52 protein-coding genes (2 of these 52 running past the window's edge) are annotated in these 55,345 nt (G+C 76.0%); 28 read left to right on the top strand and 24 right to left on the bottom strand.

The window, feature by feature from the left end; genetic code table 11:
- Both ACFVVL_RS13210 and ACFVVL_RS13205 read right to left on the bottom strand, forming a co-directional pair.
- Positions 1-415 carry the 5' end (the start) of an alpha/beta hydrolase gene (locus ACFVVL_RS13210; protein ID WP_387674250.1) on the bottom strand. The gene continues 764 nt to the left of window position 1, outside the view, so only the first 415 of its 1,179 coding nucleotides appear in the window; the start codon lies at positions 413-415; its stop codon lies off the left edge, out of view.
- A gap of 133 nt (positions 416-548) precedes the next feature.
- Positions 549-1,214 carry a TetR/AcrR family transcriptional regulator gene (locus tag ACFVVL_RS13205; protein WP_387674247.1) on the bottom strand — a complete coding sequence of 222 codons (666 nt, stop codon included), beginning with the start codon at positions 1,212-1,214 and terminating at the stop codon, positions 549-551.
- 95 nt (positions 1,215-1,309) lie between these two features.
- Here ACFVVL_RS13205 and ACFVVL_RS13200 point away from each other — a divergent pair, with 95 nt between their 5' ends.
- Together ACFVVL_RS13200 and ACFVVL_RS13195 are read left to right on the top strand one after the other, a co-directional pair.
- On the top strand, positions 1,310-2,323 hold the full coding sequence (locus ACFVVL_RS13200; RefSeq protein ID WP_380294474.1) for a zinc-binding dehydrogenase: 1,014 nt from the start codon (positions 1,310-1,312) through the stop codon (positions 2,321-2,323).
- 59 nt (positions 2,324-2,382) lie between these two features.
- Positions 2,383-2,706, top strand: coding sequence for a hypothetical protein (locus tag ACFVVL_RS13195; protein WP_387674244.1), 324 nt, complete (start codon positions 2,383-2,385; stop codon positions 2,704-2,706).
- Positions 2,707-2,727: 21 nt separating this feature from the next.
- On the opposite strand, the gene ACFVVL_RS13190 is transcribed toward ACFVVL_RS13195, so the two are convergent.
- Entirely contained in the window at positions 2,728-3,195 is a 468-nt protein-coding gene (locus ACFVVL_RS13190; protein ID WP_380294476.1) for a (2Fe-2S)-binding protein, read from the bottom strand.
- A 100-nt stretch (positions 3,196-3,295) separates the two neighbouring features.
- The gene (locus ACFVVL_RS13185; protein WP_387674519.1) at positions 3,296-5,458 is read right to left on the bottom strand and encodes a molybdopterin cofactor-binding domain-containing protein; all 2,163 of its coding nucleotides are present in this window, start codon (positions 5,456-5,458) and stop codon (positions 3,296-3,298) included.
- 602 nt (positions 5,459-6,060) lie between these two features.
- Here ACFVVL_RS13185 and ACFVVL_RS13180 point away from each other — a divergent pair.
- Both ACFVVL_RS13180 and ACFVVL_RS13175 read left to right on the top strand, forming a co-directional pair.
- The gene (locus ACFVVL_RS13180) at positions 6,061-7,452 is read left to right on the top strand and encodes an MFS transporter (RefSeq protein WP_387674240.1); all 1,392 of its coding nucleotides are present in this window, start codon (positions 6,061-6,063) and stop codon (positions 7,450-7,452) included.
- Between the two features lie 115 nt (positions 7,453-7,567).
- Positions 7,568-9,190 (top strand): alpha/beta hydrolase, encoded by a 1,623-nt coding sequence (locus tag ACFVVL_RS13175; protein WP_387674237.1) that lies wholly within the window; start codon positions 7,568-7,570, stop codon positions 9,188-9,190.
- Between the two features lie 155 nt (positions 9,191-9,345).
- Here ACFVVL_RS13175 and ACFVVL_RS13170 read toward each other — a convergent pair whose 3' ends face one another.
- From ACFVVL_RS13170 to ACFVVL_RS13155, 4 genes are all read right to left on the bottom strand, one after another.
- Entirely contained in the window at positions 9,346-10,602 is a 1,257-nt protein-coding gene (locus ACFVVL_RS13170) for an NAD(P)/FAD-dependent oxidoreductase (RefSeq protein ID WP_387674234.1), read from the bottom strand.
- A 114-nt stretch (positions 10,603-10,716) separates the two neighbouring features.
- Positions 10,717-11,148 (bottom strand): nuclear transport factor 2 family protein, encoded by a 432-nt coding sequence (locus tag ACFVVL_RS13165; protein ID WP_387674516.1) that lies wholly within the window; start codon positions 11,146-11,148, stop codon positions 10,717-10,719.
- Between the two features lie 5 nt (positions 11,149-11,153).
- Positions 11,154-11,957, bottom strand: a complete 804-nt coding sequence (locus ACFVVL_RS13160) for an MBL fold metallo-hydrolase (protein ID WP_380293779.1) — start codon at positions 11,955-11,957, stop codon at positions 11,154-11,156.
- On the bottom strand, positions 11,954-13,303 hold the full coding sequence (locus ACFVVL_RS13155; protein WP_387674230.1) for an MFS transporter: 1,350 nt from the start codon (positions 13,301-13,303) through the stop codon (positions 11,954-11,956). The genes ACFVVL_RS13160 and ACFVVL_RS13155 overlap by 4 nt, the downstream gene beginning before the upstream one ends.
- A 101-nt stretch (positions 13,304-13,404) precedes the next feature.
- On the opposite strand from ACFVVL_RS13155, the gene ACFVVL_RS13150 reads away from it, so the two are divergent.
- The gene (locus ACFVVL_RS13150) at positions 13,405-14,502 is read left to right on the top strand and encodes a DUF5937 family protein (protein WP_387674227.1); all 1,098 of its coding nucleotides are present in this window, start codon (positions 13,405-13,407) and stop codon (positions 14,500-14,502) included.
- A 38-nt stretch (positions 14,503-14,540) separates the two neighbouring features.
- Entirely contained in the window at positions 14,541-15,407 is an 867-nt protein-coding gene (locus ACFVVL_RS13145; RefSeq protein ID WP_387674225.1) for a PhzF family phenazine biosynthesis protein, read from the top strand.
- 19 nt (positions 15,408-15,426) lie between these two features.
- Here the strand turns inward: ACFVVL_RS13145 and ACFVVL_RS13140 are convergent, their stop codons facing one another.
- Complete coding sequence (locus ACFVVL_RS13140) at positions 15,427-16,041, bottom strand: DUF4262 domain-containing protein (RefSeq protein WP_387674222.1); 615 nt, start codon at positions 16,039-16,041, stop codon at positions 15,427-15,429.
- 125 nt (positions 16,042-16,166) lie between these two features.
- Here ACFVVL_RS13140 and ACFVVL_RS13135 point away from each other — a divergent pair, with 125 nt between their 5' ends.
- Both ACFVVL_RS13135 and ACFVVL_RS13130 read left to right on the top strand, forming a co-directional pair.
- Positions 16,167-17,405 carry a phosphotransferase family protein gene (locus ACFVVL_RS13135; protein ID WP_387674219.1) on the top strand — a complete coding sequence of 413 codons (1,239 nt, stop codon included), beginning with the start codon at positions 16,167-16,169 and terminating at the stop codon, positions 17,403-17,405.
- 287 nt (positions 17,406-17,692) lie between these two features.
- Positions 17,693-18,907: a serine hydrolase domain-containing protein gene (locus ACFVVL_RS13130; RefSeq protein WP_387674216.1), complete on the top strand. Its 1,215-nt coding sequence runs from the start codon at positions 17,693-17,695 to the stop codon at positions 18,905-18,907.
- A 59-nt stretch (positions 18,908-18,966) separates the two neighbouring features.
- On the opposite strand, the gene ACFVVL_RS13125 is transcribed toward ACFVVL_RS13130, so the two are convergent.
- Positions 18,967-19,239 carry a ferredoxin gene (locus ACFVVL_RS13125; protein WP_380293793.1) on the bottom strand — a complete coding sequence of 91 codons (273 nt, stop codon included), beginning with the start codon at positions 19,237-19,239 and terminating at the stop codon, positions 18,967-18,969.
- Positions 19,236-20,477: a cytochrome P450 gene (locus ACFVVL_RS13120; protein WP_387674212.1), complete on the bottom strand. Its 1,242-nt coding sequence runs from the start codon at positions 20,475-20,477 to the stop codon at positions 19,236-19,238. The genes ACFVVL_RS13125 and ACFVVL_RS13120 overlap by 4 nt, the downstream gene beginning before the upstream one ends.
- A 416-nt stretch (positions 20,478-20,893) precedes the next feature.
- On the opposite strand from ACFVVL_RS13120, the gene ACFVVL_RS13115 reads away from it, so the two are divergent.
- The 4 genes from ACFVVL_RS13115 (at position 20,894) to ACFVVL_RS13100 (ending at position 23,298) form a co-directional block, all read left to right on the top strand.
- Entirely contained in the window at positions 20,894-21,979 is a 1,086-nt protein-coding gene (locus ACFVVL_RS13115) for an S-(hydroxymethyl)mycothiol dehydrogenase (protein ID WP_387674209.1), read from the top strand.
- Entirely contained in the window at positions 21,976-22,614 is a 639-nt protein-coding gene (locus ACFVVL_RS13110) for an MBL fold metallo-hydrolase (RefSeq protein WP_380293799.1), read from the top strand. Before ACFVVL_RS13115 ends, ACFVVL_RS13110 begins: the two co-directional genes overlap by 4 nt.
- A gap of 64 nt (positions 22,615-22,678) precedes the next feature.
- Positions 22,679-23,080, top strand: a complete 402-nt coding sequence (locus ACFVVL_RS13105; RefSeq protein ID WP_380293801.1) for a pyridoxamine 5'-phosphate oxidase family protein — start codon at positions 22,679-22,681, stop codon at positions 23,078-23,080.
- Between the two features lie 56 nt (positions 23,081-23,136).
- Complete coding sequence (locus tag ACFVVL_RS13100) at positions 23,137-23,298, top strand: hypothetical protein (RefSeq protein ID WP_380293803.1); 162 nt, start codon at positions 23,137-23,139, stop codon at positions 23,296-23,298.
- A gap of 91 nt (positions 23,299-23,389) precedes the next feature.
- Here the strand turns inward: ACFVVL_RS13100 and ACFVVL_RS13095 are convergent, their stop codons facing one another.
- Positions 23,390-24,595, bottom strand: a complete 1,206-nt coding sequence (locus tag ACFVVL_RS13095; protein WP_387674205.1) for an alpha/beta hydrolase family protein — start codon at positions 24,593-24,595, stop codon at positions 23,390-23,392.
- A 142-nt stretch (positions 24,596-24,737) separates the two neighbouring features.
- Positions 24,738-26,015, bottom strand: a complete 1,278-nt coding sequence (locus ACFVVL_RS13090; RefSeq protein WP_387674202.1) for a DUF5685 family protein — start codon at positions 26,013-26,015, stop codon at positions 24,738-24,740.
- Between the two features lie 178 nt (positions 26,016-26,193).
- Between ACFVVL_RS13090 and ACFVVL_RS13085 the strand changes: the two genes are divergently transcribed.
- The 3 genes from ACFVVL_RS13085 to ACFVVL_RS13075 are packed head-to-tail and all read left to right on the top strand — an operon-like array spanning position 26,194 to position 29,033.
- Entirely contained in the window at positions 26,194-26,757 is a 564-nt protein-coding gene (locus ACFVVL_RS13085; RefSeq protein ID WP_387674199.1) for a helix-turn-helix domain-containing protein, read from the top strand.
- A complete protein-coding gene (locus ACFVVL_RS13080) occupies positions 26,754-28,268 on the top strand; it encodes an MFS transporter (protein ID WP_387674197.1) in 1,515 nt (504 codons plus the stop codon). Before ACFVVL_RS13085 ends, ACFVVL_RS13080 begins: the two co-directional genes overlap by 4 nt.
- Positions 28,269-28,322: 54 nt before the next feature.
- Entirely contained in the window at positions 28,323-29,033 is a 711-nt protein-coding gene (locus ACFVVL_RS13075; protein ID WP_387674194.1) for an alpha/beta fold hydrolase, read from the top strand.
- On the opposite strand, the gene ACFVVL_RS13070 is transcribed toward ACFVVL_RS13075, so the two are convergent.
- A complete protein-coding gene (locus ACFVVL_RS13070) occupies positions 29,034-30,470 on the bottom strand; it encodes a DUF2252 domain-containing protein (RefSeq protein ID WP_380293831.1) in 1,437 nt (478 codons plus the stop codon).
- A gap of 314 nt (positions 30,471-30,784) precedes the next feature.
- Between ACFVVL_RS13070 and ACFVVL_RS13065 the strand changes: the two genes are divergently transcribed.
- Positions 30,785-31,189, top strand: a complete 405-nt coding sequence (locus tag ACFVVL_RS13065) for a DUF2809 domain-containing protein (protein WP_387674191.1) — start codon at positions 30,785-30,787, stop codon at positions 31,187-31,189.
- A 7-nt stretch (positions 31,190-31,196) separates the two neighbouring features.
- Here the strand turns inward: ACFVVL_RS13065 and ACFVVL_RS13060 are convergent, their stop codons facing one another.
- The gene (locus ACFVVL_RS13060; RefSeq protein WP_380293817.1) at positions 31,197-31,979 is read right to left on the bottom strand and encodes an SGNH/GDSL hydrolase family protein; all 783 of its coding nucleotides are present in this window, start codon (positions 31,977-31,979) and stop codon (positions 31,197-31,199) included.
- A 252-nt stretch (positions 31,980-32,231) separates the two neighbouring features.
- Here ACFVVL_RS13060 and ddaH point away from each other — a divergent pair, with 252 nt between their 5' ends.
- Complete coding sequence (gene ddaH / locus ACFVVL_RS13055; RefSeq protein ID WP_380293819.1) at positions 32,232-33,059, top strand: dimethylargininase; 828 nt, start codon at positions 32,232-32,234, stop codon at positions 33,057-33,059.
- Positions 33,060-33,121: 62 nt separating this feature from the next.
- Here the strand turns inward: ddaH and ACFVVL_RS13050 are convergent, their stop codons facing one another.
- From ACFVVL_RS13050 to ACFVVL_RS13030, 5 genes are all read right to left on the bottom strand, one after another.
- The gene (locus ACFVVL_RS13050; RefSeq protein ID WP_387674187.1) at positions 33,122-33,796 is read right to left on the bottom strand and encodes a lactate utilization protein C; all 675 of its coding nucleotides are present in this window, start codon (positions 33,794-33,796) and stop codon (positions 33,122-33,124) included.
- A complete protein-coding gene (locus tag ACFVVL_RS13045; protein WP_387674184.1) occupies positions 33,793-35,250 on the bottom strand; it encodes a lactate utilization protein B in 1,458 nt (485 codons plus the stop codon). The genes ACFVVL_RS13050 and ACFVVL_RS13045 overlap by 4 nt, the downstream gene beginning before the upstream one ends.
- Positions 35,247-35,996, bottom strand: a complete 750-nt coding sequence (locus ACFVVL_RS13040) for a (Fe-S)-binding protein (RefSeq protein WP_380293825.1) — start codon at positions 35,994-35,996, stop codon at positions 35,247-35,249. Before ACFVVL_RS13040 ends, ACFVVL_RS13045 begins: the two co-directional genes overlap by 4 nt.
- Positions 35,997-36,153: 157 nt before the next feature.
- Positions 36,154-37,368: a globin domain-containing protein gene (locus ACFVVL_RS13035; RefSeq protein WP_387674181.1), complete on the bottom strand. Its 1,215-nt coding sequence runs from the start codon at positions 37,366-37,368 to the stop codon at positions 36,154-36,156.
- A 150-nt stretch (positions 37,369-37,518) separates the two neighbouring features.
- The gene (locus ACFVVL_RS13030) at positions 37,519-38,016 is read right to left on the bottom strand and encodes an RrF2 family transcriptional regulator (protein WP_387674178.1); all 498 of its coding nucleotides are present in this window, start codon (positions 38,014-38,016) and stop codon (positions 37,519-37,521) included.
- Between the two features lie 172 nt (positions 38,017-38,188).
- On the opposite strand from ACFVVL_RS13030, the gene ACFVVL_RS13025 reads away from it, so the two are divergent.
- The 3 genes from ACFVVL_RS13025 to ACFVVL_RS13015 all read left to right on the top strand — a co-directional run bounded on the left by ACFVVL_RS13025 (position 38,189) and on the right by ACFVVL_RS13015 (position 41,622).
- Positions 38,189-40,216 carry a hypothetical protein gene (locus tag ACFVVL_RS13025; protein WP_387674175.1) on the top strand — a complete coding sequence of 676 codons (2,028 nt, stop codon included), beginning with the start codon at positions 38,189-38,191 and terminating at the stop codon, positions 40,214-40,216.
- Complete coding sequence (locus ACFVVL_RS13020; protein ID WP_387674172.1) at positions 40,213-40,632, top strand: hypothetical protein; 420 nt, start codon at positions 40,213-40,215, stop codon at positions 40,630-40,632. The genes ACFVVL_RS13025 and ACFVVL_RS13020 overlap by 4 nt, the downstream gene beginning before the upstream one ends.
- 213 nt (positions 40,633-40,845) lie before the next feature.
- Positions 40,846-41,622: an SAM-dependent methyltransferase gene (locus tag ACFVVL_RS13015; RefSeq protein ID WP_380297348.1), complete on the top strand. Its 777-nt coding sequence runs from the start codon at positions 40,846-40,848 to the stop codon at positions 41,620-41,622.
- A 102-nt stretch (positions 41,623-41,724) separates the two neighbouring features.
- Here ACFVVL_RS13015 and ACFVVL_RS13010 read toward each other — a convergent pair whose 3' ends face one another.
- Positions 41,725-42,624, bottom strand: coding sequence for a PaaX family transcriptional regulator C-terminal domain-containing protein (locus tag ACFVVL_RS13010; RefSeq protein WP_387674169.1), 900 nt, complete (start codon positions 42,622-42,624; stop codon positions 41,725-41,727).
- Positions 42,625-42,958: 334 nt separating this feature from the next.
- Between ACFVVL_RS13010 and ACFVVL_RS13005 the strand changes: the two genes are divergently transcribed.
- From ACFVVL_RS13005 to ACFVVL_RS12995, 3 genes are all read left to right on the top strand, one after another.
- Positions 42,959-44,608, top strand: coding sequence for a beta-propeller fold lactonase family protein (locus tag ACFVVL_RS13005; protein WP_387674166.1), 1,650 nt, complete (start codon positions 42,959-42,961; stop codon positions 44,606-44,608).
- 108 nt (positions 44,609-44,716) lie between these two features.
- On the top strand, positions 44,717-45,361 hold the full coding sequence (locus ACFVVL_RS13000) for a transcriptional regulator (RefSeq protein ID WP_380297340.1): 645 nt from the start codon (positions 44,717-44,719) through the stop codon (positions 45,359-45,361).
- A gap of 39 nt (positions 45,362-45,400) precedes the next feature.
- Entirely contained in the window at positions 45,401-46,537 is a 1,137-nt protein-coding gene (locus tag ACFVVL_RS12995; RefSeq protein WP_387674163.1) for an aminotransferase class I/II-fold pyridoxal phosphate-dependent enzyme, read from the top strand.
- 165 nt (positions 46,538-46,702) lie between these two features.
- Here the strand turns inward: ACFVVL_RS12995 and ACFVVL_RS12990 are convergent, their stop codons facing one another.
- Positions 46,703-46,996 (bottom strand): hypothetical protein, encoded by a 294-nt coding sequence (locus ACFVVL_RS12990; protein ID WP_387674160.1) that lies wholly within the window; start codon positions 46,994-46,996, stop codon positions 46,703-46,705.
- A 432-nt stretch (positions 46,997-47,428) separates the two neighbouring features.
- Here ACFVVL_RS12990 and ACFVVL_RS12985 point away from each other — a divergent pair, with 432 nt between their 5' ends.
- The 3 genes from ACFVVL_RS12985 (at position 47,429) to ACFVVL_RS12975 (ending at position 51,075) form a co-directional block, all read left to right on the top strand.
- The gene (locus ACFVVL_RS12985; RefSeq protein ID WP_387674157.1) at positions 47,429-48,226 is read left to right on the top strand and encodes a serine/threonine protein kinase; all 798 of its coding nucleotides are present in this window, start codon (positions 47,429-47,431) and stop codon (positions 48,224-48,226) included.
- Positions 48,227-48,233: 7 nt separating this feature from the next.
- Entirely contained in the window at positions 48,234-49,901 is a 1,668-nt protein-coding gene (locus ACFVVL_RS12980) for a serine/threonine-protein kinase (RefSeq protein WP_387674154.1), read from the top strand.
- A 73-nt stretch (positions 49,902-49,974) separates the two neighbouring features.
- A complete protein-coding gene (locus tag ACFVVL_RS12975) occupies positions 49,975-51,075 on the top strand; it encodes a calcium:proton antiporter (RefSeq protein WP_380291817.1) in 1,101 nt (366 codons plus the stop codon).
- A 96-nt stretch (positions 51,076-51,171) separates the two neighbouring features.
- Here the strand turns inward: ACFVVL_RS12975 and ACFVVL_RS12970 are convergent, their stop codons facing one another.
- On the bottom strand, positions 51,172-52,395 hold the full coding sequence (locus ACFVVL_RS12970; protein WP_387674151.1) for an LPXTG cell wall anchor domain-containing protein: 1,224 nt from the start codon (positions 52,393-52,395) through the stop codon (positions 51,172-51,174).
- Positions 52,396-52,752: 357 nt separating this feature from the next.
- Between ACFVVL_RS12970 and ACFVVL_RS12965 the strand changes: the two genes are divergently transcribed.
- Positions 52,753-54,174 (top strand): geranylgeranyl reductase family protein, encoded by a 1,422-nt coding sequence (locus tag ACFVVL_RS12965; protein ID WP_387674149.1) that lies wholly within the window; start codon positions 52,753-52,755, stop codon positions 54,172-54,174.
- A 288-nt stretch (positions 54,175-54,462) separates the two neighbouring features.
- Here the strand turns inward: ACFVVL_RS12965 and ACFVVL_RS12960 are convergent, their stop codons facing one another.
- On the bottom strand, positions 54,463-54,852 hold the full coding sequence (locus ACFVVL_RS12960; protein ID WP_380291811.1) for a hypothetical protein: 390 nt from the start codon (positions 54,850-54,852) through the stop codon (positions 54,463-54,465).
- Positions 54,853-55,213: 361 nt separating this feature from the next.
- Between ACFVVL_RS12960 and ACFVVL_RS12955 the strand changes: the two genes are divergently transcribed.
- Positions 55,214-55,345: the 5' portion of a TNT domain-containing protein gene (locus tag ACFVVL_RS12955; protein WP_387674146.1), read on the top strand. It continues 519 nt past the right edge of the window; 132 of the gene's 651 nt are visible here — the first part of the coding sequence; it begins with the start codon at positions 55,214-55,216; the stop codon falls past the right edge of the window.

Below are 55,345 nucleotides of genomic sequence, written 5' to 3'. Positions count from 1 at the left end.
CGAGCAGCAGCAACGGCAGCGCGCCCGGGAGCGCCGGCGCGCCGGTCCGCGCCGTGGGGCGCATCCGGGCGAGGGTTCCCGGGTCGAGGAAGGAGTCCTGCTCCATCACCTCCGCCACGCGCGCCGTGGTGTACGGCGCGCGCGGGCGCCCGGCGGCGCCCGTCGCGGGGTACCAGAGCTGCACCATCAGCTCGCGCGGCCGCGGTGCGGGGGCGAACGGGTCCTGCCGGCTCTCGTCGACCAGGTGCAGCGACACCGTGCCGACGGGGCGCCCCGCGGTCGGTGCCGGGAGGTCGACCGGCGCCGGGGCGCCGCCCGGCCCGGGCGCGGCCCCGGCGGCCGAGGCGGGCAGCGCGAGCGCCATGCCTCCCAACCCCGCGGCGGTCAGCAGCGAACGGCGCCGGATCATCGTCATCCACCCCTCGGGTCAACGGTCGTGACGTCGGATCACCCTAGGCGGGCGCGTCCCCCGGGGCCAGGGGCGTCTCACGGAGCGTCGCCCGTCGCCCGTCGCTCGCCGCCCGTCGTGTGTTCCGGGGGCCGGCGGATCAGGCGCCGGTGAGGGCGAGGCGGATCCAGCGCTGGGCCTCGGCGGTGGCGCGGTCGAGGGGGAGAACGCCGGGAGCGGTGGCGGCCTGGACGATCAGGCCCTTGAGCAGGCCGACCACCGCCGTCGCGGCCACGTCCGGGTCGACCTCCGGCCGCACCTCGCCGTCGGCCACGCCCTGGCGGACCACCTCGGCCGCCCAGTCGCGCGTCCGGGCGTCCAGCCGCGCGACGGCGTCGGTGAGTTCGGAGGCGCCGGCGAGCGCCTCGGCGCCCAGCACGACGAAGGCCCGGCCGAGGTCGGTCGGGTGCCGCACGCCGTCGAGGCACGCCTGGGCGAAGGCGCACAACTCCTGCACGGCGCCCGCGCCGCTGCGCTCCGGCGCGGCGGCGGCCATCGCCTCGGCGAGCGCCTCCTCCTGGAGCCGGGCCAGCAGGGCGCCCTTGGAACCGAAGTAGTGCGAGGCCAGGCCGCGGCTGAAGCCGGCCTCCTCGCCGACCCGGGCGAGGGTCACCCCGGCGCTCCCGTGCTCGGCGACCAGGCGCGCGGCGGCGGCGAGCAGCGCGCGCTCGGCCCGCGCGCGCCGTTCGGCCTGGGTGCGGCGCGCCGGCTCGGGGTGCTCCGCCGGTGCGGGGGAGGGGGCTGTCGGGGCATCGTGCGTGGGCATACCACCATGCTAGGGTGGAACTTGCTTGTTGAACAACAAGTAAGTTCGGATGGTGCGGCCGCCGATCGCGCCACCCCCTGTGGAAGGGAACCGGGATGACCGCCACGATGCTCGCCGGCCGGCTCGACGTCGCGAAGGGCGCCTTCGCCGTGGAAGAGGTGCCGGTGCCCACGCCGGGGCCGGGCCAGGTCCTCATCAAGGTCGGTGCCGCCGGCGTCTGCCTCTCCGACGTTCACCTGATCGAGGGCATGCTCAAGCCGCTGCACCTGCGCGGCGACAAGGTCACCCTCGGCCACGAGGTCGCGGGCACCGTGCACACCCTGGGCGAGGGCGTTACCACCGCCGCGGTCGGCGACCGGGTGCTGCTCCAGGCCGGGGAGAGCAGGAACGGTGTCGTCCTCACCCGGGGCGTCGACTACGACGGCGGCTGGGCCGAGTACGCGCTGGCCACCGTGGAGACGCTGGTGCCGATCCCCGACGAGCTGCCGTTCGAGCAGGCCTGCTTCATCCCGGACGCGGTCTCCACCCCCTGGGCCGCGATCACCGGCACCGGCGCCGTCCGCCCGGCCGAGGCCGTCGGCGTCTGGGGCGTGGGCGGGCTCGGCGCCCACGGCGTCCAGCTGCTGCGCAGCATCGGCGCCCACCCGATCGTGGCGGTCGACCCGCTGCCCGCCGCCCGCGAGCGGGCCCTGGCCTTCGGCGCCGACGCCGCGCTCGACCCGGGCGACCCGGAGTTCGCCGACCGGCTGCGCACCGCGACCCGCGGCCGCCCGCTGGCCGCCGCGTTCGACTTCGCCGGGGTGGCCCCGGTGCGCGAGCAGGCGATGGCCGCGCTCGGCGAGCACGGCCGCCTGGTGCTGGTCGGCCTGACCAACCAGCCGCTGACCATCACCAACGGCACCCTCGTCAGCTACCTGCGCCAGCAGATCCGCGGCCACTACGGCTCGGAGGGCAAGGACGTCGTCGACCTGGTCGACCTGGTCCGCGGCGGCCGCCTGGACTTCTCCCGCTCGGTGAGCGGCACCTTCCCGCTGGCCCGGGCCGCCGAGGCGGTCGAGGCCCTGGAGCAGAAGCAGGGCAACCCGATCCGGCTGGTCCTCACCCCCTGACCGGCCTTGTGGCGTAGCCTCCCCCCGTGGTGCGATGGGCACCGCGGGGGGAGGCTCGCATGCTCGGATGGTGGTTCGTGGTCACGGCTCCGGCCGAGGGGGAGCCCGAGGGGGAGGTCCTCGCCAAGTGGGAGACCGGGCTCGGCGGCCTGGACTGGATCGCCGGCCTGGCCGCGGCCGGCCGCGCCGACCAGCTGCGCTTCGACGGCTACCCCCTGCGCTACACCGCCCGGGCCGGTGACGTCCTGCCGCTGCTCACCGACGGCTCGGCCTTCGACACCGGCGCGGGCGCCGACCACTGCCCGCGCGAGCTGCACCCCGAGCGGATCGCCGCCTGCCCGCCGGACGCGCTGCTGACCGTCGACGCCTGGGACCAGTCCTGACGCCCGGCGTCGAACCCGGCCCTAACGCCCCGCGGCGGACCGGGCGGCGGCGCGTTTGACGGCCTCGCGGATCCGCGGGTAGCTGCCGCAGCGGCAGATGTTCTGGATCTGGTCGATGTCGGCGTCGGTGGGCGCCGGGGTGCGGCGCAGCAGGGCGACCGCCGTCATGATCTGGCCGGGCTGGCAGAAGCCGCACTGGGCGACGTCGCACTCCAGCCAGGCCTCCTGCACGGGGTGCAGGGTGTCGCCGTCGGCGAGGCCCTCGATGGTGGTGACCCGGCGGTCCGCGCAGTCCTTGACCGGCACGATGCAGGGCTGGACCTCCTCGCCGTCCAGGTGGCTGGTGCAGGCGCGGCAGACGCCGACCCCGCAGCCGTACTTGGGGCCGGTGACGCCGAGCTTGTCGCGCAGTACCCAGAGCAGCGGCATGTCGTCCGGTGCCTCGACGGTGACCGGTCGGCCGTTGAGGACGAAGGTGTGGCTGGGCATGGGCGGCGCGTTTCCTCGGGGTCGTCGTGGGGCGGGGTCGTCGTGGAGCGGGTTCGTCGTGGGGCGGGTTCGTCGTGGGGCGGGTTCGTGTGCGGCGGGGTCAGAAGTTGACCGGGAAGGAGCGCGGGGCGGTGCCGGTCGCCCGGGCGTAGGCGTTGGCGACCGCCGCCGAGGCCGCCGGGACGCCCAGTTCGCCGGCGCCGCCGGGCGGTCCGCTCGGCGGCAGCAGGTGGATCTCGACCACCGGCGGGCTGTGCTTCTGCCGCGCGTAATGGAAGTCTCCGTAGCTGCCCTCGCGGACGGCGCCGTGGTCGATGTGGTTGCCGGCCTGCAGGATCACCGAGATGCCGTCGATCAGCGCGCCGGTCAGCTGGGCCTCCAGCCCGGTCGGGTTGATCACCGTGCCGAGGTCGGCGGCGATCACGGCCTTGGTGACCCGGGGCTGGGTGGGCTCCGAGGCGTCGAGTTCGACCAGGTAGGCGGTGCGGCCGCCGTTCTCCGCGTGGTAGCCGACGCCCTGGGCCCGGCCGGGCGGCATGGCGCGGCCCCAGCGGCCGGCCCGGGCGACGGTGTCCAGGACGGCCCGCCCGGCCGTGTCGCGCAGCCGGGCGCGGCGGAAGGCCACCGGGTCCTCGCCGAAGCGGCGGGCCAGCTCGTCCGTCATGATCTCGTCGGCCACCCGCACGGTGCCGGAGTAGACGGAGCGCCAGCTGCCGGTGGGGATCGCCAGCGGGACCTCGGAGAGCACCTGGGTGGGGACGCCGACCTCGTACGGGTTGTTCTGGCTGAGCAGGAAGAACGCCTGGGCGACCGAGAGCCCGGCGACCTGGAGCCGGAAGCCGGCGGCGGTGAGCGCCTCGCCGAGGCCGTGGCCGAAGTCGGTCCGCACGGTGGCGGCGCGGTGCTCGTAGCTGAGCACCTGGCCGAGCCCGTAGGTGGCGCGGATCCGGTGGTGGGTGGCGGGGCGCATCCGGCCGTGGCGCATGTCGTCGTTGCGGGTCCACATCAGCTTGACCGGGCGGCCGGCCGCGCGGGAGATCTGCGCGGCCTCCAGCGCGGCGTCGTAGAACAGCCGCCGACCGAACGATCCGCCGCCGCGCACCACGTGGACGGTCACCGCGTCCTGCGGCAGGCCGAGCTCGGCGGCGACGGCCTGCTGGGCGACGACCGGCGTCTGCGCGGCGAACCAGAGCTCGGCGCGGTGGGGGCGGACGTCGGCGATCGCCGTCAACACCTCCATCGGCGCGTGGTTGACGAAGGCGAAGTCGAACTCGCCGTCCACGTACTCGGTGAGCAGCGGCGGCACCAGGAACGGCGCGTGCGCGGCGCGCAGCTGCCGGCGGATGTCGGCGTCGGAGAGCGCGGCGACCGGGCCGGGGTGCCAGCTGGTGCGCAGCGCGTCGCGGGCCCTGAGCGCCTGGTCGAACGTTTCGGCGAGCACGGCGACCCCGCTCGGGACGGTCACCACGGCGAGCACCCCGGGCATGGCGCGGGCGGCGGAGGCGTCCAGGGTGGCCAGGGTGCCGTTGATGGTGGTGGGGCGGGCGACGACGGTCGGCACCGCGCCGGGCACGGCCAGGTCGCCGGTGTACCGGGCGCGGCCGGTGACGATGTCGCGGGCGTCGATCCGGCCGGTCGGGCGGCCGATCACCCGGCGCTGCCCGTCCGGTTTCGGGACGGCGGGGACGGCGGGTGCCGCGACGGTGGCGGCCGCGGCGGCGAGTTCGCCGTACCCGGCCCGGCGGCCGTCGGGGGCGAGCACGGCGGAGTCGGCGGTGCGCAGGGTGCCGGCCGGCAGCGACCAGCGCAGGGCGGCCGCGGTGACCAGCCGGGCGCGGGCGGCGGCGGCCACCGCGCGCACCGGGTCGTAGAGGGTGCGCACCGAGTTGGAGGCGCCGGTGAGCTGATTGAACAGCAGGTCGGGGCGGCTGTCGGAGAGCGGGACGTCGACGTCGGCGAGCCGGGCGTCGAGCTCCTCGGCGACCATCATGGCGACCGTGGTGGTGAGGCCCTGGCCGACCTCCAGGCGGGGCAGGTGGAGGACGGCGCGGCCGGCCGCGGTGATCTCCAGGACGAGCAGGTGGGCGGTGGGCAGCCCGGCGACCTGGAGGGCCTGGCCGAGGTCGAGGATGTCGGGGATGCCGGGCAGGCCGAGCAGTGGCGAGGCGGCGGCGGTCCCGCTCCCGGCGGCCTCACTCCCGGCGGCCCCGCCCGCTTCACCGGCCTCGGCGGCCCGGGCGACGGCGGGGGCCGCGGCGTCCAGTCCGGCCCGGGCGGCGACGGTGAGGGTCGGCGCGGCGAGCAGGTAGGTCAGGAAGCGGCGGCGGGCCGTGGCGCCGGCCCGCTGTTCGGCGGCCGGGCCGGTGCCGCCCGGGGGCGCGGTGGAGGTGCTGATGGGGAGAGCCCTTCTCGCCGGGTGACGGCTCCCGCCGGGCGGGAGCCGCGACGGTCCCGTCCCGGTGCCGGACGGCGCACGCGGGCGTGCACCTCTTCCGGTCGTGGCTGCTGGTCGTGTCCACGATCGCGAACGAGAACGCGGACGAGCATAGGAGGGCCCTACTGGCCGGTCAACACGGCTTTCCGGCAGGCCGTCGGACAGTTGACCGGTTGTCGGACGGGACGGACACGGAGGGGGCGGGAGGCGCCGGGCGCGGCACGGGGTACCGCCGTCCGGGTGACGGCGGGTCCGGGGGCGCGCGCCCGGTGAAGGGGGCGGGTAGGGGTGCGGGCCGGCGCCCGGCGGGGTGCCGGGCGCCTCGGCAGGCCGAAGTGGCCCAAGATCACGGGCTGATACCGGCCCTGTTGAACGGTCCGCCGCCGACCGAGACTGGGGGTTCCCCGACACCCCGTCACCCAGGGAGAACCGTGCCGTTCCACCCCCGCTCCGCCCCCTCGGCCCAACGCACCCTCGCCGTCGCCCAGTTGGTGAGCGCGATCGGTGACGGCGCGTACTACACCAGCTCGGCGCTGTACTTCACCCGGATCGTCGGCCTCTCGCCCGCCCGGCTCGGCCTCGGCCTGGCGGTGGCCTGGGCGGTCGGCTCGCTCGCCGGGGTGCCGCTCGGTCACCTCGCCGACCGGCGCGGACCGCGCGGTACGGCGGCGGCGCTCGCCCTCGGCACGGCGGTGGTGGTCGCCTCGTTCCTGGCGGTCCGCTCCTTCCTGCCGTTCCTGGCCGCGGCCTGTCTCTACGCCACCGCCCAGTCCGGGCTGGGCGCGGCCCGGCAGGCGCTGGTCGGCGGGCTCGTCCCGCAGGGGGAGCGGACGGCGGCGCTCGCCGGGCTGCAGGCCGTCCTCAACGCCGGGTTGGCGGTCGGGGCCGCGCTCGGCGGCGTCGCGCTGACGGTCGGGACCGGGGCGGCCTTCCTCGCCGCGTTCGCGCTGACCGCCGCGGGATTCCTGGCGACCGGCCTGCTGCTGCTCCGGCTGCCGGCGGTCACCCCCGCGGCGGTACCCGTGACGACGTCCGCGGCGGCACCCGCGCCGGTGCCCTCCGGCGGACCGGCGGGCGGCCGCCCGGCCCGCGGCGGTGGCTTCGCGGTGCTGGCGGACCGCCGCTATGCGGTCGTGGCCCTGGTCAACACCGTCCTGCTGCTGCGGATGCCGCTGCTCAGCCTGGTGATCCCGCTGTGGATCGCCGACCGGGCCCCGCAGCTCGGCTGGCTCGGCTCGGCGCTGTTCGTCCTCAACACCCTGGGCGTGACGCTCTTCCAGGTCCGCACCGCCCGCGCGGTCACCGGCCTGCGCTCGGCCGCCCGCACCGTCCGGCAGGCCGGGGCCCTGCTGCTCGCCTCCTGCGCGGTGTTCGCGCTCTCCGCCGCGGCCGTCCCGCTCCGGGTGACGGGGGCGCTGCTGGTGGCCGGCGCGGTGCTCCAGGTGGCGGGGGAGATGAAGCAGTCCGCCGGGTCCTGGCAGATCGCCTTCGACCTCGCCCCGGCCGACCGGCTCGGGCAGTACCAGGGCTTCTTCGGCACCGGCGTGGCGGTGGCCCGCACTGCCGGCCCGCTGCTGCTGACCACCCTGCTGCTGGACGGCGGCGGCCCGGGCTGGCTGCTGCTCGGCGGGCTCTTCCTGGCCGCCGGCTGCGCGATGGGCCCCGCCGTGCGCCGGGCCGAGCGGGACCGCCCGTGGCGGGCCCCGGTCACCACCGGCACGCTCGCCGGGGCCCATCGGAGCGCAGCGGGCCTGCCAGACCATACGGTGAATGATGATCTTCAGCCACCCGCCGCACTGTTTCCCGTCAATCCGCCCCGGTGAGGGGGGATTGACGCCCCTTCGGGCCGATCTCACAAGAATCTCCGGTCGCACACGTCTTCCCCTGTTGATCGCGGCCTGACAGGCTGTCCGGGTTTGCAGAACCGGAGGAGGTTTCGTGTCCCGTATCACCAGCGCGGCACTGGCGGTCACCAGTGCCCTCGCCCTCGTCGCCGGCTCGGCCGCCGCGGCCGTCGCCGCACCGGCCCCCGGCCCGGCCGCCGAGGCCAAGGTGGCACCGGTCGACTGGAAGCCGTGCAACCCCGATCCGACCCAGCCGGACCCCAAGATCTACGACTGCGCCGTCTACCAGGTGCCGCTCGACTACGACCACCCGAACGGCGAGACCGTCGGCATCGCGATGATGCGCCGCCGGGCGAGCGACCCGGCCAAGCGGATCGGCTCGCTGTTCCTCAACCCCGGCGGCCCGGGCGGCAGCGGCTACCTCTGGGCCACCACCACCCGCTTCGGCAAGGACGTCCAGGACCGCTTCGACCTGGTCGGCTTCGACCCGCGCGGCGTGGCCCGCAGCAACCCCCTCAAGTGCTTCACCACCGACGAGGAGGCCGCCGCCGTCAACGACCGGATGACCGGCGTCCCGGTGACCAGGGCCGAGATAGCCCGGACCATCGACGCCACCGAGGACTACACCGACGCCTGCTCGCGCAACGCCGGCCCGCTCATCGAGTACATGTCGACCATCAACGTGGTCCGCGACCTCGACCGGATGCGCCGCGCCGTCGGCGACGCCAAGCTCAACTTCGCCGGTTTCTCCTACGGCACCCTGATCGGCGCCACCTACGCCGGCATGTACCCGGACAAGGTCCGCACCCTGATCGTCGACGGCAACGTCGACCCCAACCTGCGGATGCACAACGGTGTCGAGTACGACCGCCAGCGCGCCACCGGCTTCGAGGTCTCCCTCGCCGAGTACCTCAAGCGCTGCCAGGCCGCCGGCGCCCCGCGCTGCGCCTTCGGCGACGGCGACACCCGCACCAAGTTCGACACCGTCCGCGACCACCTGCGCACCAGCCCGGTGACCCTGCCGGACGGCACCCAGGTCACCCTCTCCAGCTTCACCAGCCAGGTCGCCAACGCCCTGTACTCGCAGAGCCGTCAGGCGCCGCTGGCGAAGTCCCTCCAGGCGCTCTACTCGGTGATCCAGGCGCCGGCCGCCGCCCAGGGCCTGGTCGCCCCGGCGACGGTCGACCCGGCCGCCGTCGAGGACGCCAAGGTGCTCGCGACCACCGTGCCGAACGCGCTGCGCGAGGCCCTGCCGGAGACCCCGTACTCGGCCGACGACTCCTACTACGGCGTCAACTGCCAGGACAAGCCGTACCCGTCCGACCCGTGGAGCTTCGTCAACGTGGCGAAGAAGTGGGAGAAGGAGTCGCCGACCTTCGGCCGCTACCAGGCCTTCGACGGCCCCACCTGCTCCACCTGGCCGGCCCCGGCCCGTGACGCCGAGCGCTTCACCGGCCCGTGGGGCAAGAAGACCGCCACCCCGGTGATGGTCGTCGGCAACCTCTACGACCCGGCCACCAACTACATCTTCTCCCAGCGCATGCAGCGCCAGCTGGGCAACGCGGTGCTGGTCTCGGTCGACGTGGTCGAGCACTGCGCCGTCGGCCGCAGCAAGGAGCTGGGCAAGCTGGTCACCGACTACCTGGTGAACCAGAAGGCCCCCGCCCCCGGTCAGCTGCTGAAGCCGGACGCCGAGGCCTTCCCGCCCGTCGCCTGACACCTCCCGACCACCTGAGCACGGCCACCTGAGCACGGCCACCGAGCACGGCCACCCGGGCTCGACCACCTGAAGACCCGAACGGCCCGCCCGCGGAAACAGCCTTCCGCGAGCGGGCCGTTCGGCCTGCCGGGGGTACGCCCCGGGCGCCCGGCTCAGAGGTCGGTGAGGGGGACGGCCGGGTCGGCGAGGGCCTTCAGGTCGACCGCGCGGCCGGAGCGCACCAGGTCGCGGATCGGGTCGGTGACGTCCCAGACGTTCACGTTCATGCCGGCCAGGACGCGGCCCCCGGAGGTCCAGAAGGCGATGAACTCGCGGGTGGCCGGGTCGCCCCGGAACACCACGCGGTCGTAGCCGCCCGGCTCCACCCAGCCGACGTACTCCATGCCCAGGTCGTACTGGTCGGTGAAGAAGTACGGGACGCGGTCGTACACGGCGTCCTCGCCGAGCATCGCGCGGGCGGCGGTCTGCGGCTGGTTGAGGGCGTTCGCCCAGTGCTCGACGCGCAGGTGGCGGCCGAACAGCGGGTGGTAGGCGTTGGCGACGTCGCCCGCCGCGTGGATGTCGGGGTCGGAGGTGCGCAGGTGCTGGTCGGTCTTGACGCCGTTGTCGACCTCCAGCCCGGCCGCCTCGGCGAGGGCGGTGGCCGGGGCGATGCCGATGCCCACCACCACCGCGTCCGCCGGCACCGTCGTGCCGTCCGCCAGCCGCACCCCGCTCACCCGGCCGTCCGTGCCGGTCAGCTCCGCGACCTGGGCGCCGAACCGCAGGTCCACCCCGTGGTCGCGGTGCAGATCGGCGAAGACCTGCGCCACCTCGCGGCCCAGCACCCGCAGCAGCGGCAGCTCGGCCACCTCCAGCACCGTCACCTCGGCGCCCGCCGCCCGCGCCGCGGCCGCCGTCTCCAGGCCGATCCAGCCCGCGCCGACCACCACCACCCGGGCGCCCGGGCGGAACGCCTCGCGGATCCGCTCGCTGTCCTCCACCCGGCGCAGGTAGTGCACGCCCTCCTGGTCCGCGCCGGGAACCGGCAGCCGGCGCGGCGACGAACCGGTGGTCAGCAGCAGCTTCGCGTACTCCACCCGCCCGTCGTCGGCCAGCGTCACGGTGTGCGCGGCCGGGTCGATCGCGACCACCGGGGTCCCGAGCCGCAGCGTCACGTCGTGCTCGGCGTACCACTGCGGCGGGTGGACGTAGATCTTCTCCCGGGCCGACGTGCCGAGGAGATAGCCCTTGGACAGCGGCGGGCGCTCGTACGGGCGCTCGTGCTCGTCGCCGATCAGCACGATGCCCCCGGTGTACCCGGCCTCGCGCAGCGCCTGCGCGGCCTTCGCGCCCCCGAGGGAGGCGCCGACGATCACGAAGGGGCGCTCGCGCCCGCCGTCGTCGGTGCCGCTGCTGTCCGTGCTCATGGTGAACTCCTCGCTCTCCGGCGGAAATCACGGACAGCCTGCCGCCGCCCGGCGGGGCTGTCGAGAGCGCGTCCGGCGCGCCGCGACGGCTCCCCCGAACGGGTGATGCGGCGGTCAGGGCGTCATCGCGTCCCGGACCAGGGCGGTGTCGGTGAACTGCTCGAACCGCACGATCCGCCCGCCGCGCACCGTGAAGTGGTGCACCACCCGCACGGCCAGCGGCCGCCGGGTCGCCTTGTGCACCGCCGTGTACCGGCCGAGCACCACCACGTCCTCCCCCTGCACCACGTACCGGTCGTCGTGCACCGTCCAGCCCTCCCAGTCGGCGGCCAGCCGCTCCATCACCCCGCCGGTGACGCCCTTGGGCGTGCGGTAGGTGCCGGCCAGCGGGAAGCCGGCCATCTCCGTCCACTCCACGTCGTCGGCGAGCGTCGCCCGCAGCGCCCCCAGGTCACCGCGCGCCGACGCCAGGTACAGGCGGCGCACCACGTCGGCCGGGGCGTCCGACTCGGCGAACGCGGCCTGGGCCCTCGGAACCTCGATCATCACGCTCAGCCCCAGCTCAGCTCGCCCTTGGCGACCTTGGTCCCGAGGTCGACCGCCAGTGTCATGCCCAGCCCGGGGAAGCGGTGCTCCAGCGCGGCGCGCGCCGCCGCCGCGTCCGGCGCCCGGCCGACCTCCGTCTCGAAGGCCCGCAGGTAGTCCCGGGTGTGGTCGATCGCGGAGGTGTCGGTCGGCGCGTCGGCCGTCCGGTGCCCGGCCACCACGAAGGCCGGCTCCAGCGCCGCCATGCCGTCCAGCAGGTCGATCCAGGCGGCCCGCTGCTCCGGCGTCGGGGTGTCCGCCGTCCACACGTGCAGCCCCTGGAACAGCAGGACGCCGCCGAGCACGGTGCGGTGGTGGTGCTGCCACAGGTAGTGCCGGTCCGGCAGGTGGAAGTCCGCGCCGCGCAGTTCGAAGCGGTGCCCCTCGAAGACCAGCTCGTCGCCGTGCAGCACCTCCGGGCGCACCAGCCGGGTCGGCAGCTCCGGCCCCAGGTGCGCCCAGGACCGCAGCTTGGCGTCGAAGGTCTCCTGGATGTGCTCGACGGTCGACGCGGTGGCCAGGAACCGGGCCTGCGGGAAGACGTCCTGCACCTCCTGGGCGCCGAAGTAGAAGTCCGGGTCGCCGTGGCTGACGAACACCGTGGTCAGCCGCTTTCCGGAGGCCTTCACCCGCTCCGCGAGCCGCCGGCCGTCGGAGCGGGTGAACCCGGCGTCCACCAGCAGCGCGTCCTGCGGCCCGGTGACCAGCACGGAGGTCTTGTCGAGCGAGCTGTCCGGGCTGTCGATGACCTCGAAGTCGAGGGCGCTCATGCGGTGTCCTTCCTCACGACGGGGCCGGGCGCGTGCGAGCACGTGCCCCGCCGCCCAGGATCGGCGACCCGGGGCCCGGCCGCACCCCGGACCGGGCGGAGGCGGGCGACGGCGGCCGCGGCGAGCAGGGTGGTGACGGCGAGGACGGGCCACAGCACGTGCGGGCCGACCGCCAGCAGCGCGGTCAGGGCCGCCGGGGCGAGCGCGCGCCCGACGCCCGAGGAGAGCTCCCAGCGGGCCAGCGCCCGGCCGAGCAGGTGCGGCGGGGCACTCGCCGCCACCAGGGCCGTCCCCGAGCCGGAGTAGAGGATCTCGCCGAGCGTGAACAGCACGGACACCGCCGCCACGCCGGCCGCCCCGGCCGTGCCGCCGAGCGCCCCGGCGGCCCAGAAGCCCAGGTAGGACAGGGCGAGCGCGATCCCGCCGGCGGCCAGCACGAGGTGCCGGGCCCGGTCGGCGAGACGGACCACCACGGCCAGCTGGAGCGTGATCACCAGCACGGTGTTGCCCACGAACACCCCGGAGGACCACGCCGGGGAGGCGTGCAGGTGCAGCACCAGCAGGGCGGGCAGCGCCACCTCCAGGACGTCGAAGGCGAAGGAGTAGGGGAGGTTCGCCACGCTGAGCAGGCCGATCCGGCGCAGCGCCGGGCCCTCGGCGCGCTCGGCCCCGGCGGGCGGGGGCGGCGCCTGGGGCGCGGTGACCCGCAGCGAGTGCACCAGCACCGCCGCGAGCAGGCAGGCCGCCCCGGTCACCGCGGCGAGCAGCCGCAGCGCCCCCGTGCCGCCCGCCACCGCGAGGGTCGCCAGCAGCGCGCCCGCGCCCAGCCCGGCGTTGCGCAGCGTCCGCCCGGCGGCCAGCGCGGCGTCCCGGGTCCGGCCCTCGGTGAGCGTCGAGACCACGGCGGCGTGGGTGGCGGGCCAGGACTGGCCGCCCACGCCGAGCAGCACGGCCGCCGCCGCGAACCCGGCCGTGCCGTCGGCCAGCAGCACCACCGACCCGGCCGCGCGCACCAGCAGGGTCGCCGCCGCCGGCAGGCTGCGCGCGCCCCGGTCGATCCACCGGCCGGTCAGCGGGAGGACGAGCAGGCCGGCGACCATCCCGGCGGACATCGCGAGGCCCGCCGTCCCCGCGTCCAGCGCGAGCACGCCGATGCCGTAGAGCAGCAGGAACGGCCGCAGGAGACCGGTCCCCAGGGCGTCCACCAGCAGCGCGGCCGCGTAGCGCGGGCCGCCCGCCGCGGTGAGCAGGCCGAGCAGCGCGGCCGGGCCGCTGCGGGGCGCCGGGCCGCCGTCGGGCGCCGGATGGTCGTCGTGCTGCCGCTTCGGGCTCCGGATCAGGCTCATGGCCGGTACCGTCCGCCCGCGCCCGGCCCGCGGGCACGTCGATTGACGAGGAGCGTCAACCGGTAACGGGGCCCGTCGTCGCAGGTGACAGGATCGGGAGCGTGAGCCTGACCATCGACATCACCGGCCTGCCCGACACCCGCCTGCTGTTCACCCCCTCCCCGCTGGCCGAACTCAGCGCGATGCTGCACGTGCTCGCGGAACCCGCGCACCACCCGAGCCTGCACGGCTGGGCGGCGAGCACCACGGCGGCCGTGCCGCCCGCGCTCGCCGAACGGCTCACCGAGGCCGACTTCCTGTGGCGCTCCTCGCGCGCCGACTTCCTCGTCCCCGGCCTGCCCGGCGCCACCCTCGGCGAGGAACTGGACGCCGTCGACCGGATCGACGACGAGCAGTACGTCGGGGCCGCGCTGGTGACGGCCTGCGGCGCCTCCCGGATGGCGAACCGCGTCGCCTCACCGCTCACCGACCCGGTCGCGCAGGAGCGGGCCCGGGAACTGGCCCTGGCCCGGGGGCCCCGGCAGGCCGAGTTCGCCGACCGGCTGCTCGCCGACCCGCCCGCCGTCCGGGCCCTGGTGCGGCGGATGCTGGAGGACTGCGCGGAGGCGTTCTTCGCCGACGCCTGGCGCCGGGTGCTGCCCGCACTGGCCGCCGACGCCCGCCGCAAGACCGACCTGCTGGTGCGGCACGGCGCGGCCGAGGCGCTGGCCGCCGTCTCGGCCTCGGTCGAGCTGGAGGACGCCGGGCAGGGGCGGCGGCGGATCGTCGTCGACAAGCTCCAGGACAACACCACCAGCGGCGCCGTCGCCGGCGGCGTCACCTTCGTCCCGACCGCGTACGGGCGGCCGCACCTGCTGGTGGTCTCCGCCGCGGGCTGGCGGCCCGTGGTGCAGTACCCCGTCGCCGAGGAGGGCACGCCCGAGCCGGTCTCGCTCGCCGTGGTCCAGCAGCGGCTGGAGGCGCTCGCCCACCCCGTGCGGCTCCGGCTCGCCCGCACCATCGCCCGCGGCCCGCACACCACCGGCGAGCTCGCCGCCGCCTGGCAGCTCAGCGCGCCCGAGGTGTCCCGGCACCTGGCGGTGCTGCGCAGGGCCGGACTGCTCACCACCCACCGGCGCGGGCGGTACATGCTCTACCAGCTCGACCTGGCCGGCAGCGCCCGGCTCGGCGCCGACCTGCTGGAGGCGGTGCTGCGATGAGGGGGAACACCGGCGCGGCCGGGCTCGTTCGAGCCGTCATGACCAGTGACGGCGCCGCTTCCGGCGCACCCGGCATCCTCCGCTACGCCGCCTTCGCCACCGACCCCGGGGGCGGGAACCCGGCGGGGGTGGTGCTCGACGCGGCCGGCCTCTCCGACGGGCGGATGCTCGCGATCGCCGCCGAGCTCGGGTACTCGGAGACCGCCTTCCTCACCCCCGATCCGGCGGGCGGCTACGCGGTGCGCTACTTCAGCCCGCTGACGGAGGTGCCGTTCTGCGGCCACGCCACCGTCGCCTCCGCCGTGGCGCTCGCCGAGCGGGTCGGCCCGGGGCGGTTCCTCTACCGCACGGCGGCGGGCGAGGTGCCGGTCGAGGTGACCGAGGGCGCGGACGGCGCCCTGCGCGCCACCCTCACCAGCGTCGAGCCGCACGTCACGGAGCCGGACGCGGCGGACGTCGCCGAGGCGCTCGCCCTGCTCGGCTGGGCCCCCGAGGACCTCGACCCCGCGCTGCCGCCCCGCTACGCCTACGCCGGCGCCCGGCACCTGGTGCTGGCCGCCGCGACCCGCGAGCGCCTGGCGCGCCTCGCCTACGACTTCGACGGCCTCGCCGCCTTCATGACCGCCCGTGACCTGGTCACCGTCCAGCTGGTCTGGCGCGCCGCCCCCGACGTCTTCCACGTCCGCGACCCGTTCCCGGTCGGCGGGGTCGTCGAGGACCCGGCCACCGGAGCGGCCGCCGCCGCCTTCGGCGCCTACCTGCGCGACCTCGACCCCGCCGGGGCCCCGGCCACGCTCACCCTCCACCAGGGCGAGGACCTCGGCCGTCCGGGCCTGCTCCACGTCGACCTGCGCACGGCGGCCCCGCGCGTACGGGTCTCGGGCGCGGCGGTGGCCATCCCGTAGGCCCGAGGGTCCGGTGGTGTCAGGCGGAGGCCTCGGCCTCCGCCGCCTCCCGCGTCCAGACGCCCTCCGGGTGGTCCCCGACCGGCAGCCAGAGCCGCGGCTGCGCCCGGCAGCCGGGGGAGGCGTTCTCGTCCCAGGGCCAGCGGTGGTCGCGGTCGGGCCAGACCAGCTGGAGCACCGGGACGGGAACGCGGCGGTAGAAGCCGACGGCCGTGCCGAGCAGCGGCCGGTGCCAGCTGGGGTCGACGGGCCTGAGCAGCACCGGGTAGTCCTCGATCACGCCGTCGAGCAGGCCGTCCGGCTCGGCGCACGCGCCCTCCCGCAACCGGTCCACGGCCTCGTTGAGCCAGTGCATCTGGCCGTGCGCGTCCAGGCCGGCCATGACCAGCTCGGGGCGGCGCGCGGTGTGCCAATGGCCCACGGTGAAGGCCCAGTCCGGGAGAGCGCCCTCACCGGGGATGCCGATCACGTGGTGGCCGTGGGCCAGGACGTCCTCCGCCTCGCGCCGCCAGTGCGCGGAGACGCCGGGCACCCCGCCCCGGCGGAGCGCCGAGCGCGCGCGGGAGCGCTGCGGGCCGTCGGCGGCGCAGATCACGCAGGGGCACGTTCCGGCGGGGGCGGGGGGCAGATCCATGCGGGTCATCAGATCACGCAGGTCGGCGGGGTGGTCGGGCGGGGCCGGGGGGCGGGTCTCGCGGGTCGGGCCGGCGGCCGGAAAACGGGTCGCGGGCGAGGGGGCGGCCGGGGGATGCTGCGCGGATGGATCAAGGGAACGGGCGGACCGTCGGCGTCCACCTCACGCACGACGGCGGGTACCTCGGAACGGTCGGGCCGTTCGAGCTCGGGGAGCCGTGGTGGTCCTCGGTGCGGGCGGTGACCGAGCGGGTCTCGGCGGAGACCGGGGTCCCGGTGATGGTCGTCCGGCTCGTCGGGGTGACCGGCGGGGAGGGCGGCCACGGCGGGCACACGGTGTACCACGTCGAGGCGCTGGAGCGCCCGGACGGGCGGGCGGTGCGGGCGCCGGACGTCGGGACGGGGGCGCTGCTGGGGCCGGCCGAGCGGCGGGCCGCCTGGGCCACGCCGGAGGGGCTGCGGGCGGCGGTGGACTGGGCGAGGCGGGAGCTGGCGGCGGCCGGACGGCCGGTCACCGGAGGCGCCGAGCAGGTCCGCACCTGGAACCTGTCCGGGCTGTTCCGGCTGCCGACGGCCGCCGGTCCGGTCTGGCTGAAGGTGAGCAACCCGGCGTTCAACGCCCGTGAGGCGGAGGCGATCGCGCTGTTCGGCGCGGCGGACCCGACCCTGGTGCCGGTGGTGCTGGCGGCCGACCCGGAGCAGGGGCGGGTGCTGCTCGACGAGGTGCCGGGGGAGGACTGCTGGGGCCCGTCGGAGGCGGAGGTGGCGGACGTCGTGCCGCGGCTGGTCGCCGCGCAGGCGGCGCTCGCCGCCGACGGCCGGGCCGCCGCGGCCGGGCTGCGCGACCGCACCCCGCGCACCCTCGCCGCCGCCGTCCCCGCCCTGCTCGACCGGCTCGCCGCCGGGTCGGAGCTGACGGCCGGGGAACTGTCCGCGGCCCGGGCGCTGGCGCAGCGCCTGCCCGCCCTGGTCGGGGAGCTGGCCGCGTGCGGGCTGCCGGAGACCGCGGTGCACGGCGACTTCCACCCCGGCAACTGGCGCAGCGGCGACGGCGCCGGGCCAAGGGCCATCGACTTCGCGGACGCCTGCCTCGGCCACCCGGCCATGGACGGCCTGCGGCCCCGCGCCTTCGTCGACGAGGAGCGGTGGGCCCAGCTGGCCGGGGTCTGGGCGGACGCCTGGCGCGAGCGGGTGCCGGGCTGCGCGCCGGAGCGGGCGCTGGAGCTGGCGCGGCCGCTGTTCCACCTCGGGTACGCGCTGCGGTACCAGGAGTTCCTGGACCACATCGAGGACAGCGAGCGCCCGTACCACGAGGGCGACCCGGCGGCGGAGGTCCGGCGCGCCCTGGAGGCGGCGCGAGGCTGAGGGCTCGTCCTCACACCCCGGGCCGTGCGGGCGGCCGGGGCGTGTCAAGGTCCGCCGGGATGGTTCGTCGTACGGTCCGGCTCATCCCCAAGTCGTATCGCCGCCCCTGGAGTTCACGGGGTCGGCCTCCGACGTGAGAGGGGCCGAAACGCCGGCGGAACGTCCACCCCCGGGGGGACCCGCCGTACCTCCGTGGGTGGACGACCGGTTCGTGCCCGCCTGACAAAGTGTCAGCTCATCGCACCTTTCAGGTGTGGTGAAGCCTCGGTACGGACACGGGAGGAACCATGAGGGCAGCGGAGCGCCGGGACGGGTCGCGGAGGGCGCCGGGTGCGCGGGTCGTCGCGCTCGCGCTGGCGGGCGCGGGCCTGGTGGGCGTGACCGCCCCGACGGCCGGCGCCCTCGGCACCGGACCGCACCGGGGCGGCGTGGACGCCCGGGCGCTGGACGAGGCGCTGGAGGGCGTGGTCGAGACCGGCGGGGCGTCCAGCTCCCTCGTCCGGGTGACCGAGTACGGGCGCACGGTGTGGAAGGGCACGGAGGGCGTGGGCGACTTCTCGACCGGCGCGGAGCCCCCGGCGAACGGCCGGTTCCGGATCGCCAGCGTGACCAAGACCTTCGTGGCGACGGTCGTCCTCCAGCTGGTCGGCGAGGGACGGTTCGGGCTGGACGACACCGTGGAGAGCCTGCTGCCCGGCGCCGTCCCGGGCGGCGGCGCCATCACCGTGCGCCAGCTGCTCAACCACACCAGCGGGCTGTTCGACTACCTCGACGACCCGGCCGTCGGCATCCGCGACGACGCGACCTGGCTCCGTGAGGGACGCTGGCGGAGCTGGACGCCGCAGCAGCTCCTCGCGGTCGCCACCAGCCACCCGCCGCACTTCGAGCCCGGCACGGGCTTCTTCTACGCGAACACCAACTACGTGCTGGCCGGCATGATCGTCGAGCGGGTCACCGGCCACGACTGGCGCCGGGAGGTGGAGCGCCGGATCATCGACCGGCTCGGGCTGACCGGGACCTCGATGCCGCTGCACGCCACGGCGATCCGCGGCCCGCACGCGCACACCTACCTGGACCTGCCCGGCGGCCCGGTGGACATCACCGAGATGGAGCCGAGCGAGATGGACGCGGCGGGCGCCGGCATCTCGACCACCGCGGACCTCGACACCTTCCTCCGGGCCCTGCTCGGCGGGCGGCTGCTCCCCGCGCCGCTGCTCACCGAGATGCTGACGGTCGCCCCGGCGAGCGGCATCGGCCAGTACGGCCTGGGGATCGGGCGGTTGACCACGCCCTGCGGCGAGGTCTGGGGCAACAACGGCGCCACCGGCCGCGGACACAACAGTGCCGTCTACGGCACCCCGGACGGCCGCCGGGTGGTGGCGCTCTCCACCAACGGCTACCGGAAGACCGACTTCGGCTGGAGCAGCACGCAGAAGCTGCTGGCGACCGCGTTCTGCGGCCGCCGGCCGGCCACCGCGGCCGCCGCCGCCCCGACCGGCTGACCGCCGCCCCGCAGCCCGGCCGGCCACCGGAACCACCGGACCGGCCGGGCGCGGCGGGCTCAGCCGCCCGGTTCGATCCGGCGGCCGTCGCGGGCGCCGTACAGGGCGAGCGCCTCGACCGGGCAGTACTCCACGGCGTCGGACAGTTCCGGGGTGAGCGGTTCCCCGCCCGCGCCGGTGGGCTGTTCGCGCAGCGGACGGGCCAGCCCGTCGGCGCCGAGGGCCAGCGAGCCGGGTGCGGTCAGGGCGCACATGCCCGAGCCGATGCAGCGGTCGCGGTCGACCTGGACGATCACCTCCGGCGCGGTGCCGGCCGTGCCGTCGCCGCTCACCAGGAGACCCGCAGGTGCTGCGGGCTGCGGGTCAGCATGCCGCGCCGCCAGTCGATGGCGTCCTCGGCCGTGGCCAGCCGCAGCGCGGGCAGCCGCCGGGCCAGCCGGTGCAGGGCGAGCTCCAGCTCCATCCGGGCCAGCCAGGCGCCCAGGCAGTGGTGCGGCCCGGCGCCGAAGGTGTACGAGGACCCGGCGAGCGGGGCGAACAACTCGGTCAGCAGGTCCCCGGTGAACACCCGGGGGTCGCCGTTGGCGGCGGTGACGTCGGCGGCGACGACGCTCCCGGCGGGGATCCGCACCCCGCCGATCTCGATGTCCTCGACCGCCCGCCGCAGCAGTCCGGGCAGCACGTCGGCGTCGCCCAGCGGGACGGCGCGCAGCAGCTGCTCGGTGGCGGCGGCCGCGCTCTGCTCGTCGGAGGCGAGCCGCTGCCAGGCGTCCCGGCCGTCGCCGAGCAGGTAGACGAGGGCGTTGCCGAGCGCCGTCATGGTGGTCTCGTGCCCGGCCACGACGAGCCCGATGACGAGCGTGACGATCTGCTCCTCGGTGATCCCGGGGGTGTCGTCGGCGGCCGCGAGCAGGCCGCTGACCAGGTCGTCGCCGGGGGTGGCGCGGCGTTCGGCGACGAGCTCGGCGCCGAAGTCGGCGAACTCGCGCATCGCCGTGCGGACCTCCTGTGCCGTGAACGCGGTGGTGGCCAGCGCGTGGTCGCTCCAGCGTTCGAGCCGCACGGTGTCGAGGTGGTCCAGGCCCATCAGCCGGCTGATCACGGCGACCGGCAACGGCCGGGTGTAGCCGGTGACGATGTCGGCGGGCGAGCCGCGGTCGAGCAGCTCGTCGATCAGGCCGTCGACGACCGAGGCCACCCAGGGGCGCCAGCGGGCGATCGCGCGCGGGGTGAACGCGCGCTGCACGGTGCGGCGCAGCCGCTGGTGCTCGACGCCGTCGATGTTGAGCAGGGCGGCGGGGTCGTCCAGCAGGTTGGGGACGACGGTGACCTGCGGGGCGTCCGGCGCGAAGAGCGGGGCGCGGCCCAGGCGCGGGTCGGTGAGCACCTGCCGGACGTCGGTGTGCCGGCTGACCAGCCAGACCGGGGTGCCGGTGGGCAGGGCGGCCAGCCGGGGCGGGCCGGGTTCGAGCAGGCGCAGGCAGTGCAGCGGCGGCAGCACGGTCAGGGCCGTGCCGGGGTTCGGGACGGTACCGGTTCCGGCACCGGTGGCACTGTTCTCGGCGGACATCCGTACTCCAGACTCCAGGGCGATGGCCGCACGGGGGGCGGCCTGCGGGGGGTGGATCCGGGTGGTGCGCGGGGGACGGGCGGGGCGTTCGACGGGTGTGCCGGGTGGGCCGGGTTTCGTTTCGACCGTACGTGGGGGACGGGCCGCAGTCAGCGACGATTCCAGCCAACGCCCGGGGGCCGCGGGCACGGTGAGGGCACGGCGGCAGCCGGGGGCGCTCGCCGAGGTCCGTGCGCCCCCGCGGTGCGCCCCGGGGGCCGGCGGCTCCGGTGAGCCGGATCACCCGGGACGCTCCCCGGCCCCCGCCCCGGGCGGGCGCTACGCTTCGTGGGCGAGTCACCCGACTCGTGTCGACCGACCGCGTCGACGCAGGTCACGCCGGTGCAGAGCGGCACCGGCCGACGGAGGTGGAACGGATGGCCCAGCAGGTCAAGGCAGTGATCGCACGCGCCAAGGGCGCGCCCGTGGAGGTGACGACGATCGTCGTGCCCGATCCCGGGCCCGGCGAGGCGGTGGTGCGGATCCAGGCCTGCGGCGTGTGCCACACCGATCTGCACTACCGCGAGGGCGGGATCAACGACGAGTTCCCGTTCCTGCTCGGCCACGAGGCCGCGGGCATCGTGGAGACGGTCGGCGAGGGCGTCACCGAGGTCGCGCCGGGCGACTTCGTCGTGCTCAACTGGCGCGCCGTCTGCGGCCAGTGCCGCGCCTGCAAGCGGGGGCGTGCCCAGTACTGCTTCAACACCCACAACGCCGAGCAGAAGATGACGCTGCTGGACGGCACCGAGCTGTCCCCGGCCCTGGGGATCGGCGCGTTCGCCGAGAAGACGCTGGTCGCCGCCGGCCAGTGCACCAAGGTGGACCCGGCCGCCGACCCGGCCGTCGCCGGGCTGCTCGGCTGCGGCGTGATGGCGGGCATCGGCGCCGCGATCAACACCGGCAACGTCGGCCGCGGCGACACGGTCGCGGTGATCGGCTGCGGCGGCGTCGGCGGCGCGGCCGTGCTGGGCTCGCGGCTGGCCGGCGCGTCGAAGATCATCGCGGTGGACATCGACGACCGCAAGCTCGCCACCGCCGAGAAGCTCGGCGCCACCCACACCGTCAACTCCAGGAACGCCGACCCCGTCGAGGCGATCCGCGAGCTGACCGGCGGCCACGGCGCGGACGTCGTGGTCGAGGCGGTCGGCCGCCCGGAGACCTACCGGCAGGCCTTCTACGCCCGCGACCTGGCCGGCACCGTCGTCCTGGTCGGCGTGCCGACGCCGGAGATGAAGCTGGAGCTCCCGCTGCTCGACGTGTTCGGGCGCGGCGGCGCGCTGAAGTCCTCCTGGTACGGCGACTGCCTGCCCTCCCGGGACTTCCCGATGCTGATCGACCTCTACCTCCAGGACCGCCTGGACCTCGGCGCCTTCGTCAGCGAGACGATCGGCCTGGACGCGGTGGAGCAGGCGTTCGAGCGCATGCACCACGGCGACGTGCTCCGTTCGGTGGTGGTCCTGTGAGCACCGGGTCCGTCCGCGTCGAGCGGCTCGTCACCGCCGGGACCTTCGACCTCGACGGCGGCAGCTGGGAGGTGGAGAACAACGTCTGGATCGTCGGCGACGACACCGAGGCCGTGGTGATCGACGCGGCCCACGACGCCGCCGCGATCGAGGCGGCGCTCGCCGGGCGCCGGCTGCTCGCCGTCGTCTCCACCCACGCGCACAACGACCACATCGACGCCGCCCCGGAGCTGGCCGCCCGCACCGGGGCGCCGGTGCTGCTCCACCCGGACGACCTGCCGCTGTGGAAGCTGACCCACCCGGACCGCCTCCCGGACGGCGAACTCGCCGACGGGCAGCGGATCGAGGTCGCCGGCACCGCGCTGACCGTCCTGCACACGCCCGGCCACGCCCCGGGCGCGGTCTGCCTGTACGCCCCGGACCTCGGCACGGTGTTCACCGGCGACACCCTCTTCCACGGCGGCCCGGGCGCGACCGGCCGCTCCTTCTCGCACTTCCCGACCATCATCGACTCCATCCGCGACCGGCTGCTCACCCTGCCGGCCGACACGGTGGTGCGCACCGGCCACGGCGACCCGACCAGCATCGGCGCCGAGGCCCCCGCCCTCCCGGACTGGATCGCCCGCGGTCACTGACCGCGCGGGAGGCGACCCGGGCCCGGCGGCCGTCCGCCGGGCCCGGGCACGTACGATCGCGGGCATGGCCCATGACCCGCGCGCGCTCGACGACGCCTTCCTCGCCTTCTGGCGGGAGCGGCACATCTCCACCCTGACCACCCGGCGGCCGGACGGGTCACCGCACGTGGTGCCGGTGGGGGTGACGTTCGAGCCGGAACGCGGGGTGGCCCGGGTGATCAGCAGCCGCACCAGCCGCAAGGTGCGCAACGTGCTGGCGGCCGGTGCGGCCGGGCAGCGGGTGGCGGTCTGCCAGGTGGACCGGGCGCGCTGGTCCACGCTGGAGGGCGTGGCGGTGGTCCTGGACGCGCCGGAGGCGGTGGCCGACGCGGAGCGGCGCTACACCGAGCGCTACCGCGAGCCCCGGGTGAACCCGGACCGGGTGGTCATCGAGATCACCGTCGACCGGGTGCTCGGGCGCGCGTAGCGGGTGAACGGCGTTCCGTTTATCCGGCGTTGATCGTCACGTCCTACCGTCGGGGCATGAACGAGGGAACGACGGGGGACCGGGGCGTGCGGGCCCCGGCCGAGGGCGGCCGGATGACGGCCGAGGACACGGACCGCTTCCGGGTGCTGCTGGCCCGGCTGGAGGACTCGCTGGCGGCCGACCGCCGCACCGCGACGGTGCCGGGCCGTGAGGGATGAGCGCCGCCCGGCCGCGCGCGTCGCGGTGCTGCCGCTGTGGCAGCGCGGCGCGCGGACGGGCGACTCCGGCCGGAGTGCCGCGGCCGGCGGGCTACTTGGCGAAGCGCACCTCGGGGAAGGCGCGCGACGGCCGGTCGAGCAGCGGGGCCGGGCGGCCGAGCAGGTGCCGGTCGAAGAACGCGCCCAGGTAGGCGCGGGTGGCGGCCAGTGCGCGGTTCCCGGCGATGGTGCCGAAGCTCTCCCGGTAGGTGTCCGGCGGCAGTTGGTCACGCAGGCCGAGGTCGTCGATGATCCACTGCTCGTCGGAGAACGACAGGTGCCCGGCGGTGGGCAGGTCCACCCAGTAGCGGGGGCCGGTGAACCGCTTCCAGTTGTCCTCCCAGTTCTGGGTGGCCTCCGGTGAGGCGCCGACCCCGGCGCTGAACAGCAGGGCCGGGCGCCCGGTGTCGTCACCGGCCGGGATCCAGATGCTGCCGTCCAGGTCGGCGGCGGCCTTGATCCGCGGGTCCTCGCGCATCGCCTCCAGGGCGGCCGCCCCGCCGAGCGAGTGTCCGGCGGCGCCGATCCGCGAGGGGTCCACGCTCAGCCCGCGGACCGGGCCGCCGCGGCCGGGGGCGGTCAGCCGGTCGAGCACGAAGCGCAGGTCGGCGGCCCGGGCGCGGGAGGACTTCGCGCCGAACTCCGGGTCCGTCCCCTCCAGCCCGCAGGCCAGGCAGGACTCGATGCGGCCGCCGGGGAACTCCACCGAGGTCTCGTAGGTGGAGTCGACGGCGGCCACCGCGTAGCCCCGGGCGGCGAACTCCTCGCCGAGGGCGGTGAGCGTGGTGCGGCTCATGCCGAAGCCGGGGGAGAGCAGGATCAACGGGTGGCGGCCGGGGGCCGGCCGGGCGTCGGCCACGGCGTTGGCCCGCAGCGTGGCGGGCTCGTCCAGGCCGTACAGGGCGCGGGACAACTTCGGTGATATGTACGGCGCGTGGGCGCCGCGGGGCGAGCTCGCCGGGTACCAGAAGGTGACCATCAGCTCGCGGCTCGCGGTGTCCGGACGCCAGGGGTCGGGCCGGCTCGGGTCGACCAGCCGGGCGGAGGACGTGCCGACCGGCCGGTGCGCGGTCGGTGCGGGAACGCGGGGCCCGGCCGTGGCCGTGGCTGTGGTGCTGGTGCTGGTGCTGGTGCTGGTGCCGGCCGCGCCCTCCCCGGTGGCGCCGGTCGCGGCGGTGGCCGGACCGGCCAGGGCCAGGACCAGGGTGGTGGACACGATCGTCAGGGCGGCGCAGTGCCACCGTCGGTTCTTCGACATGACGCCACGTTAGGTTCGCCGCGGCCCTCGGCACGTCGCTCCGCCGGTGGAGCACCGCTACGCCGCGAGGGGGAGCCGGCCCGGCCGCCGGAACGCCGTCGGACCGGGGGCCGGCTCCACCTCAGGGTGTGTGCGCGGTCGTTCAGCAGTCGCAGCCGCAGCTGCAGTCGCCGCAGTCGCAGCAGCCGCTGCAGCAGTCGGAGCCGTCCCCGCAGCACTGGCAGGCGTCGCAGCAGTTGCCGCAGTCGCAGCAGTCGTGCCGGGCGCAGAAGCCCTCGCGGCGCTCGCCGCTGAACGGGTGGTCGTGCTCGCAGCAGAGCAGCTGGCAGGTACAGCCCAGCAGCGCCCACATCGCGCAACCGGCCAGCAGGTTGCGGCGGTTCGGCGGCGGCGCCCCGGGCGGGGTGAAGCCGGGACCCTGCGGGACCCAGGGCGGCACCGGCGCACCGGGGCCCTGCGGCGGTGCTTGGCCGGGGTCGTGCCGCGGCGGCGCCTGGTACGGGTTTCCGGCGAGCGGGGTGCCGCGGTCGTGCTCGGCCCCGACCCGGCAGGCGGTGTGGCCGGGCCGGCCGAAGACCCGCTCGACGGCGCGCTCGGTCTCGTGCGCGAGCAGGACGTGCACCAGGGCGCGGTCGGCCAGTTCGACGTCCCGCAGGGCGAGCCGGATGCCGTGCACGGCGTCCCGGCAGAGCCGCTCGGCCTCGGCGCGGTCGGTGCCGGTGGCGGTGAGCGGGTTCCAGGCGCCGCTCGCGGCGTCCGCCTCCTGGTCCTCGGCGGCGTCCAGCAGGTGCGCGAGGCGTCCGAACAGCCGCCCCGCCTCGGCCAGCGGCGCGGCGTTCCCGGGCCGGCCGGCCAGCGCGGCGGTGTGCGCGAACGCGGCGGCGGTGGCGGTCTCGGTCGGCTCGGTGACCAGCAGCACCGACCCGCCGGCGGGCAGCGCGCGCTCCAGCTCGCCCTGCCGGGCGGCCGCGTCCAGCAGGACGGCGGTGTCGAAGCCGACCACCGAGGCGACGCCGGCGCTCTTGCGGTCCCAGCGCCGGGTGACCGCCCGGGCGCCCGCCGCCACGGACCGCCGGGCGAAGACGCCGTCCCGGTCCTCGACGTGGTCGCGGATCTTCACCGAGGCGAGCGCCAGCGAGACGGCCGCGGCCAGCCGGGCGCCCTCGCCCCGGGCGACGGAGGCGGTGCGCATGCCGCGCAGCGGGCACGGCCCGGCGGTCCGCCGTCCGGTGCCCTCGTCGGCGGTGGCCTGGGCCTCGACCAGCACCGAGACGATCAGCCCGTCGTAGTTGGTGGCGGTGCGCGCCAACTGCCCGTGGTCGTCCCGCAGGGCGAGGCAGAGCCCGCAGAGGTGCGCCGTCCAACTCGCCTGGAGCCGCTCGGAGAGGCGGTGACGGCACGGTCTGATGATGCCGAACATGTGGTTCCCCCGGTGTTTCGCGTGGGCCGCCAGGGCCCGTGATCGCGCACATCATATGATCGCGAGCCCGCCTGGCCGGAACCCTCGGCATGGCGCGTCCCGCCCGTCGGGGCCGACGCCGGCGGGAGGGCGGAGCTGCCCCGAAGGCCCTTCCCGTATCCGGGATAGCATCACGGATATGGGAATGGACACGGTCGCCGACGAACGGCTGGCGGAGCGGCTCGCCGAGTTGCGGGTCGAGCGCGGGTGGACGCTGGAGGAGCTGGCGCGGCGGGCGGACGTCAGCCGCTCGACGCTGTCGCGGGTCGAGCGGGCGGAGGTGAGCCCGACGGCGGCGCTGCTCGGGCGGCTCTGCGCCGTGTACGGGCGGAGCATGTCGCGGCTGCTCGCCGAGGTGGAGGCGGCGCCGGCGTGGCTGGTGCGGGCCGCGGACCAGCGGGTGTGGCGGGACGAGGCGACCGGGTTCGTGCGGCGCTCCGTCTCGCCGCCGCACGGCTCGCTGCGTGCCGAGGTGATCGAGGGGAGGCTGCCGGCCGGCGGCGACATCGCCTACGACAAGCCCTGCGACACCGGCCGGGAGCACCACCTGTGGCTGCTGGAGGGCCGGTTGGCGCTCACCGTCGACGGCGCCGAGGAACTGCTGGAGGCCGGCGACTGCCTGCGGTTCGTCCCCGGGACCACCCGCTTCCGCTGCCCCGGCCCGGACGGGGCCCGGTACGCGCTGGTGGTGGTCGAGCCGTGAGCGCGACCGGCGCGATACCGGCGCCCCCCGTCAAGGAGAAGTTCGACGCGGCCGGGCGGCGGGTGCTGCTGGTCTGCGTCGCGGGCGGCTTCACCACCCTCATCGACCAGTCGGTGCTCAACACCTCGATCCCGGCGCTGCGCGAGTCGCTGCACGCCCAGCCCGCGCACCTGCAGTGGATCGTGGCCGGCTACTCGCTCGCCTTCGGGCTGGCCCTGATCCCCGGCGGGCGGCTCGGCGACGTCCGGGGCCGCAAGTGGTTCTTCGTCGGCGGCCTCGCCCTGTTCACCGTCGTCAGCCTGCTCTCCGCGACCGCCACCGAGCCGTGGCTGCTGGTCGCCTCCCGGCTGCTCCAGGGCGCCGGGGCCGGGCTGGTGAACTCCCAGATGATCGGCACCCTCCAGGACGTCTTCCAGGGCCAGCTGCGGGCCCGGGCGCTCGGGATGTACGCGGTCACCGGCGGCCTCGCCTTCGCCCTCGGACCGCCGGTCGGCGGGGCCGTGCTCGCCGCCGTCGGGCCGGAGCACGGCTGGCGGCTGACCTTCCTGCTCAACGTCCCCTTCGGTCTCGCCACGGTGCTGCTGGCGGCCCGCCACCTGCCGCGCCCGCGCCCCAGCAGCCGGCACGCCGACCTCGACCTGGTCGGGCTGCTGCTGGTCGCCGCGCTGACCCTGGTGCTGATGCTGCCGTTCGTCCAGCCGCCCGGCTGGGCGGGCGGGCTCGGCTTCGCCGCCGCCGCGGTCCTGCTGCTGGGCACGCTGGCCCTGTGGCAGCGCCGCTACGCCAGGGCCGGACGCCACCCGCTGATCCACCCGGCGCTGACCCGCTCGGCGCCGTACGCGCTGGGGACGGCGGTGGCGATGGCCCAGTTCGGCTCCTCGCTGGCCGCCGGACTGGTGCTGACCATGTTCCTGCAGGACGGGCTCGGCCTGTCGCCGCTCGGCGCGGCGCTGGTGGCGCTGCCCTCGGCGGTCGCGATGGGCTTCGCCTCGGCGTTCTCCTGGCGGGTGGTGCAGCGCTTCGGCCGGCGGACCGTCACGGCGGGCATGACCGGTTCGGCGCTGGTGATGCTGGCCGGCGGCCTGCTCGCGCTGCGGGCACCGGCCGCCGCGCTGCCCTGGCTGCTCGCGCTGCTGCAACTGCTGGGCGGCGCCTCGATCGGGCTGATGGGGGCGCCCAACCAGGCCTTCGTCCTGCGCCACGCGCCGGCCGAGGCGGCCGGGGTGAGCGGGGCGATCCTGCAGATGGCGCAGCGGATCGCGGCGGCGGTCGGCGTCTCGGCGCTCTCCGGCGTCTATCTGCGGGCGACCGGCGGGGGCGGCGGGCACCGGGAGGCCTACGCCTGGGCGAGCGGCGTCTGCGCGGCCCTGGCCGCGCTCGCGGTGCTGGCCTCGGTGCTGGCGGGCCGGGCGACGGCGCGCGCGGAGGTGGCCGCGGCGGCTGCGGCGGCCGGGGCACCGGGCGCGCCGGCGCCCGGCCCGGTCCGGGAGGGGACCCCGGCGTCCGGTTGAGCGGTGGGCGAACGCCGGGTCCGTGGACGCGGTGCCCGGCCTACCGTGGTCGGCATGACCGAACATCGGACGGTGGAACTGCCGGGCCTCACCCTCGCCTACCGGGAGAGCGGCCCGGCCGACGGCCCGCCGCTGGTCCTGCTGCACGCGCTCGGCGAGCGGGCCGTCGACTGGGAGCCGGTGCTCCCCGCGCTCGCCCCACGGCACCGCGTGCTGGCTCTCGATCTGCGCGGCCACGGCGACAGCGACCGCCCCGGCCACTACGCCCTGGAGGCGATGCGCGACGACGTGCTCGCCTTCCTGGACGCGCTCGGGCTGCCCCGGGCCGACCTGGTCGGCCACTCCATGGGCGGCGCCGTCGCCTACCTGGTCGCCCAGGAGCAGCCCGGGCGGATCGGGCGGCTGGTGCTGGAGGACGTCCCCGCCCCGCGCCCGCGCCCGGCGAGCCCGGTGGCCGACGCCCCCGACGGGCCGGTGGACTTCGACTGGGCGGCGGTCCGGGCGGTCAAGGGGCAGATCGACCGGCCCGACCCGCGCTGGCTGGAGCGGATGGCCGCGATCACCGCGCCCACCCTGCTGGTGGCCGGCGGCGCGGCCGGCCACGTCCCGCAGGCCGGACCGGCCGAGCTGGCCGGGCTGATCGCGGACTGCCGGCTGGTGACCATCGAGGCCGGGCACCTGGTGCACCTGGACCGGCCGGCCGAGTTCGTCGCGGCGGTGGCGCCGTTCCTGGACCCGGCCGGCCGTGACGACCGGGCGGCTTGATCAGACGCCGTGCTCGGCCGGGAGCCGGCCCGAGCGGATGGCCGCCACCAGATCGGCGTGGTCGGCCTCGGTGCGGTCCGCGTAGGCCACCGCGAACGACGCCAGCGCCTCGTCCAGCGCCTCGTTCTTGCCGCAGTAGCCGGTGATCACCCCCGGGTCGGCGGTGTGCGCGTGGGCGCGGGCGAGCAGCGCACCGGTGATCCGGGCGTAGTCGTCGAGCTGCGCGGGCAGCAGCGCCGCCGGGTCCACGCTGCCCTTGCGGTTGCGGAACTGCCGCACCTGGTAGGGGAGTCCGTCCACCGTCGTCCAGCCGAGCAGGGTGTCGCTGACCACCTGCATCCGCTTCTGGCCGAGCACCACCCGGCGGCCCTCGTGGCTGTCCGGCGCGGTCACCGGGTAGCCGGCCCGGGCCAGGTACGGCAGCAGCACCGACGGGCGGGCCTCCTTCACCTGGAGCACCAGCGGCTGCTCCCGGTGGTCGGTCAGCAGCACGACGTAGGAGCGGGTGCCGACGCTGCCGGTGCCCACCACCCGGAACGCCACGTCCTGCACCCGGTGGCGGGAGAGCAGCGGGTGCAGCTCCGCCGGAACCGTGCGCACGTACGGGCCGAGCGCGGCGGCCACCGCCGCGGCGGTGTCGTCCGGCACCTCGCTGAGCACCGGGGGCGCCGCGGTGAACCGCCAACCGCCCTCCTCGGTGCGGACGGTGGACTTGGCGGCGAAGCGCGCGCTGGTGTTGCCGAGCGCCTTGGCGGCCACCTTCTCCAGCACCCCGGCGAGGTCGTGCGCCTGGGCGAAGGAGACCAGCTGCTCGTCCGCGACGGCGTTCCAGGCGTCCAGCGCCGACAGCTTGGCCAGCGCGCGCATGGTGCGGCGGTAGGCCCCGGCCGCGTCGAAGGCGGCCCGACGGGCGGTGTCCTCGTCCGCGCCGACCTCCCGGCCGGCCAGCACCAGGCTCGCGGCGAGACGCTTGAGGTCCCACTCCCACGGGCCGGGCACGGTCTCGTCGAAGTCGTTGATGTCCATCACCAGCCGCCCGCGGGCGTCGCCGTACAGGCCGAAGTTGGCCGCGTGCGCGTCGCCGCACAGCTGGGCCACGGTGCCGCTGGTCGGGGTGGCAGCGAGGTCGGCGGCCATCAGACCGGCCGAGCCGCGCAGGAAGGCGAACGGGGTGGCGGCCATCCGGCCGAGCCGGATCGGCACCAGCTCGGCGAGCCGGCCCGCGTTGGAGGCCTCGATCGCCTCGACGGCGGTCGGGCGGTCGGTGGCCGGGGCGAACTCGGCGTGCCCCTCGCGCGGGCTGCGGGCGCGCAGGGCCTTGCCGCGCGCCCGGGCACCGCCGTCCTGGCCCGGCGCGAAGCCCTCGACCGTGAACCGCCGCCCGGGCCCGCGCCCGGCCCCCGCCGCGTCCGCCGGTATCCCGGATCCGATCACCATCTCGGTCAGCTGCGTCACTGCGCCCCGCCCTGTTCTGAGTCGTTCCCGCCCGCGACCGGCGCGGACCCGGCCGCGTACGGGCCGGCCAGCAGGCTACCGGGCCGCCCGCGCGGCCTTTCGGCAGGGAGGGACGCCGGAGGGCCGGCAACGGTTCCGGGGGTGGGGCGCGTCCTGCGGATCGGGCCGGTCGGGGGTGCGGCGGGGGTCGTGCGGCGGGGGCGTCTCGCGGCCGGCGGGCCGGGGCGCCGTGCCCCGGCACGGTACGGCCCGGCACGCCCCGGCCCGGTCCACGGGACACGCCCTACGATGCGACGGTGAAGGATCTTCGGGGGTGGTGGGCGGTCCGGGGCCCGGTCGCGGTGGCCGCCGGGCTGACGGTGGCGGCGGGGCTCGGGGTGCGCGCGGTGGCCGGCGGTGACGCCGCCAAGTACGCGGGCGACGCGCTCTACACGGTGCTGCTGTACGCGCTCGTGCTGCTGGTGGCGCCGCGCCTGCGGCCGTGGGCGGCGGCCGCCCGGGCCGCCGGGCTGAGCTGGGCGGTCGAGCTGTTCCAGCTCACCGGCGTCCCCGACGACCTCGCCCGGCACAGCGCGCTCGCCCGGCTGGTGCTCGGCTCCACCTTCAACCCGCCGGACCTGCTCTGGTACCTGGCCGGCGCCGCCTCGGCCGCCCTGGCGCACCTGGGTGCGTCGGCGGCCCGGCGGCGCCTGACGACCTGACGAAACGTCAGAGCGGCATCAGCTCGGGCCGCTTGGCCTCGACGTGGTCGCCGGAGGACTCGCCGCGCAGCCGGCGGCCGACCCACGGCAGCAGGTACTCGCGGGCCCACTGGAGGTTCTCCCGGCGCTGCTCGGCGGGGGAGAGCACCGGGACGGCCGGCCACGGCGCCTCCGGGTCCTGCTCGGTGCGCAGGCCCAGCGCGCGGGCGGCCAGCAGGGCGACCCGCTGATGGCCCTCGGGGGAGAGGTGCAGCCGGTCCTCGCTCCAGGCGCGGCGGTCCTGGACCGCCCGCAGCGACCACAGGTCGGCCACCTGGCAGCCGTGCCGGTCGGCGACGGCCCGCATGTGGCCGTTGTAGGTGGCGATCTTGCCGCGCAGGTGCTTGAGCAGCGGCACGCCGCGGGTGTCGAAGCCGGTGCAGATCAGCACCGTGCCCGCCGAGTCGGCGAGTTGGGTGACGGCCGCCTCGAAGCGCTCGGCGACCTCGTCCGGGTCGCTGCCGGGGCGCAGGATGTCGTTGCCGCCGGCGCAGAAGGTGACCAGGTCCGGCTGGATGCGGCGGACCTGCGGCACCTGCTCGGCCACGATCTGGTCCAGCAGCCGGCCGCGCACCGCGAGGTTCGCGTACCGGAAGCCGCCCGGCGGCCGGCCCGCGGCGAGCAGCACCGCCAGCCGGTCGGCCCAGCCGGTGAAGGCGCCGTCGGCCGCGGGGTCGTTCAGCCCCTCGGTGAAGCTGTCGCCGAGGGCGACGTAGGAATCGAGGTCAAGAGTCTCCTGGAGGTTCGGCATGACAGAGATAGTTCACTGTCTGAAGTGACCTACGCCACCGTAGGTGCCCGGTTGCGGTACGTGAGATCGGCCACGTGCGGTTCCGCGCCCCCGTGCGCCGGGTGACTGCGCCGTCCGGCCGTCCGGCAGGGGTGTGCGAACGGTCCTGCCGGGGCAGCCGCCCTCTGGGCCGGGGACGCCGGGAACGGCCGCCGCCCGCGCCCGCTCCGAAGCCCCGTCCCGAAGTCCCTTCCCGATGGCGGAGGTCGCCGCATGTCCCACCGATTCCCGGAGCGCACCGCGAGGCCGCGGCGCTACCTCATGTGCCGTCCGACGTACTTCACCGTCGAGTACGCGATCAACCCGTGGATGGACCCCTCGAAGCCGACCGACACCACGCTCGCCGTCCGCCAGTGGGAGCGGCTGCGCGCGCTGTACGAGGAGCTCGGCCACACCGTCGAGCTGATCGAGCCGGTGCCCGGCCTGCCGGACATGGTGTACACGGCCAACGGCGCGACCGTGCTCGACGGCCGGGTGCTGGTGGCGACCTTCCGGTACGCCGAGCGGGCCGCCGAGTCCGACGCCCACCACGCCTGGTTCCGGGCCGGCGGCTACCGCGAGGTGCGGCGCGCCGAGCACGTCAACGAGGGCGAGGGCGATCACCTGCTGGTCGGCCGCCGGGTGCTGGCCGGCTCGGGCTTCCGCACCGACCCGGCCGCCCACACCGAGGCCCGGGCCGTGTTCGGCCTGCCGGTGCTCGGGCTCGAACTGGTGGACCCGCGCTTCTACCACCTGGACACCGCGCTGGCGGTGCTCGCGGACGACCACGTCATGTACTACCCGCAGGCCTTCACCCCGGACAGCCAGGCGCTGCTGCGCAGCCTCTACCCGGACGCCATCCTCGCCGAGCGGGAGGACGCCGAGGCGTTCGGCCTGAACGCGGTCTCCGACGGGCGCCGGGTGCTGCTCCCGGAGGCGGCGAAGTCCCTGGCCGCGCGACTGGCCGACGCCGGCTACGAGCCGGTGCCGGTCGACCTCTCCGAGCTCTTCAAGGGCGGCGGCGGTCCCAAGTGCTGCACCCTGGAGCTCCGCCCGGCCTGACGCGCAGGGCTGCCCCGCGCCGGACCGTCCGGCCGCACGGGCGCCGCACGGGGTGCCGGAGCTCAGCCGCCGTCCGTCACCAGGACGACCTCCAGGGTGCGGGGGCCGTGCACGCCCTCGACGCGGTCGAGTTCGATGTCGCTGGTCGCCGAGGGGCCGGAGATCCAGGTCTGCGGGCGGCCCGGGTCGAGGCGCGGGAGGGCGAGCGGGACCGAGGCGACCACCTGCTCGGGCGCGCGGACCACGCAGACGTGGTGGTCGGGGACGAGCGTCAGCAGCCGGCGGCCCTGGGCCGGACCGGCGTCCAGGACCAGGGTGCCGGTCTCGGCGATCGCGAGGGCGCAGCCGGTGAGCACGCTGTCGACGGTGTCCAGGCGGGCGGCGGTGAGCGGGCCCTCGGGCCCGTCGTCCGGGAGCGCGCGGGCCCGGGTGACGGCGAGCCACTCCGGCGGCAGTCCGGGCGGGACGGCCACGGTCCGGGCGCCGCGGGCCTCGAACAGGGCGGCGAGCAGCAGCGGCAGCCGGTCGGCGGTGCAGCGGTGGACCAGGGCGCGGTAGTCGGCGAGGTGGTGCTCCAGCAGGTCGAGCAGCGTGCCGGGGTCGTCGGCGGGCACGTGGCTGCGCAGGTAGTCGCGCGGCACGGGCTCCTCCTGCGGCGCGCGGGTGCGCAGCGCGGCGCGGATCCGGGCGAGCACCAGGTCGCGCGAGCCGGTGGAGGGTGTCGGGCGGCCGCTCACGGGCGGTTCCTCCGCCACCAGTCGCGGAACGGTTCGGCGGGGACGGCCGGCACCTCCCGGGTGTCGGTCCAGGCCCGGCCGGGGCCGGGCAGGCGGCGCGGGTGGAGCCGCCGGGTGCGGGCGGCGGCCCGTTCGGCGGCCCGCAGCAGGGCGGGGCGGTCGAGGACGTAGCCGGCGGCGGCCATCGCGGCGCGTTCCAGCCGGTGGCCGCGCTGCCCGGCGACCCGCTCGCGCAGGTGGACCAGCACCTCGGGGATGTCGATGGCCACCGGACAGACCTCGTAGCAGGCCCCGCAGAGCGAGGAGGCGAACGGCAGCGAGGCGTCCAAGGGGGTGGTGGTGCCGCGCAGTTGGGGGGTGAGGACGGCGCCGATCGGCCCGGGGTAGACCGAGCCGTAGGCGTGTCCGCCGGCCCGCTCGTAGACCGGGCAGACGTTGAGGCAGGCCGAGCAGCGGATGCAGCGCAGCGTCTGGCGGCCGACCTGGTCGGCGAGCGCGTCGGTGCGGCCGTTGTCGAGCAGCACCAGGTGGAACTCCTCGGGTCCGTCGCCGTGCGGGCCGTCGGCGTGGGTGCCGGTCCAGAGCGAGGTGTAGGGGTTCATCCGTTCGGCGGTGGAGGAGCGGGGCAGCAGTTGCAGGAAGATCTCCAGGTCCTGCCAGGTGGGCAGCACCTTCTCGATGCCGACCACCGAGATCAGGGTGCGCGGGAGGGTCAGGCACATCCGTCCGTTGCCCTCCGATTCCACGACCACCAGGGTGCCGGTCTCGGCGATCATGAAGTTGGCGCCGGAGACCGCGACCCGGGCCCGCAGGAACTTCTCCCGCAGGTGCAGCCGGGCCGCCTCGGCGAGTTCGCCGGGCGCGTCGGTGAGCCCCTCGGGGGCCGGGCGGCCCCAGTCGGCCATCCGCCGGGCGAAGATCTCCCGGATCTCGCCGCGGTTGCGGTGGATCGCCGGGACGAGCAGGTGGGAGGGCCGGTCGTCGCCCAACTGGACGATCAGCTCGGCGAGATCGGTCTCGTAGGCGCGGATGCCGGCCTCGGCCAGCGCCTCGTTGAGCCCGATCTCCTGGGTGGCCATGGACTTGACCTTGACCACCTCGTTCTCGCCGGTGGCGCGGACCAGGCCGGTGACGATCCGGTTGGCCTCGGCGGCGTCGGCGGCCCAGTGCACGGTGCCGCCCGCGGCGGTCACCTTCTCCTCCAACTGCAACAGGTAGCGGTCGAGTTGCAGCAGAGTGCGGTCCTTGACCGCCTTGCCGGCGGCGCGCAGCTGGGCCCAGTCGGCGAGTTCCGCGACGGCGCGGGCCCGCTTCTCCCGGATGGTGCGGGTGGCGTGCCGCAGGTTTCCGCGCAGCCGTTCGTCCCGGACGGCCCCGGCGGCGGCCTGCGGGAAGGGCACCTCGGGGGAGACCCCGGGCGGGAAGGCGGGCATGCCGAGGAAGGTCCCGTTCACGGTGCCGCCCGCCAGGGCTCGGCCTCGGTGCTGGCGAGGATCTCGGCGAGGTGCAGCGGGCGCAGCGGCGCGCCCTGCCGGCGCAGGGTGCCGCCGAGGTGCAGCAGACAGGAGTTGTCGCCGCCGCACAGCACCTCGGCGCCGGTGGCCACGGCGTCGGCGGTCTTGTCGGCGGCCATCGCGGCCGAGACCGCCGGGTTCTTCACGGCGAAGGTGCCCCCGAAGCCGCAGCACTCCTCCGCGCCGGGCAGGTCGACCAGCTCCAGTCCGCGCACGGCGCGCAGCAGCCGCAGCGGGCGGTCGCCGAGGCGGAGCAGCCGCAGGCCGTGGCAGGAGGGGTGGTAGGTGACGGTGTGCGGGAACCACGCGCCGACGTCCTCGACGCCCAGCACATCGGTGAGGAACTCGGCCAGTTCGTGCACCCGGGGCGTCAATGCGGCGACGTCGGAGGCGAGTGCGCCGCCGGCCCGGGCGGCGATCCGGGGGTGGGCGTCGCGCACCATGGCCACGCAGGAGCCGGACGGCGCCACCACGTGGTCGTACCCGGCGAAGGCCTGCACGGTGCGGCGGACCAGCGGTTCGCAGGCCCGCGCGTAGCCGCTGTTGTACTGCGGCTGGCCGCAGCAGGTCTGCGCGGGCGGGAAGTCGACCTCGACGCCCAGGCGTTCCAGCAGCCGGACGGTGGCGATCGCGGTGGACGGCAGCAGCGCGTCGTTGACGCAGGTGGCGAACAACGCGACGCGCAAGGGTCCTCCCGAGCCCGGGGTGCGAGGTGCCGGAGCGGTCCGGCACGCCGGTGATCGTACCGAGCCGCCGCTCCGGACGGCGGCGCACCACGCCGGGCGCGCCGCCCCGGACACCGGTGTCCGGGGCGGCGGCGTCGGCCCGCCGGGGGCCGCCGGGTCAGGCGTCCCGGCCGAGCCAGAGGTCCGGGCCGAACACCTCGTAGTGGATGTCGGCGGCCGGGACGCCGGCCGCGAGGAGCTGGCCGCGGACGGCGCGCAGGAACGGCAGCGGGCCGCAGAGGTAGGCGGTGGTGCCCGCCGGGACCTCGACGGAGGCCAGGTCGACCAGGCCGGTGCGGTCGGCCGGCCAGTCGCCGAGCGGGCGCTCGTAGAAGACGTGGGTGGTGGCGTTCGGCAGCTCGGCGGTCAGCCGGGCGAGGTCGGCACGGAACGCGTGCGACAGCTGGTCGCGGTCGCCGTGCACGGTGACGACCCGGCGGGCCGAGCCGGTGGCGGCGAGGTGGGCCAGCATCGCGGTCATCGGCGTGTTGCCGATGCCGGCCGAGGCGAGCAGCACCGGACCGTCGCCCTCGGCGAGCGCGACGTCGCCGAACGGCGGGGCGATGTCGAGGACGTCGCCGGCCTTCAGGGTGGCGTGCAGGTGGTTGGAGACCTCGCCCTCGGGGCCGCCCGCGATCTCGGCGGTGGCGCGCTTCACGCTGAACTGGAGCGCGCCGGCCGGGGCGCCGGAGAGGCTGTACTGGCGGATCTGCCGGGCGCCGTCCGGGAGTTCGGCGCGCACCGAGACGTACTGGCCGGGCTTGGCCGGCGGCAGCGGCCTGCCGTCGGCCGGGCGGACCAGGTAGCTGGTCACGTCGTCGGTCTCCTGGTGGCGGGCCACCACGGTGTACGGGCGCCACAGGTCGTCCGGGTCGGTGCCCTGGGCGGCGGCGGCCTCGTCGCGCAGCCGGCCCTCGACGGCGATGAGGGCGTTGGCCATCAGCCAGTAGACCTCGTCCCAGGCGGCCGCGACCTCGGGGGTGACGGCCTCGCCGAGCACCTCGACGATGGCGGCGAACAGGTGCTCGTGGACGATCTTGTACTGGTCGTCGGTGATGCCGACCGAGACGTGCTTGTGGGCGATGCGGGCGAGCAGCGCGTCCGGACGGCTGTCCGGGGTGGCGAGCAGGGCGGTCGCGAAGGCGGCTATCGAGCCGGCGAGCGCCTGGCGCTGGCTGCCGTTGGCCTGGTTGCCCCGGTTGAACAGGTCGCGCAGCAGCTCCGGGTGGGCGGCGAACATCTTGTCGTAGAAGAGCGGCGTGATGTCGCCGATCGCACCGCCCACGACGGGCAGGGTGGCTTCGACGACCTCGGCGGACTTGGCGGACAGCATCGGAGGCGCTCCAAACTGGAATCTGAGAGTCGTATTTTCGGCCGTGCGGATGCGCGGACCGGCGTGGGGAGGTGGAAGCGGTGCGACGGTGGGGCCGTGCGGTGGGGAACTGCGGTGCTGCGGTGGGTCGTCGGGGTGTGCCGGAGTGCGTCAGCCGGTGGGGCCGGCGACGGGTTCGGGCCTCGCGGTGAGGCCCGGTCCCGGGGTGAGGCCCGGTCTCGGGGTGAGGCCGAGCAGGACGGGTCCGGTCGGCGCGGTCACCAGATCGCCGATCGAGAGCGGGTCGAGGGTGGCGAAGAACGCCTCCTGCGCGGTGCGCAGGATCCCGCGCAGCCGGCAGGCCGACCGCAGGGGGCACGGTGGTTCGTCCTCGCAGCCGACCACATCGCCCGTCCCCTCCAGTTCGCGCAGCAGCAGCCCGAGCGATCCGGTGCGGCCGGGCGTGGTGAGGGACAGGCCCCCACCGCGACCGCGCCGCGCCGACACCACGCCGAGGTGCTGCAGCCGGCTGACCACCTTGGCGGCGTGGGTGTACGGCACGCCGACCGCCTCGGCCACCTCGCGGGTGGTCGGGTTGGCCTCCTCGTCGAGGACGGCCAGCCGCATGGCGATGCGGAGGGCGATGTCGGTGCTCTTGGTCAGCCTCACGTTCGAAAGGCTAACGAATGCGACTCCAGGACTCCAATTTCTTGCACGGGCACGGATCAGAGTCGAACCGTTACGTGTCGCAGCGGTCGGGAAGACTGTCCGGTGGACACCTCAACTGCTTTACTGTCCGAGCTCGTTCGCCGGAAGGCGACCCGAGAGGATGGGGGACGTCATGGACAGTGGTGCCCAGCCGCCACCTCCGCCACAGGAACCGCAGCCTTCGCCGCCGCAGAAGTCCGTCCCGTCGTCGCCGGAGGCCGCGCCGCCGCCGTCCGCCGGGCCGCAGTGGGGCGCCATCCCGCTCGGGCCGGTCCGCCCGGGGCCGGTCCACCCGGGGCCGCCGCCCGTCGTCCCGTCCCCGGCCACCCCGCCTCCGGCCACCCCGCCTCCGGCCCCGCCGGGCGCCGTACCGCCCGCCGCGCCGTGGGCCGCCCCGCCGCCGCCCGCGCCCGGTCCGCCGGCTCCCGGTCCGCCCGCTGCGGCTCCGCCGCCGCCTGCCCGGCCGGGCAGGGCCGCGCTGCCGGCCACGCCCGAGAACCTGCGCCGGCAGGTCGGCCTCGTCCCCGGTGACGCCACCCGCTACCTGTGTGCCGCCGCCTGGCTGGACCGGAACTTCCGCGGGGCGCTGATCAAGGAACTCGTCGAGCACTCCGTCCGCATCCCCGCGCCCTCGCCCGGCACCGACGTGGTCCGGGTGCTGCACGAGGCCCTCACCGCCCGCCGCTGGGAGGCCTGGACCGGCGCCGTCCTCCTGATCGTCCTCGTCTTCGGCTTCCCGCTGTTCGGGGTCGCGGCCGGTTCCGTCGCGGTGCTGGTGGCCCTGCTGCCGGTCCTGTTCCTCGGCGCCGGCGCGGACCGGATGGACCACCGGCTCGGCCTGGAGGCCGAGGAGACGGAGTTCCCCGCCCCGCGTCCCCGCAATCGCGTCGCCCGCACGGAGGGCCTCGTTCTCGGATGCCTGCTGGCGGTCGTGCTCGCCGGCGTCGTCGCGCACGAGCTGCCCGCGTACGACGCGGATTGGGGCGGCTTCCTCGGGCCCGTGTTCGCCGAACTGCTGCTGCTCTGCCTGATCGCGGCCGCCCTGCGGTACGGGATCCGCCGCCGGCTGGTCGCCCTCGGCGGCCTCGGTCCGGCCCCCGTGCCCCCGGTGGAACCGCAGGGCGACGTCGCCGCCCGGCTCTACGAGCGGCTGCGCGAGCAGCAGGGCGGACCCGAACTGCTCTACAGCCGCCAGGCGCCGCTGGTCGGCCTCGGCGTGTCCGGGCGCGCCTGGCGGATGACCTTCGAACTGCGGCCCTCCGCCGAACGCGAGGCCGAGGGGCGGGCACCCGACCCGATCGACGCGGCCGTGCTCTACCGGGCCATCGCCCAGCAGGTCCGCGCACTGGCGGAGGACCCGCGCTATCCGGAGGACCCGCTGCGCGGACTGTCCGTCACCGACCGGGTGTACCGGCCCGGTCTGCGCGACGACCGCCCGGCGGACTGGCTCGGCGCGATGTCCGTCCGGGCGGGCGGCGGCTTCCGGCTCGAACCCGCCTGGGCCGACCTGCTGAGCCGCACCGGGCACGAGCGGCTGCGTCACTACCTGGCGGTCAGGGTCGGCTCCTGGCAGGAGGAGGTGATCGTCACCGTGCTGGTCCGCGCCAGCACCCGGGGCGGACTGCTCTACCTGGAGTGGCTGCCGCACGTGCTCGGCCCGGTCGCGCACCACTACCACGTGGTCGACCTGCTCGGGGAGCGCTCCGACCTCGGCCACGCGGTGAACGCGCTCGGCTGGGCCGCCCGTCGGCTCAGCCGCGACGTCGGCGCCGCCGTCCGCCAGCTGTGGGAGGTGCAGGCCTCGAACAGCCGGGGGGCCAGGCACCGCCAGCACTACGCCGCGAGCATCCGGGCCGGCCGCGCGGTCGACTACGCGCCCCGGACCAGTGCGCGCGAGCTCGGGTCCGCCGGGGTGTACGAAAACCTCTTCCAGGAACACGACGTCCAGCGCTTCCTCAACACCGTCACCCAGCGGGTGTTCAGCGCCGTCGGCGGCGAGTTGCGGGCGCGCGGCTACGACAACGCGGCCTTCGAGGAGCAGAGCCAGAGCATCACCAACATCAACAACGGCGGCGTCCAGGTGGTCAACTCCACCGTGGACGGCCCGGTCGCGGGCGGAGCCGGGGCGACGATCAACCTGCCGAAGGGGAAGGGCACATGACGGAACAGCAGCCGCCGGCGGGCCACCGCAACGACGGCGGAGTCCAGGTGGTCGGCTCCACCGTGCACGGCCACGTGGCCGGCGGCCGGGGCGCGACCGTGTCGATCGGCGCCGGGGCCGGCGATCCCCAGGGGCCCGGCGGACCGGAGCAACTGCGGTCCGAGGCAAGGGCGTTGCGCGCCGCGCTCGCCCGGCTGCGGGCCGAACAGCCGGGCGCCGTACCGGAGGAGGACGCCGAGGACGCCGACGCCGCGCTCGCCGGGATCCTCGACGAGGCGGCGCTCGACGAGCCCCGCGAGGGCCCGCTGCGCCGCCGGGTCCGCACGGTGTCCGACGCGCTGCGCACGGTCGCGGTGCTCGCCGCGGCGGTGAGTGGCCTGGAGGCAGCCTTCGCGGCCCTGTTCGGGCAGATCTGAGGGCCCGCCGGGCCGCCCTTCCCCGGGTTACGGTTACCATGCGCACCAAGGCGCGGAGCCTGCGGAGCCGACGCGGGCCGGGCGCGCCGACGGAGCACGGACGGAACATCAACGGGGATGTACGGAGGGGTGGGCATGGCGCGCGCTGACCGGGTGTCGGGGGAGCGGACGGGCGGACGGGGCGAGGACGGCTGGACGGGGGTGGACCTCCGGATGGACGTCCCGCACTCGGCACGTGTGTACGACTACCTCATCGGCGGCAAGACCAACTTCGAGCCGGACCGGGCCGCCGCGCATGCCTCGGTCAAGGCCTGGCCGGCGCTGCCGACCTCGATGCGGACCACCCGGGGCTTCATGGAGCGGGTGGTCCGCCACCTCGCCGAGGAGCACGGCGTGCGGCAGTTCCTGGACATCGGCGCGGGCATCCCCGCCGCGCCGAACGTGCACGAGATCGCCCAGGAGGTGGCGCCGAGCTCACGGGTGGTGTACGTCGACAACGACCCGATCGTGCTGACCCACGCCCGGGCGCTGATGTCCAGCCGGCCGGAGGGCCGCACCGCCTACCTGGACGCCGACCTGCGCGACGTCGACTCGATCGTGCACGCGCCGCGGCTGCGCGAGGTCCTCGACCTCACGCAGCCGGTGGCGCTCTCGCTGATCGCCATCGTGCACTTCGTCCTCGACGAGGACGACCCGCAGGGCATCGTGCGCCGGCTGATGGACCACCTGGCGCCCGGCAGCTTCCTCGCCCTGACCGTCTTCACCGGCGACACCGACCCGGTCGGCGTCGGCGGGGTGGGCCGCGAGTACAACGCCCGGGGCATTCCGCTGCAGATCCGGGACCGGGCCGAGACGCTGGCGTTCTTCGACGGCTACGAGCTGCTGGACCCGGGCGTCACGCTGGTCCACCACTGGCGCCCGGAGCCTGGGGCCGCGCGGGTGCGCGACCAGGACATCGCGATGTACGGCGGCGTGGCCGTCAAGCGCTGAGTCGTCAAGCGCCGAGTCGTCGGGAACCTGTGTGCCGGGCACCTGCTTGCCGGGCGCCGAGTCGTCGGGCGCCGGGCCGTCCGGCCGTGCCCCGGCGGCCGTTCAGGCCGTCCGGGGCTCGCCGGTGATCTCGGTCATGACCTCGTCGTACCGCTGGAAGAACCGGGGGCCGGGCTCGGGGGCGTCCCGCCCGCCGCGGCGCAGCAGACGCCAGCAGTCGGCGGTGAGCGCCCGGGCCTCGGCGCCGGGCCAGGGCCGGGGAAGCAGCTCGGGCGGGAGCAGTGGGTCGTCGGCGGTGGCCCGGGTGAACTCGGCGGCCAGCTCGACGGCGATCGCGAGCCGCTCGATCCGGGCGGGGGCGTCCGCCGGGTCCGGGGCGGTCAGCCGGGCGAGGCGCGCGGCGGCCAGGGCGGCCAGCCGGCGGTGGCCCGCGGCGAGGTCGTCGAGCGGCCAGAGCCGGCGGGCCAGGGCGGGCGGGTCGTCCTCGCCCGCGATGCACAGGTCGGTGCTGGTGAGCAGGGTGACGCAGTCCCGGACGCCGAGGTGGGCGGCCTCGGCCTCGACGAGGGCCTCCCAGGTGTTGGCGCTGACGTAGAGCCCGCCCTGGAGGGCCGCGCCGCCGAGCCGGACCAGCGCTTCGCGCAGCGCGTCCCGCGCGGTGCGGGCGGCCTCGGGGACGGCGAAGGCGACCAGGTGCCAGCGGCCGTCCCACGGGGCGAGCCCGGCGTCCTGGGCGTACATGTGGCGGACGAACCCGGCCTCCGGCTCGGCGGAGCGGCGGGCCCGGTCGGTCTCGCGCAGCACGGCGCGCCGGCCGCGGCCCTCCTGGACGAGGAGGCCGTCGGCCGCCATCCGCTTGATGCACAGGCGCACCTGCTGGTCGGTCATGCCGAGCTCGCCCGCGACGCCGTACAGCTCGCCGGCGTCGATGGTGCCGTCCGCCCGGACCATGCCCTCGACCAGGGTGCGGGTGGGCACCTCGGCCCGTCCGTCCTCGGCCATCGTCGCCGTTCCTCCCGCCGTCCCGCGTACCGGTCTCCTGCGTACCGGGTCTCCTGCGCAGGAGTGTAGTGGCCGGAAACGATCGCCGTCCGGACGAGCGTTGTGCGCCCGCCCGTTTTCGGCTTCCCCCGGCCGGTGCCCGGCGGTCCTCGGCGGTCCTCGATGGCCCTCGGCGGCCCCCGGTGGCCGACGAAGGTTCGAATGGTGACCATCTGCCCGAATTTGAACGGCTGATGACAATCCCGGTCATCCGCTGATGATCCGTCAGGCCCGCCTCTACGCTTCGGGCGACCCGGGGGGACCGCCCGTCCCTCCGACGAGCCTGGAGACCCCGTTGACCAGACGTCCCTCCCCGCGCCGCTCCTGGACGGCGGTGGCCGCCGTCGGCGCGGCCACCGCCGCGCTGCTGGCCCAGCCCGCCGCCGCCGCTGCCGTCACCGTGCCGCCCACGGTGACGGCCACCGTCGCCGTCGCGCCGTACCCGGCGGGCGTCGCGCTCGCGCCGGACGGCGGGCGGGCCTACGTGACCAGCCAGAGCAGCGGCACGGTGACCGTGCTGTCCACCGCCACCGGCGCGGTCACCGGCACGTTCACCGCCGGTACCGGCTCCTACGCGGTGGCCTTCGCGCCCGACGGCGGGCACGCCTACCTCACCCACCACCTCACCGGCACGGTCAGCGTGGTGGACACCGTGAGCTCGGCCGTCACCGCCACCGTCCCGGTCGGCGCCGGAGCCTTCGGCGTGGTGGTCGCCCCCGACGGCGCCCGCGCGTACGTGAGCAACGCGGACGCCGACACGGTCAGCGTGCTCGACACCGCGAGCGGCACCGTCACCGCCACCGTCCCGGTCGGCGCCGAACCGCACGGGCTGGCCGTGGCCCCCGACGGCGGGCGGGTGTACGTGGCGGCCTCCGGCGGGCAGCGGGTCGACGTCATCGACACCGCCACCGCCACCGTGAGCGCCTCGATACCGGTCGGCCACGGCGTCTTCGGCCTCGCCCTGGCCCCCGACGGCTCCCGGCTCTGGACCGGCAACGGCGCGGACTCCACCGTCGGCGTGGTGGACACCGCCACCCTGGCCCTGACCGCGACCGTCCCGGTCGGCGCCAACCCGTACGCGGTCGCCGCGGCCCCCGACGGCCGCTCCGTCTACGCGAGCAACTACGCCGACGGCACGCTCAGCGTGCTCGACGCCGCGAGCGGCACCGTCACCGCCACCGTCCCGGTGGGGGCGAGCCCGTTCACGCTGGCGCTCGCGCCCGACTCCCGGCGCGGCTACCTGGCCGACTTCGACGGCGGAGCGGTGAGCGTCCTCGCCTTCCCGCTGCCGGTGCCCGCGGTCACCGGGATCAGCCCCGCGAGCGGCCCGCAGGCCGGCGGCACCGTCGTCACCGTCACCGGCACCGACCTGGCCGGCGCCACCGCCGTGAGCTTCGGCGCCGCCGGCGACGCCGCCTCCTTCTCCTGCACCGCGACCTCCTGCACCGCCACCGCGCCGCCCGCGGCGGCCGCCGGGACGGTCGACGTCCGGGTCACCACGCCCGGCGGCACCAGCGCGGTCACGGCCGCCGACCGGTTCGGCTACCAGGCGCCCGCCGCCGACCTCGCCGTCGCGCTCTCCGCCGCCCCGGGGTCCGGCCTGCTCGCCGGACGCGTCGACTACACGCTGACCCTCACCGGCCGGGGACCCGGCGAGGTGACCGCCGCGACCGTCGAGGCCGCCCTGCCCGCCGGGCTCGTCGCGACCAGCACCGACTGCACCGTCGCCGCCGGGCGGCTGACCTGCGCGCTCACCGCCCCGCTGGCCGCCGGCGCGAGCACCACCCGCCACCTCACGCTCCAGGTGGGCCTGCTGGCCAACCTCGGCCGGACGTTCACCGTCACCGCCGCCCGCACCTCCGGCGCCCCGGCCGACCCGGTCGCGGCGAACGACACGGCGAGCCGCACGTGCAGGGTCGCGCTCCTCGCGGTCACCTGCGACTGAGCCGGTCCGGCGCGGCGGGCCCGCTCCCGGGGCGGACGAACCCCGTGGGCGGGCCCGCCGCCGCACCGGCGCTGGACGAAACGTCCAGGCTGGACGTACAGTCCAGAAGTGACCACCGAGACCCCCGATCCGCGCCTGCGCGCCTGGGCCCCCGCCTGCCAGGCCGTCGCACTGCTGCTCGGCCCCTACGCCGAGGTGGTGCTGCACGACGCCGTCCGTGACGAGGTGCTCGCCATCTGGAACCCGATGGGCGGCCGCGGGCCGGGCGACCCCTCGCTGCTCGGCGAACTCGACGGGCTCGACCAGGCCGCACCCGACGTCTACGGCCCGTACCCGAAGCTGCTGCCGGACGGCCGCCGGCTCTCCTCGGTCAGCGCCGTGCTCCGCGACGAGGCGGGCCGGCCCGCCGCCGTGCTGTGCGTCAACCTCGACCGGGGGCCGCTGGAGCACGCCTCCGCGCTGCTCGCCGCCTTCGCCGCGCCGACCGCCCCGCGCCCGGAACCGCTCTTCGAACAGGACTGGACCGAGCGGATGAACGACGTGATCGGCGGCTACGTCCGGGCCCACGGACGCCCCCTGGAGCGGCTCGGCCGCGAGGACCGGCTCGCCGTGCTCCGCGAACTCGACCGGGCCGGGGTGCTCGCCGTCCGCCGCGCCGTCCCGGCCGTCGCGACGGCGCTCAAGGTGTCCCGCTCCACCGTCTACACCCTGCTCGCCGAACTGCGCGACCCGCCCGGGCCCGCGCAGCCGTAGCACCGACCCCGCCGAGTCGACCCAGAAACGAGAACCACCATGACCAGGCTCCCCGACTTCCGGCTGGAAACGTACTTCTCCCGCTGGGAGTTCACCGCCCGCCACCACCTCACCGCCTCCGACGCGCAGACCATGGCGATGTCCGAACTGCTCGACCTCGCGGACCCCGGGGACCGGCGGGCCTGGGAGACCCTCGCCCTCGGCTACACCGAGACCTTCGGGGACCCGGGCCTGCGGGAGGCGGTCGCCGGCATGTACGAGCTGGCCGGCCCCGAGGACGTGATCTGCTTCGGCGGCGCGCAGGAGGGGCTCAACCTGGCCATGCAGGTGCTGCTCGGCCCCGACGACCACGCCGTCGTCGTCACCCCCAACTACCAGTCCGCCGAGACCGTTCCGCTCTCGATCTGCGAGGTCACCGGCGTCGCCCTCGACCCGGGCCGCGACTGGGCGCTCGACCTCGACGCCGTCGTCGCCGCGCTGCGCCCCACCACCCGGGTGCTGTCCGTCAACTTCCCCAACAACCCCACCGGGAAGGTGATCGACGCCGCCGACTTCCGCCGGCTGGCCGAACTCTGCGACGAACGCGGCATCCACCTGTTCAGCGACGAGGTCTACCGCGGCCTGGAGCGCGACCCGGCCCGCGCCCTGCCGCGCGCGGCGGACCTCTCCGAGCGCGCCCTGTCGCTCGACGTCACCTCCAAGTCGCTCGGCCTGCCGGGCCTGCGGATCGGCTGGATCGTCTGCCGCGACCGGGAGTTGCGCGTCCGCCTGGAGCGCGCCAAGCACTACACCACGATCTGCAACTCCGCGCCCGGCGAGGTCCTCGCCCGGATCGCGGTCAAGGCCCGCGACACGATCCTGGCCCGCAACCGGGCGATCGTCGCGGCCAACCTGCCGCTCTTCGACGCGTTCTTCGCCCGCCACGCCGACCTCTTCGAGTGGCGCGCTCCGGACGGCGGCTGCGTCGCCTACCCGCGCTACCTCGGCGCGGACGGCGTCGAGGCGTTCTGCACCGGGCTGGTCGAGGAGGCGGGCGTCCTGCTGCTGCCGGCCTCCGTGTTCCGCTCGGAGCTGACCCCGGCGCCCGCCGACCGGTTCCGGATCGGCGTCGGCCGCCGCGACCCGGCGCCCGCGCTGGAGGCCTTCGACGCCTGGCTGGCGGGCCGCCACCGCTGAGCCGCCGGGCCGCCGGGGCCGGGTCGCGGCGGGGCAGGGTCATGGCGGGAGGGGGCGGGCGGGGTGGCCGGGGCGGTGCCGGCCACCGGTTGCGGACCCGGTGGCCGGCCGGGGCCGGTGCGCGCGAGGCACCGGCCCGTCAGTTCCCCGTCATCGGACGGGGTGTCAGAACGGGCCGGTACAGGTGGTCACCTGCTGCGCCGCCTCCAGGGCGGGGCCCGCGGTGGCGCAGACCATCATGAGGTCCGTGGTGACGACGCGGGGCGTCACGGCCCGGGCGGAGCCCCGGGTGACGGTGGTCGCGGAGGCGGCCGTCAGCCACGGGCTGCCCCAGGCGCGCTGGGTGCGCACCTCGACCTTGACGACCGTCAACTGGCCGGCGTCGGCGGAGACCTGGGCCATGCCGACGACGCCGCCCGCGCCGTCCCGCTGCTGCCAGACGCAGGGCTGGTTCAGCACCGTCGCGCACGCGACGGCACCGGTCTCGGGCGTGGGGGCCGCGGCTGTGGCCGGAAGTATCGTGGCCGCCGTGATCCCTGCTGCCGCCACCATCAGGGCTGCGATCCGAGCGCGCATGATGTCAACCTCCTTGGAATGGAAGGGAATCTCACTCTGTGGGATGAGTCTTGCACAAATCCGTGACATGCCCTATGTGTGCTGCATCACACTCATGGTGACCGTTCAACTACCCAATGCGATCGCGCCAGTGACGTGGCGGTTACCGTCAGGTGTCGGCCGTCCGGCGCCCCGGTACGGACGGCCCCGGTCCCGATGGTCCGGCGCCCCCCGGCAACTTGCCCGCCACGACGCGCCGTTCACTCGTCCGGGTGGCCTGGCGCCGACGGGTGGTTCGGACGGCTACGATCGGGCCGACCCACGGAGGTGACCTGGATGACCACGGTCATCGTGCAGTTGCCCGATCCCCGTCCGACCGCCCCGTCCGAGCGCCGCTTCGCCCGGCTGCCGAGGCCGCCGCGCGGCGCCCCGCCCGGCCGTCCGGCCCTGCTGCACCTCGGGCCGGGCGACACGGCCGCGTTCGGGCGCGGCGAACCCGGCCGCCCGCCCGCCGTGCCGATCCCCGACCCGGGCGTGTCGCGCCGCGCCGGCGAGATCACCGCCGCCGAGGACTACTGGCGGCTCTCCAACTTCAGCGCCACCGCCACCTACGTCGTCGAGAACCTCGAAGGCGCCGGCGAACACGTCAAGGTCGCGCCCGGACGGCTCGGCGCGCCCGTCCCGTTCGAGATCTCCCGGATCCTGCTGCCCGCCCACGGCGAACCGGTGGCGTTCAAGGTCTTCGCCCCCCAGCACGCCTACCTGGACGCCGGGTCGGCCGAGTCGGACGGCGAGTGCACGGTCAGCCCGTTCGCCCTGGATCCCACCGCCAAGTACTTCCTCGTGCTGCTGGCGCTCTGCGAGCCGAGGCTGCGCTCGCCCTCCGCGGCCGTCGTCCCCGGCGCGACCGAGGTGGTGGCGCGGCTGCGCGAGCTGCCCGCCTGCCGGGACCTCAGCCGCTCGGCGGTCAATTACCACATCGACTACCTGGTCGGCAGCAAACTCCGGCTGCGCGACCCGGTGGAACCGGCCGATCCGGGCGGCAAACGGGAGGAACTCGTGGCGCTGGCCCTGCGGTTCGACCTCGTGCGGGAGGAGCACCTGGTGCTGCTCCCGCCCCGGCGCGGCGGGTGATCCGAGGGTGGCAGCGCGCGCGGCGCGGCCGCACCCGGCCGGACCACCGGACGGCGGACCCGCCTTCGAGGTGCCGCCCGGCTACCCGGTCGCGGGCTACCGGGTGGGCGAGCGGATCGGGGCCGGCGGCTGGGGCAGCGTCCACGCCGCCCGCCGCGACCCGGACGCGGTTCCCGTCGCCGGCCCGGACGCGGTGGCCGGCGGCGGGCCCGACGAGGTGGCCGTCAAGTTCCTCCACCCCGGCCGGCTCAGCCCCGGCCAGCGCGACACCATGCTCCAGCTCGCCCGCAGCGAGATGCGCTTCAGCCGGCGCGCCGACCACCCCCACCTGATCCGCACCCTCGCCGCGGTCACCCTCGCCGACCCCGCCCACCCGGCCCTGGACGGCGCGCTCGCCCTGGTGATGGAGCGCGCCGAGCGCAGCCTCCAGGACGTCCTGGCCGCCACCCGGCCGCCGCACCCCGTCCCGGACGCCGGCCGGCTCCTCGCCGAGGTCGCCGCCGGGCTGCGCCACATGCACACCGCCGGCTGGGTGCACGGCGACCTCAAGCCCGCCAACGTCCTGCTGATGCCCGACGGCACCGCCAAGCTCGCCGACTTCGGCCTGACCGCCGAACTGGACGGCACCCACGCCTACGCCCCGCCGCTCGGCTCGCCCGACCACGTGCCGCCCGAGTGGTGGTCCCAGCGGACCGGCACCCACGGCGTGGCGCTGCGCCCGAGCGCCGACCTGTGGGCCTTCGGCGTCCTCGCCCACCAGCTGCTCACCGGCGGCCTGCACCCGTTCCTCGGCGCCACCGCCCGGGCCCGCTCGCTCGCCGCCCTGGCGTACGCGCGCGGCAGCGCACCGCTGCGCCTGGACGCCGCCCTGCCCGGGCGGTGGCGGCCGCTGGTCACCGCCTGTCTGGCGGCCGACCGGCGGCGGCGGGCGGAGGTGGACCTGGCGGCGCTGCTCGCGGACGCGCTCGGTGACGACGCGTCCGTCCCGGGGCCGTCGTCCGCCCCGGCCTCCGCGCGGCCGCGGCGGGCCCGGCGCACGGCCGTCGGCGCGGCGGCGCTGCTCACCGGGGCGGCGGCCCTGCTCGCGCTGACCGGCGCGCCGGAGCCCTCCGTCCGGGTGCCCGCCGTCTCCGGCGCCTTCGCCGGGCCGCGGGCGGCCGGGGCGCCCCCGCCGGGGCGCGGTGCGGCGCCGGCCGGGGCGATCCCGCCGGACGCCGACGTCCCCGTCGCGCTGCGCGGTCCGATCGAGGACGCGTCCCGCCGCTGCCCTGAGCCCGAGGTGACCCCGGTGCTGCTGGCCGCGATGATCAAGGCGGAGTCCGGGTTCGACCCGGCCGCGGCCGACACCCGGAGCGGGGAGTACGGCGTGGCGATGTGGACGCCCACGGTCTTCAACGCCTGGGCGCAGGACGGCGACCACGACGGCGTCAAGGACTACCTCGACCCGGACGACGCGATCGCCTCGATGGGCGGCTACGTCTGCTGGCTCGCCCAGCGCTTCAAGCTGCGCGGCTACCCCTCCGCCGACCTGCCCGCCCTGGTGACGGCCGGCTACCGGACGAGCGACAAGACCGTCGCCGACGCCGGCGGCGTACCCGATCGGGTGAAACCGCACGTCGGAAGGGTCCTCACCTACCTCGCGGAATACGGCGGGAGTACGGTGGCCGGGTCATGAGGTCGGCCACATCCGTGGCCTCCCCGGTGGCGTCGCCACGGAACCTGTGCTTCCGGATGGGATGCTCGGCGGCATGTTCACCAAGCTCCGACCAGTCGTCTCGCAGTGGACCGTCGTCGTGCCGCTGCTGGCCTTCGCCGTCCTGGCCCTGACCTGGCACCGCGAACTCCCCGGCTGGGTGGTGGGCGTGGTGTCGCTGTTCCTGGCGGGCGCGGTGCTCTCCGCCGTGCACCACGCGGAGGTGATCGCCCACAAGGTGGGGGAGCCGTTCGGCTCCCTGGTGCTCGCGGTCGCGGTGACGGTGATCGAGGTCGCGCTGATCGTCACCCTGATGCTGGACGGTGGCGACAAGGCGGCGACGCTCGCCCGGGACACCGTGTTCGCCGCGGTGATGATCACCTGCAACGGCATCCTCGGCCTGTCCATCGTGGTGGCCGCCAGCAAGTACCGGGTGGCGGTCTTCAACGCGGAGGGGACGGGGGCGGCGCTGGCCTGCATCGGCACCCTCGCCACCCTGAGCCTGGTCCTGCCGACCTTCACGACCAGCTCGCCCGGCCCGCAGTTCTCGCCCGCCCAGCTGGCCTTCGCGGCCACCGCCTCGCTGGTGCTCTACGGCCTGTTCGTGTCCACCCTGGCCTTCCGTCACCGGGACTACTTCCTGCCGGTCACCCCGGAGGGCAAGGTCGTCGAGGAGGACGACCACGCCGAGCCGCCGACCCGGCGGGCCACCGTCGTCAGCCTGGCCCTGCTCGGCGTGGCCCTGGTGTCGGTGGTCGGTCTGGCCAAGGGCGTGTCGCCGACCATCGAGTCGGCGGTCGAGTCGGCCGGGCTGCCGAACTCGGTGGTCGGTGTGGTCATCGCACTGCTCGTCCTGCTGCCGGAGACCATCGCCGCCCTGCGCGCGGCCAAGCGCAACCGGGTGCAGACCAGCCTGAACCTGGCCCTCGGCTCGGCGCTGGCGAGCATCGGCCTGACCATCCCGGCCGTGGCCGTCGCCTCGTACTGGCTCTCCGGGCCGCTGGTGCTGGGCCTGGACTCCTCCCACCTGGTGCTGCTCACGCTGACCATCGTGGTCGGCACGCTGACGGTCATCCCGCGCCGGGCGACGCCGCTCCAGGGCGCGGTGCACCTGGCCATTCTGGCCGCCTACGTGGAACTCGCGATCACGCCCTGAGACTCCTCCCCGCTGCTCTGCTGCTGGAGGCGGACACGCGAACGGGCCGGTGACCCTCGGGGTCACCGGCCCGTCCGCGTGTCCGGGTGCGCCGGATCAGGAGGAGCGGCGGGTACGGCGGGTGTACACGACGGCGCCGGCGCCGCCGAGCAGCAGGACGGTGCCCGCGCCGGCCATCAGCAGGGTGCTGCCGTCGCTACCGGTGGACGCGAGGTCCTTGCCGACCGGGGCGGCTCCGGCGATCGGGGTGGGCACGCTGACCTCGGTCGGCATGATCAGCGGGTTGGCCGGGTCGATCACGGTGCCGGGCGCGGCGGTGTGCACCGGGACGGTCGCGGTCGGCCGGGCGGCCGAACCGCTCGGGGCCGGCGCGGTGGCCCGGCCGGTCGGCGTCGCCGACGGGCTCGCCGAGCCGGTGGCGGCCGGGTTCGGAGTGGTGGACGGCGTCGCCGACGGGCTCGCCGAGCCGGTGGCGGACGGCGACGGGTCGGTGCTCGGCGTGGCCGACGGGACCGCGGTCGGCGAGCCCGTCGGTGTGATGGTCGGCGGGACGGTCGCCGGGACCGTCGGGCTCGGGGAGGCCGGCTGGGTCGGCGTGGTGCTGGGAGTCGCGCTCGGCGTCACCGTGGGCGTCACGGTCGGGGTGGCGCTCGGGGTCGCCGACGGGGTGATGGTCGGGGTGGCGCTCGGCGTCACCGTGGGCGTCACGGTCGGCGTGGTGCTCGGGGTCGCCGACGGGGTGGTGCTCGACGTCGGCACCGGCAGGGTGGTGGCCGGGCCGGTGGGAGTGGGGAGCGGCGGGACCGGGGCCGGCTTGGTGGGCGTGGCCGTCGGGGTCGGCGTCGCGGTCGGCGTGGGGGTGCGGCCCCCGCAGTCCACCTTGAACACCTTCTGCTTCGGGTGGTTGAGCTTCGGCGGCGTGGCCGGCAGTTTGCCGCGCTCCAGCTCGATCGCCTCCCAGTACAGCTTGTACTGGCCGTCCGGCAGGTTGATGTCCTCGGTGCGGACGTGGCCCTTGCCGTCCACCGGGATGTCGCCGTAGACGACGGCGGTCTCCTTGTCGCCGTGCATCCGGGCGATCGTCCAGACGATGTCCTGCCCCGGGTCGAAGCCGAACGAGTCCAGGTAGAAGGTGCAGACCTTGGGCTCGTTGTTCGTGGACTCCTCGCCCGTGGCGGAGTCGTGGATCTTGACGGTGCCGTTGTTGCCCTTCGCGGCCTGGCCACCGGGGGCGGCCTCGGCGGCGGGGGCGGCGATCAGCAGGGCGGCGACGGCGGGGACGGCGACGAGGGATCTCGCCGCGGTGGAGCGAATGCGCATGGCTGTGTCCAACGGGAGTCGGCGGTCCCGAGGGACCGCGCGGGGAGGTGGGAGCCCTCAGCCGACGGCGGTCGGCGGACGAGACGCATCAAAATCCCGCAGCGGGTCCGGCCCCGCAAGGAAGGTTTGGCCGAATTGCGACGGAGCGGAGCCGATTGTCCGACAAGTCCAACGCAACGATTCGGTCACCCGGATGTGAGGGACCGGTGTGCCGGATCGGGCCGGTGGAGCCGGGCGGGGCGTCCGATGCCCGCGTGTCGGGTTCGACGGGGCGTTCGCGGTCCATATCGTCTGTGTCCGCTGAATCCGCCGAATCCACCGAGTCCGCCGCAGGACCGACACCCGTGGGAGCGCCGCATGCCCGGCCCAGCACAGCAGCCGTCCACCCCCCGTCCCGCCCAGCCGGAGGCCGCCGCCGCGCCCGGCAGCGCCGAGGCCCCCGCCCCCGCCGCCGCCGTCGCCGAGGCGGCCGAGGCGGCCGACGCGGCCGACGCGGCCGGGAACGGTGCGGAGGCGGCCGATGTGATCGTGGTCGGCGCGGGCCCGGCCGGTTCCACCGCCGCCTACCACCTGGCCCGCACCGGCCTGGACGTCCTGCTGCTGGAGAAGTCCGCCTTCCCCCGCGAGAAGGTCTGCGGCGACGGCCTGACCCCCCGCGCCGTCCGGCAGCTGATCGACCTCGGCATCGACGTCTCGGAGTCCGCCGGCTGGCTGCACAACCGAGGCCTGCGGATCGTCGCCGGCGGGCGCCGGGTGGAACTCGACTGGCCGAAGCTGTCCGCCTTCCCGGGCTTCGGGCTGGTCCGGCGCCGCGCCGACTTCGACGAACTGCTCGCCCGCCGCGCCGCCGCGGCCGGCGCCCGCCTGGTGGAGCGGGCCAACGTCGCGGGCCCGGTGCTCGACGAACGGACCGGCCGGATCACCGGCGTCACCGCCCGGCTCGGCGAGGAACGCCGGCCCGTCGTCTACCGGGCACCCCTGGTGGTCGCCGCCGACGGCAACTCCACCCGGCTCTCCCTGGCGATGCAGCGCTACCGGCGCACCGACCGTGCGATGGGCGTCGCCTACCGCACCTACTTCACCACCCCGCGCCACGAGGACCGCTACCTGGAGGCCTGGCTCGACCTGCGTGACCTCGCCGATCCGGCCCGCCGGCTGCTGCCCGGCTACGCCTGGGTGTTCGGCATGGGCGACGGCACCGCCAACGTTGGCCTGGGCGTCGTGGACACCGGCGCGGTGCCCCGCGACGTGGACTGGCGGCACCTGCTCCGGCGCTGGTGCGAGGACCTGCCGGCCGAGTACGGCTACCACCCCGAGGCCGTCACCGAGCCGATCCGCGGCTCGGCCCTCCCGATGGGGCTGAACCGCCGACCGCACTACGCCGACGGCCTGTTGCTGGTCGGGGACGCCGGCGGCACGGTCAGCCCGGCGACCGGGGAGGGCATCGCCTACGCGATGGAGTCCGGCCGGTACGCCGCCGAGGCGATCGTCCAGGCCCTCGCCCGGCGCACCGACCGCGGCCGCGACCTCGCCCTGCGCGCCTACCCGCAGGCGCTGCGCGCCGCCTACGACGGCTACTTCGCGCTCGGCCGGCTCGCCGCCGCGGCGCTGAGCCGCCCGCGTCTGGTGGGCGCCGCCGGGGCGGCCGGACTGAGCAGCCCGGCCCTGCTGCGGGCGGCGTTCCGGCTGATGGTCAACCTGACGGAGCCCAACTCCCGCGACGCGCTCGACCGCCTGCTGCACCTCCTCGGCCGCCTGGCCCCCAGCAGCCGGGGCTGACCCCGCGCCGCAGGGGGACCGTTCCGCGCGCCCCCGCCCGACGCCCGCCGGCCGGGGGTGCCCCCGGGTGTTCAGCTCACGAGTCACGTCCAGAGTTGTTCGCGCCCGACCGTGACCAGCGGCCTGGGGCCGCTCGTCAGCAGCTTCGGCCGGAGGATTGACCGAGCAGTCCGGACTCCTCGCCCGGGCCGCAGCGGGTTCGGGCGCGTGGAAGGTTTCGTCGCGGAACGGGGGCCCGCCGTGCGGTCTCCGTCGCACGCCTGTCCGGTGCGAACCGTCGGGCTCTCCCTAGTCGCTGAACCAGGCGCGTCCGTCGGCGGACAGGAACGCCCGCAGCACGAAGCCGCCGAGGGCGATGCCGGCCAGCGCGGCGAACGAGCCGGTCACCACCAGGAGCACCCCGGCGGCGACGGACAGCGCCTCGATCACGGCCACCGTCGTCCTGGTCCAGGCGGCCCGGCGCGAGGCGAGGCCCGCGCAGGTGCCGAGCAGCAGGGCGAGCAGCACGGAGGTCATCGCGACGAAGCGCACCAGCGCGACCTCGTCGCCCTGGTTCCGGCCGAGGGCCCCGAGCAGCAGCAGGCCCGAGCAGCCGCTGAGCGCGGCGTGGATCCACACGCACACGACCGCCCGCCGGATCGACGTCGGCATCCGCCGCGCGGCGCACTGGTCCGTCATCGCTGACCACCCCCGGTCGTCGAGCGGCCGTGGCCGGTGGCCGGGCCGTATCGGCGAGGATCGGGCCGGCCCGGGCGGCTGTCAATGGAACTGATGCGTTGTCCGGCGGCTCCGGCACGGTCCGCCGCTGGTTGCGGCGGCTGCGCCGGGTCCGAGGCTGGGGGCGCGACCCTCCAGTGTGCGCGCCCCCGGAGCCTGGCGTGCGCGGTTGGCCGAAACCGGGGGATCCGGATCCGTTGTGGGCTCCTGTGGTTGACGCACGGTCAGATGATCCGCTTGCCTGGTGTCGGCCCGGACGCGGAGGGTGACGGATCGCGCTCCGGCCCGCCCCCCATCGCCATCACCTCACGACGGAGAAGACGTGCGCCTTCGCCTGCTCGCCGTGCCGCTCGCCGCGGTCGTCGCCCTGCTCGCCCCGACCACCCCGGCCCTCGCCGCCGGGGCGGCCGCCACCCCGTCCGGCGAGTGCTCGACGGCGGACTTCCACGGCGAC

This window comes from Kitasatospora sp. NPDC058115, assembly GCF_042884635.1.
Classification (GTDB): Bacteria; Actinomycetota; Actinomycetes; order Streptomycetales; family Streptomycetaceae; genus Kitasatospora.
The sequence above is the reverse complement of the archived record's forward strand: the minus strand, read 5'-3'. Positions and strand labels throughout refer to the sequence as shown.

Excerpts from the sequence above, each read along its gene's own strand:
- ACFVVL_RS13205 (WP_387674247.1), bottom strand. The coding sequence starts at position 1,214 with ATGCCCACGCACGATGCCCCGACAGCCCCCTCCCCCGCACCGGCGGAG.
- ACFVVL_RS13200 (WP_380294474.1), top strand. The coding sequence starts at position 1,310 with ATGACCGCCACGATGCTCGCCGGCCGGCTCGACGTCGCGAAGGGCGCC.
- ACFVVL_RS13195 (WP_387674244.1), top strand. The coding sequence starts at position 2,383 with ATGCTCGGATGGTGGTTCGTGGTCACGGCTCCGGCCGAGGGGGAGCCC.
- ACFVVL_RS13190 (WP_380294476.1), bottom strand. The coding sequence starts at position 3,195 with ATGCCCAGCCACACCTTCGTCCTCAACGGCCGACCGGTCACCGTCGAG.
- ACFVVL_RS13170 (WP_387674234.1), bottom strand. The coding sequence starts at position 10,602 with ATGAGCACGGACAGCAGCGGCACCGACGACGGCGGGCGCGAGCGCCCC.
- ACFVVL_RS13165 (WP_387674516.1), bottom strand. The coding sequence starts at position 11,148 with ATGATCGAGGTTCCGAGGGCCCAGGCCGCGTTCGCCGAGTCGGACGCC.
- ACFVVL_RS13160 (WP_380293779.1), bottom strand. The coding sequence starts at position 11,957 with ATGAGCGCCCTCGACTTCGAGGTCATCGACAGCCCGGACAGCTCGCTC.
- ACFVVL_RS13155 (WP_387674230.1), bottom strand. The coding sequence starts at position 13,303 with ATGAGCCTGATCCGGAGCCCGAAGCGGCAGCACGACGACCATCCGGCG.
- ACFVVL_RS13145 (WP_387674225.1), top strand. The coding sequence starts at position 14,541 with ATGACCAGTGACGGCGCCGCTTCCGGCGCACCCGGCATCCTCCGCTAC.
- ACFVVL_RS13140 (WP_387674222.1), bottom strand. The coding sequence starts at position 16,041 with ATGGATCTGCCCCCCGCCCCCGCCGGAACGTGCCCCTGCGTGATCTGC.
- ACFVVL_RS13135 (WP_387674219.1), top strand. The coding sequence starts at position 16,167 with ATGGATCAAGGGAACGGGCGGACCGTCGGCGTCCACCTCACGCACGAC.
- ACFVVL_RS13130 (WP_387674216.1), top strand. The coding sequence starts at position 17,693 with ATGAGGGCAGCGGAGCGCCGGGACGGGTCGCGGAGGGCGCCGGGTGCG.
- ACFVVL_RS13120 (WP_387674212.1), bottom strand. The coding sequence starts at position 20,477 with ATGTCCGCCGAGAACAGTGCCACCGGTGCCGGAACCGGTACCGTCCCG.
- ACFVVL_RS13115 (WP_387674209.1), top strand. The coding sequence starts at position 20,894 with ATGGCCCAGCAGGTCAAGGCAGTGATCGCACGCGCCAAGGGCGCGCCC.
- ACFVVL_RS13105 (WP_380293801.1), top strand. The coding sequence starts at position 22,679 with ATGGCCCATGACCCGCGCGCGCTCGACGACGCCTTCCTCGCCTTCTGG.
- ACFVVL_RS13100 (WP_380293803.1), top strand. The coding sequence starts at position 23,137 with ATGAACGAGGGAACGACGGGGGACCGGGGCGTGCGGGCCCCGGCCGAG.
- ACFVVL_RS13095 (WP_387674205.1), bottom strand. The coding sequence starts at position 24,595 with ATGTCGAAGAACCGACGGTGGCACTGCGCCGCCCTGACGATCGTGTCC.
- ACFVVL_RS13090 (WP_387674202.1), bottom strand. The coding sequence starts at position 26,015 with ATGTTCGGCATCATCAGACCGTGCCGTCACCGCCTCTCCGAGCGGCTC.
- ACFVVL_RS13085 (WP_387674199.1), top strand. The coding sequence starts at position 26,194 with ATGGGAATGGACACGGTCGCCGACGAACGGCTGGCGGAGCGGCTCGCC.
- ACFVVL_RS13075 (WP_387674194.1), top strand. The coding sequence starts at position 28,323 with ATGACCGAACATCGGACGGTGGAACTGCCGGGCCTCACCCTCGCCTAC.
- ACFVVL_RS13070 (WP_380293831.1), bottom strand. The coding sequence starts at position 30,470 with ATGGTGATCGGATCCGGGATACCGGCGGACGCGGCGGGGGCCGGGCGC.
- ACFVVL_RS13060 (WP_380293817.1), bottom strand. The coding sequence starts at position 31,979 with ATGCCGAACCTCCAGGAGACTCTTGACCTCGATTCCTACGTCGCCCTC.
- ddaH (WP_380293819.1), top strand. The coding sequence starts at position 32,232 with ATGTCCCACCGATTCCCGGAGCGCACCGCGAGGCCGCGGCGCTACCTC.
- ACFVVL_RS13035 (WP_387674181.1), bottom strand. The coding sequence starts at position 37,368 with ATGCTGTCCGCCAAGTCCGCCGAGGTCGTCGAAGCCACCCTGCCCGTC.
- ACFVVL_RS13025 (WP_387674175.1), top strand. The coding sequence starts at position 38,189 with ATGGACAGTGGTGCCCAGCCGCCACCTCCGCCACAGGAACCGCAGCCT.
- ACFVVL_RS13020 (WP_387674172.1), top strand. The coding sequence starts at position 40,213 with ATGACGGAACAGCAGCCGCCGGCGGGCCACCGCAACGACGGCGGAGTC.
- ACFVVL_RS13015 (WP_380297348.1), top strand. The coding sequence starts at position 40,846 with ATGGACGTCCCGCACTCGGCACGTGTGTACGACTACCTCATCGGCGGC.
- ACFVVL_RS13010 (WP_387674169.1), bottom strand. The coding sequence starts at position 42,624 with ATGGCCGAGGACGGACGGGCCGAGGTGCCCACCCGCACCCTGGTCGAG.
- ACFVVL_RS12995 (WP_387674163.1), top strand. The coding sequence starts at position 45,401 with ATGACCAGGCTCCCCGACTTCCGGCTGGAAACGTACTTCTCCCGCTGG.
- ACFVVL_RS12985 (WP_387674157.1), top strand. The coding sequence starts at position 47,429 with ATGACCACGGTCATCGTGCAGTTGCCCGATCCCCGTCCGACCGCCCCG.
- ACFVVL_RS12975 (WP_380291817.1), top strand. The coding sequence starts at position 49,975 with ATGTTCACCAAGCTCCGACCAGTCGTCTCGCAGTGGACCGTCGTCGTG.
- ACFVVL_RS12970 (WP_387674151.1), bottom strand. The coding sequence starts at position 52,395 with ATGCGCATTCGCTCCACCGCGGCGAGATCCCTCGTCGCCGTCCCCGCC.
- ACFVVL_RS12965 (WP_387674149.1), top strand. The coding sequence starts at position 52,753 with ATGCCCGGCCCAGCACAGCAGCCGTCCACCCCCCGTCCCGCCCAGCCG.
- ACFVVL_RS12960 (WP_380291811.1), bottom strand. The coding sequence starts at position 54,852 with ATGACGGACCAGTGCGCCGCGCGGCGGATGCCGACGTCGATCCGGCGG.